Here is a 55,352-nt window from a genome sequence, read left to right as displayed (position 1 = left end):
AGTGGCTTTTCTTGTACGTCCCAGATATAGGTTGACCTCTACTAGGGGGGAAATCAAAAGCTCCTCCCTTTAATTTAAAAGGGAGGTGGTTTGCCTGAAAGTGCAAAGCGGAGGGATTTTTTATAGTATTGAGTACAAAGTAGTGAGAATTTAGATGGACTCAGTAGTCAGTAAACGGTAGTCAGTTTTTTCAGTAAACAATAATCAATTAGCAATAAACAATTGTTTTCGTCTCCGATTTAGGTTGACCACTTAAAAGTGAAAAACTTTCAAAACAATATGCTTATTACTTTGGTTCCGGCCTTGGTATAGAAATCATTTAAAGGATACGAAATCTTGCCCCTCGCTACAGCTGGCTCCTCAAAGTCAAAGGTACACCGTACCTTCACTTTTCGGCCCTGGTTCGTTTTTTATTCATGGCTTGTATATTGTTTTTTTTTAAAGGAATTCATGAATGCTGCGCATTTCATCAATGGAAAAAATGAACAGAATTAGTTATTAGAACAGAACTAATCCTTTTTATAAATAAATCCAATGAAAAGTATAACTAATTCTATCAAAAATTCTGGACAGTTTAAGTTTATTCATATGATAGTAGTCGGTAATCAGTTTGGTAGAGTTACCCTTCCAAGGGAGGTGGAGACCCTATCAATCTTGTTGAAAAGGAAATTCGAATACTTTGGGGATAAACGCACTAATGACTAGCGTAGGGGAGTGGTAGTAAGTGCGCGGATTGTGCTGACTAAGGAAAGTATAAAACAAAAAAAGGAGGGGAACCACCCCCTCCTTAATAAATAAACTAACTCAACTAAATAACAACTAATTATGTGTTTAGTTATATCCTGGAGATTGCTCTAATAATGGGTTTCTACCGATCATATCTGTAGTAATCGGTAAAATCAATTTAAACTCATCTCCAGGGCTTAGGAACTCAATATTGTCGAATACAAAGCTGGCTCCTGCTCTTCTTAGATCCCACCATCTTTTACCTTCACCGATAAACTCCTTGTAACGTTCATTTAGGATGGCGTTGGTGTTTTCGGTTTGAGATCCGTTCACATACGCATGAAACAATGGGTTATAATTATCCCCATAAGCTCTTTCGCGAATCTGGTTGATTTCTGCAGAAGGATCCTCACCTAAATAGTTCTTGGCTTCGGCCAATAAAAGAACTACATCGGCGTAACGGTAAATTGGTACGTTGTTTTCAAAAATTCTTTCAGTACCAAATACTCTTCCTAAGAACTTGTTGAAGACAGAACCAAAATAGGCATCTTCGTTATAGGTAGGGTACCCCAATCCGCCATTGTCATCCACATACAGTCTAATGAAGGTTGCATCTTTACGTGCATCGTCATTATCGTCCAGTAATAAAATGGTCTTTTCAGACTGTCCATATCTATTAGCACCTGCAATTACGAAGTCGGACATGGACTCACCATTGTCATTGAAGGTTGGGTTTACTTCCGTGCTTCTTCCAGTTAAACTGTTGTAAAAGTTTTCAGCTTCATCTTGCTTGTAATCCAATGCGAAAATAAACTCGTTGTTATTTTCATTGGCTACTCCCCATAGATCATCAATGCTAGGCTCTAAGCTTACACCTAAAGATGCAATTTGCTCAAGGGCGTTTTTAGCCTCGGTAAAATCGGCAGTACCACCACCCATTAGGTTACCAGACCAGATGTATACGTCCCCTTTAAGGGTAAGGGTAGCTGCTTTGGACCAGTAGATTTTTTTGCCCTCAAAGAAGCTGTCGTCAGATCCAAAAGCGCTTAAGGAGGCAGCTATGTCAGACTTTATTAATTCCATCACCTCGCTTTGCGGAGAACGCTCCTTGGCCAAGACATTGGGATCTACATCGGTTAATGGCTCTAGAATAATAGGCACATCTCCCCATGTTTTCAATAGCGTATAGTAGTACAATGCACGTAATCCATACGCCTGTCCCAGTAGGTGCTGCTTGTCATCCTCATTCACAAATTCAATATTGGGAACATTTACCAAAAAGTCGTTCAACCTATGAATTCTTGTATAAAGTCCAGCCCACCCTCCAAAAGGAGCAGTGGCAACCGTGATGTCGGAACGAATCAAAGATTCATTAGAAGGAGATTCAAAAGTTCTTCCCCCCCAAATATCACTTCTAATCTCTCCCAGCAACCATAAAGTTCCTGCAGAACTTCTTAGGTTGGCATACAATCCTGTATGCGCAGTTCTAGCACCAGTTTCGGAATCCCAGAAACCTTGTGCTGTCAATTCACTGGGACTGTTTAGTTCCAGCTCACTTTCACAGGCCGTGAAAGTAACTACAGCGATTAATAGATATATATATTTCTTCATCTTCCTAATTTTTAAAATGTTAAGTTTAATCCAATAGTAACAGTTTTAGGAACCGGGAAGGCACCGTACTGTACTCCACCAATTTCAGGTGTGTCACCAGAGAAGCTCTTAAAGTAGTGTAAGTTGCTACCAGTAACAAACAGGCTCAATCGCTTAATAGCGTCATTGAAGTATGCTGCAGGTACGTCATAGCTTAGGGTTACTTCACGCAAGGCTAAGTAATCTCCTTTTTCCCAGAACTGGTCGTTAGCGGCGTTCATTAAGCTAGAGCTATCCCCAAAGGATGCTCCTTCGTTTCCTCTCCATACGTTCTTGGTACCGTTTACAAAAACGAAGCGTGGCCACTCTGTATCCATATTATTAGGTGTCCAAGAATCCAATACCTCTATAGGCTGGTTTAAGTTACCTTGGGTTTGTCCATATCCTTTATTTCTAATATGGTTCCATACCAAATGTCCTGTTGCAAAATCGGTCTTCACAAATAGATTAAAGTTCTTATATCTTAAGCTAGTAGTAAGTCCACCAATGAAATCTGGAGTAGTTCTACCAATCACCTTTCTGTCTAGGCTGTTGATAACACCATCACCATTTTGGTCTTTCCACTTAACATCTCCAGCAAAGTGCTTAAACTTATCGCCAGGTAAGAAAGTATCCTCAATAGAAGCGTCTGCATCAGCATCGGCTTGATCCCTATAGATACGCTCTTGCTCATAGGCAATTACTAGATCGTTACCTGCTCGTTTACCTTCCTGGTATCCACCGATCCACTCTTCTTGACCAGTTTTGGCATTCCAAATTAACTGTCCTGCCTGTCTGTTAAGATCGTTGGCATTCTCAGGAAGTTTAACCACGTAGTTTTTGTTGGAAGTAAAAGTAGCTCCCACATTCCAAGTTAGGTCCTCGCTATTAATAACGTTCCCGTTTACTTGAAGTTCAAAACCTTTGTTTCTAATGGTTCCGTTATTGGTTAAAATACTGCTGAACCCAGTGTAGAAGGGTAAGGTTAGGTCTGCTAACTTATCCTTGATATCCCTAGAATACACATCGGCAATGAAAGTAAGGTTGTTGTTGAAAAATGAGATATCCAAACCAGCATTAAAGGTGGTAGATTTCTCCCATTTCAAATCCAAAGTTGGTAGTAAGGAGTTGGCATATCCGGTTTGACCGTCGTAGATACCTTGACTTCCGTAAGCACCAAATACTCCGTAATTACTTAAAACATCTTGGTTACCATTAACACCGTAACTCAATCTTGGTTTTACCCTAGAAATGGTATTGCTAATGTTAGAATCCATAAAGAAGCTCTCGTTGTGTAAGTTCCATCCTACGGATACTCCTGGGAAGAAGCCAAATTTCTCGTTACCCAATCTAGAGGATCCATCACGTCTAAAGGTACCACTGATAAGGTATCTGTTGTCGTAATCGTACAATAAACGTCCAAAGGTCGATGTTAGTACATACTCGGTTTCAAAGCTGGACGGTATTCCGTCTGCTTCTGCACCTGCATTCAAGGTCGGGATTAAATCTGTAGGCGAGTTTCTGGTTCCTGCAGAAGTGCTAAAGAAATTGTCTTTATAATACTCAGCTCCCACCAAAGCGTTAAAATTGTGATCACCAACTCTTTTGGTGTAGTTAAGGGTACCCGTCAACTGGTTTCTTAGAGTTCTTCCTAAGCTAACAGAGGCAGCTCTTTCGGCTCTAATGGGACCAGTAGTGCTTCCTACCCTAAAGGCTTTATTAAAGTTCTCGTTGTGGTTGTTAATGGCAAAGTGACTACCATTCACAGCAAAGATTAAATTATCTAGGATGTTCCAGTCAAATCCTACGGATGCAGACAAACGCTGCTCTAGATTTTTTCTGATAAACTTATCTTGATAATATAATGGGTTACCAAAGCCTTGGTTTTGTCCCACGGCATAAATATCGGACCAAGTTCCATCAGGATTGTTGTCATAGGTTCTAGAAGTAGGTGCCTGACCTTGGAATCTTCTAAACACCGTGTCATCACCACCTAGTGGGCTACGGTTTAGGTTAGAGTGCGAATAAAGCACGTTGGAATTAATCTTAAAATTGTCTGTAATCCTATAAGATCCTGAAAACTTTCCAGAGTATCTTTTAAAACCAGATCCTAAAATCAATCCATCGTTATCCAATAAGCCTAAACCTAAGTAGTAAGTTCCTTTTTCGTTACCACCATCAAAAGATAGGTAGTGATCCTTGGAGGCGCTGTTCTGATAAATGCGATCTCCTACACTCTTGTTGTCAAAGAATAAAATTTGCTGATTAGGGTTTAGAACATCGGGAATCGCATTCCAACCAGGCTGATTTAATAGGTACTGGTTATCCGCAGTTAACAACTGGGTAGTAAATGGAGAGTTGGTAGTGTTTCCACCGGTTCCCATAGAATTGGCTCCATCTAAAAAGGCACCAAAAGATCCAGGGTTGTTAATAGCTTCCCTATACCAAGCAATGGACTGTCTGTTGTAATTAATGAAGTCTTCTGCACCAATATACTTTTGATCGTTGCGCTCCTCGTTCATACTGTATTTGTACTTGTAGTTGATAGAGGATTTTCCAGCTTTTCCGGTTTTAGTGGTTACCAAGATCACCCCGTTGGCGGATCTTGCACCATAAATAGCGGTAGCAGCTGCATCTTTCAGTACTTCTATAGACTCAATGTCGTCCGAGTTAAGTGCGTAAAAAGATCCAGGGATCCCGTCTATTAAGATCAGAGGGGAACCGGTGCCATCAAAATTAGTACCACCACGCAATACGATTTGTGGGGTAGAACCTGGTTGTCCGGTAGTGTTGGTTACACGTAAACCTGCAATCGTACCCTGTAGGGCTGTTGCGGCATTGGATCTTGTAGAAGTTTCCAAAATTTTTGTATCCAATTTAGATACAGAAGTGGTAAGTGTTGCCCTGGTCTGAGAACCGTACCCGGTTACAACCACCTCGTCTAACAAGGCAGCATCCTCTGATAAGGTTACATTAATAGTAGTTTGGTTTCCAACTGGAATGTTTTTGGTGGTAAAACCAATGTAGCTAAATACCAAAATGTCATCGTCACTTGCTTGAATGGTATAGTTTCCATCAAAATCCGATTGTGTCCCCGTGGTAGTACCTTGTACTAATACGTTGGCCCCAGGAAGGGGTTGTCCTGTGTCGTCGGAAATAGTTCCGCTGACTGTTTTCTGTTGTGCGTACAAACCTCCCATAAATAGAAAGGCCGTTAGTGCTAGCACATGCTTTAAGAGTTTGTTTTTGTGTATCATTTTGTTAGTTCTTATGTATTACATAATGCAATGATATTAAATAATGGTTTCTTAACAAAATATTTGCAGTTTTTTTTGGTGAATTATAAATTGTGATTTTATGATGTTTACCCCTGACAATGTGATATTCCTACATATAAATGAATGAAATATTGTTAAAAACTTATTCGGATCAATAAATTGAAAAGTTATATTAGCACTAGTAAAATATGGCTTAGGTGTAGATTGCTTGGGTTTTGTTTGAGGTGTTATTTAATAATTCTTCTAAAATTCCTTTTGTGCACCTCAATTTGTTTACCTAGATTTGTATTATGTATAACATAACAGCATTTGAAAAATGAAAGGACTTATAGCAGCGACCTATGCACCCATGCACCAGGATTCTTCGCTTAATGTAGAGATAGTACCGCAATATGCGGATTTCTTAAAAGGAAATGGGGTGAAAGGGGTTTTTATAAATGGGTCTACTGGAGACTTTACCTCTTTGTCCGTAGCCGAAAGGAAGGAAATTACGAAGGCTTGGGGTCAAAATAAGTCGAGCGACCTATTTGTAATAGATCATGTAGGGCATACTAGCTTGCAGGAAGCTAAGGAGTTGGCTGCCTATGCTGCTGATAAGGTAGACGGGATTGCTGCATTGGCTCCTTATTACTTTAGATTATCCGATATTAATAAGTTAGTAGAATATTGTAAGGAAATTGCCGCCTGTGCACCTAATATTCCTTTTTATTATTACCATATCCCTGTATTGACTGGAGCCAATTTTAATATGGCAGAATTCTTAGCGTTGGCAACACCGCAGATTCCCAATCTAGCCGGAATTAAGTTTACCAACAACAATCTTATAGATTATAAATACTCTAAGGAGTTTAATGGAGGGTCTGCTAATATTTTATTTGGATTTGATGAGATTTTCCTTGCTAGTCTTCCCTTTGGTGCCGATGGCTGGGTAGGGAGTACCTATAACCACTTGGCTCCATTGTACTTAGCTATAGAGGAAGCGTTTAATAATAATAATCATACATTGGCTGCAGATCTTCAGCAGAAATCCATGAAGTTTGTAGATGTCTTAAATGCAAAAGGTGGTTTTAACGGTGCTGCAAAATCCTTTATGAAGGCATTAGGATTGGATTTAGGTCCTAGTAGGTTCCCGCATACCACGCTAACGGAGGCTCAAATTGAAGAGGCGAAGTCAGAATTGGATGCTTTGGGAATTACTCCATATCTAGGTAAGGTATAAATAGTTCTACAATACACTGTTCTTTAATAAGGGCTTAACTATAAGGTTGTTTGGTGTTTAATGGAATTGAGTTGAGAAATTTTTATTTGCTTATTTTTTTAATGACTTTTTCCATGCATGCACAGCAAATAAAGGTGGCCTGCGTAGGGAACAGCGTTACCTATGGAACTGCAATTGAGAATAGGGAGCGTAATGCTTATCCAGTTCAATTGCAGCAAATGCTCGGGGATGTCTACAAGGTAGCGAACTTTGGACATCCCGGAGCTACTATGCTAAAAAAGGGGCATAAACCTTATTGGGATACCCCTCAATTTGATGCTTCTAAGGCTTTCTTGCCAAATTTGGTCGTAATTCATTTAGGGCTTAACGATCAAGGGAATAATAATTGGCCCGATCATAAGGATAGCTTTGTTTCCGATTATCTAGCGATGATTCAGGAATATAGAGAATTGCCTTCTTCCCCAGAAGTTATCATCTGTCAAATGTCTCCCTCCTTTTCTGGCCACCATTGGTTTGAAGAAGGGATGCGGGAGAATTATTTAGAGATTCAGTCTAAGATAGATCTCATAGGCCAACAAGCTGGAGTTCCTGTGATTAATCTTCAAGAGCCCTTGTACCGATTCCCGGAATACTATGCAGATGATCTTCACCCTGCCAAAGAAGGGGCTACCATAATAGCCAAGAAAATAGCTCAATTTATTAGTGGTGACTATGGAGGATTAGCACTTCCCATGCTTTACGGGGAGCAAATGGTTTTTCAAAGAAATATACCCTTGGTCATCAAGGGGGTGGCAAATGCCACGGACGAGATTACCATACAGTTTAATGGTAAAATCAAGCGCACCAAAGTTTCTCGCCATGGTCAATGGCAAGTTACCTATCCTGCACAGAAAGCGGGCGGTCCGTACCAATTGACGATTTCTTCCAAGCAATCGGGGGAAATCCATATTTCCGAAACCTATGTAGGAGAGGTTTGGTTGGCATCCGGGCAATCCAATATGGCTTTTAAACTGGCCGAGGAAAAGCAGGGAGCCTCCATCCTAAAGGATTCCATAAGCTCCAATATCTTTCTTTTTTCTATGGATCCAAAAGCGCACACTTCCAATCGCGCTTATACCAAGGAGGAGTTGGCATACTGCAATGCGGAAGGCTTTTTTAAACCTTCGGGCTGGAACACGGCTTTAGGGTCTAGCATGGAAAATTTTTCTGCAGTTGCCTACGCATTTGCCTATAATCTTCAAAAAGAATTAAAGGTGCCAGTAGGCATCATTTCCAATGCGGTAGGAGGATCTACCACTCAAAGTTGGATTAGTAGGGAGGCCATGGAGACCACCCATGAAACTATTAGTTTGCTAAACGATACCCATCGTCATCCCTTGGTGCAGCCGTGGGTAAATCAACGCAAGGAGAAAAACATGGTTGCTATGAGCCAATATCGCATTAAAGCTAGGCATCCCTTTGATCCTACCATGTTGTTCGACGCGGGGATTTATCCTATAAAAGATTTCCCCATTAAAGGAGTTATCTGGTACCAGGGAGAGTCTAATGCAGAACGGGAAATATTACATACCAAGCTGTTTAAAATGTTGGTGGCAGATTGGCGTAAGCATTGGAATAATCCCGCTATGGCATTTAATTATGTTCAATTAAGTAGCATCAACAGGCCTAATTGGGGGAAGTTTAGGGATTCGCAACGAAAACTTCTGTCCATTCCCAATACCGGAATGGCCGTGAGCATGGATGTGGGGCACCCCACAAATGTGCACCCCAAAAAAAAATGGGTGGTAGGCAAACGTTTGTCTAAGATTGCCCTGGCAAAAAATTACGGATTGGATATTCCTTTTTCCGGACCCTTGTTAGATTTTGTAAATGTACAGGATAAGGAATTGGAAGTACACTTTCTCCACGGGGAAGGATTGCAGACTACCAATGGAAAATCGGTAACGGATATTGAAATCGCCGGTGATGATAAGGTATTTGTAAAGGCAAAGACCCAAATAGATAGCGGGGTGTTACGGGTTTGGAGCAAACAGGTGAAAAAACCTAGATATGTGAGGTACGGTTATAGTTCCTATTCCGATGGGAATTTGACCAATGCCCATGGGATTCCAGCGTCCACGTTTTCCAATTTGATAGATTGAAAATTTAATAAATATTTAGATACCAACGTTTTACCGTTAAATATGAAGAAAATAGTTGATAAAATAAGGTGGTACTCCTGCAACGCTGGGTTAAATATGGGTGTGGTGCTATTATTTGCTTTAAGTGCCTGTGCTCAAGGAAAGCCGACGCAGCTTGCAGATAAATATCCGCTTATTCCCACGCCACAGGAACTAACTTATGGGAAGAAAGAGGTAACTTTTTCTGGATTACGTCTTGTAAACAACGACTTTAAAACAGCGGAGTTAGCTCCTGAAAAGGTATTGCGTACCGAAGGTCTGTGGACCGATAAAAAAGGACTGGAAGTAGAAATTTTACAAAATTCCAATCTCACCAACCAAGAAGCCTATACCTTAAAAATCGATAAAAAAATAACCATTACTGCCCCTACGGAAAAGGGAGCTTATTATGGTCTGCAGTCCTTGGCCCAGGTGATAAGGGAAAAGGGAAGGAGTTGGAGCTTGCCACAATTGGACATTAAGGATTGGCCCGCTTTTAAAATTAGGGGGTTTATGCACGACACGGGTAGAAACTACCAAAGTGTGGCACAGCTAAAAGAACAAATAGATGTTCTGGCTAAATACAAGTACAATATATTTCATTGGCATTTAACAGATGATCCAGGATGGCGTTTAGAAAGTAAATTATACCCAGAATTAAAAGCAGATACATCCTTTAGCAGGCATGTAGGGAAATACTATACCCAAGAAGATTTTAAAGAAATACTTGCCTACAGTAAGGAACGTCAAATAACGGTGATTCCAGAATTTGATATACCTGGGCACACCAGGGCCTTTAGAAAAGCTTTTGGGATAAAGACGATGAAAGAGGAAAGGGTGCTCCCCATTCTAATAGATCTTTTTGACGAGTTGATGTCACTTGCCGATGCCGAAGAAATGCCCTATATCCACATAGGGACCGATGAAGTTAGGAATGAGCCAGAATATGTGGAAGACGAGATGATTCTTACCTTAATGAACCACATAAAAGGTAAGGGCCGTGAGCTAATAGTATGGAAAGAAGGTATTGAAATTGAAGGGGATAGTACCTCTATTAATCAACTTTGGGCACAACACGAGGTACGTAAGGGACACCGATTTATAGACTCTAGGGCCAATTATATAAATCATTTAGATCCCTTTGCGGGAATGGCTCGTTTGTTTTTCCAACAACCCTGTAGACAGCCTACTGGAGATTCCCTGGCCTTGGGAGGAATATTGTGTGCATGGCCAGACAACAATGTGGCTAATGAACGCGATATATTAAAACAGAACCCCATTTATCCTTCTATTGTTTTTTATTCCGATGCCATTTGGAAGGGTAGGGAGAAAAACTATTTAGAGTATTGGGCCAAACTTCCACCGAAAGGATCCGAAGAGCTGAAAAGGTTTAAGGATTTTGAACAAAAAGTATTGGTACATAGAGACCATTTCTTTAAAGATAAAGAGTTTCCATATGTGGCCCAGACGGAAGCTTTATGGAAGATTATAGGTCCCTTTGATCATAAGGGCGACTTTACAGCCTCATTTCCTGTAGAGAAGGAGTTGCAATCTAGTTATACGGTAGATGGGACCACCTATAAATGGGATGATACTCCGGTAGGGGCAACCATACATCTTAAACATTACTTTGGATTCCCAGCAATAACGGAAGCCAAATCTGGAACCTATTATGCGCATACCAAAATTTATTCTCCAGAGGCGAGGGAACAGACTTTTTGGATAGGGTTTTATGGTTGGTCCAGGTCTGGAGGTAGAAGGGGAGGTCCGGCTCCTAGCCAAGGTCAATGGCATTTTACAGAACCAAAGATTTGGGTAAACAATGAGGAAGTTGCACCCCCAGTATGGCAACAGCCAGAGTTGGCAGTAGCAACCGATGAGATTCCTTTTATAGATGAGGATTATTTTTATAGGGAACCCGCCAAGGTAAAATTGAAAAAAGGTTGGAATACGGTACTTTTGAAGATACCCTATGGAGGCCGTTCTTGGAAATGGATGTATACGTTTATACCCGTGTCCTTGGATGGGAACAACGTTAGAGAGGTACAAGACCTTAAATACGACCCTTCATTTTAATTTAGAATAGTTATGAAGCAGTTTTTATTTCTATTGTCGGTAGGAATCTTGGTTACGAGTGTAAATGCCCAAACCTTTTCCGATCATTATTATCAGCGAAAGGCCTTGTTTGAATCGACCCCAGATACGGAGAACGAAATAATTTTTTTGGGAAATAGTATTACCGAAGGTGGGGATTGGAAAGCTTTGTTTCCCAATGTAAACGCGGTGAATAGGGGAATAAGTGGGGATGTAACAGCGGGTATCCTCAATCGGCTTTCCGAAGTGACTTCTTCACAACCCAAAAAGATATTTCTGTTGATTGGAACCAATGATCTGGCTAGGGGAAAATCCAAATCCTATGTGGTAGATCATGTGGCATCCATTTTGCATGAGATACAAAAAGATTCAGAAAATACGGAGATATTCTTACAGAGTATCCTGCCAGTGAATCCGAAGGTAGGCGACAAATTTTCCGGGCATAAAAGTAATCAGCAACTAATTATGTCGGTAAACCGGTCCCTAGAGGAGCTCGCTAAAAGGAATAATGTTTCTTTTATAGACCTTCATAAAAGATTTAGGAACGCTAAAGGAGCGTTAAAACCAAAGTTTACCTATGATGGCTTGCATTTGAGCAAGCAGGGGTATAAAAAATGGAAACGGGTCCTAAGACCTTATGTCAACTAAAAAATTAATCGGTTAATAGGCTAAGAACCTATAAATAACTACCTTAAAGAGATGATGAGAAAGAATAAATATTATGCAATTATTGCCATAATGGCTTTGGTATTAGGGTCTTGTGGAGATAAAACCAATGCTGAGCATATTAGTGGATTTACCTACGAAACTGGTCAACCCGTACTTCCAGTGCTCACTTTCAAGCAAAAGAATAAGGTGGTGGAAGTTAAATTGTCTATTCCCGAGCAAGGTTCGGACCTGGCAATAACCGCTATGGACTTTAACTTGGAAGGTACTACGGACCTGAGCGATATTACTGCGATGGAAGTATATGCTTCCTTTAAGGAACCTCGTTTTGAAACAGGTACCAAGTTTGGAGGAAGTAATCAAATAAAATCTCAAATACGGATTAAAGGTCATCAACCATTACAGGCTGGAGATAATTATTTTTGGTTGTCCATGGCATTACGGGATACGGTAGATTTATCCAATAAAATAAGTGCCAAAAGTGTATCCATTACCTTGTCTAATGGGCAGGTACTTAAGCCAACCTTAGAGAAGTCTACTACTTCGCAAAGAGTAGGGATAGCTTTAAGGCAGCATAATCAAGACAATGTGGATACCTATCGTATTCCCGGTTTGGTAACTACTAATAAGGGGACCTTAATTGCCGTATATGACAATCGCTATAACGGGCCCGTAGACCTTCAGGCCGATGTAGATGTAGGGATGAGTCGCAGTACGGATGGAGGAACTACTTGGGAACCCATGAAGGTTATTATGGATATGGGTGAATACGGTGGTAAACCTGAGGAGGAAAATGGAATTGGCGATCCCGCCATCCTAGTAGATCGCAATACAGGGACCATTTGGGTTGCTGCGGTATGGGCACATGGACATCCTGGAAAACGTAATTGGCATGCTTCCAATCCAGGTATGACCCCCGAAGAAACAAGTCAGTTTATATTAGTTAAGAGCGAAGACGACGGCCTAACATGGTCCGATCCAATAAATATTACTTCTCAGGTTAAAAAGCCAGAGTGGCAATTATTACTACAAGGGCCCGGAAAGGGTATTAGCCTGAAGGATGGTACCTTGGTTTTCCCTGCCCAATTTAAGGATAAGGATAGAATGCCTCATTCTACAATAATCTATAGTAAGGACCAAGGTACTACCTGGAAAATAGGTACAGGTGCAAGACCCAATACTACCGAGGCACAGGTGGTACAGTTAGATGATGGAAGTCTAATGCTCAATATGCGCGACAATCGAGGTGGAGCAAGGGCGGTGGCCATCACCAAGGACTTAGGAAAAACCTGGGAAGAACATGTTTCTTCAAGAAAAGCGCTAATAGAACCTGTTTGCATGGCTAGTTTAATCAGTTTTGATCATGCAGAGAAGGGAAGAATCCTTTTCTTTTTCAACCCAAATAATGAAAAGCGAAGAACCAATATGACCATCAAGACCAGTTTTGACCAAGGAGTTACCTGGCCAACTGAAAATCAATTGGAGCTTCACGAGGACGACTGCTACGGGTATTCGTGTATGACGGTGATCGATGAAAATCATATTGGTATTTTATACGAAGGGAACAAGGAGTTGTTTTTTGAAAAAGTAAATCTGAACGAATTGTTCTAGCATGATAGGTTGTCTAGGAAATTAAATAGTTAAAAATCCATACCAATGAAAAGCAAGCCAAGACCCTATGTATTAGCAGAAAACAATTGGAAATCCGTAAAGGAAATGGATTACGAGGTGGCCGTTCTTCCGTGGGGAGCTACGGAAGCACATAATTATCACCTTCCTTATGCGACGGATAATATTTTGGCCGAAAATGTAGCAGTTGCGGCAGCAAGGCAAGCCTGGGAAAACGATGCCAAAGTGGTAGTGTTGCCCACCATACCCTTTGGGGTGAATACAGGGCAGATGGATGTAAAGCTATGTATGAATATGAGTCCTAGCACCCAATATGCCGTTTTAAAGGACGTGGTTCAGGTATTGGATGCTCATGACATACGGAAGTTGGTGATAGTGAATGGGCATGGTGGAAATAACTTTAAACAATTTATACGTGAGTTGAGTTTGGAATTTCCCAAGGTATTTGTTTGCGCGTTAAATTGGTGGAACAACACAGATCCCCAACCATATTTTGAGGAACCCGGAGATCATGCCGGAGAATTGGAAACCTCCGTGGTTATGCACCTAACCCCAGAATGGGTTTTGTCTTTGGACCAAGCGGGATCTGGGAAAGGAAAAACTTTTAAAATAAAAGGATTAAAGGAAGGATGGGTAAGCTCCCAAAGGCAATGGACGCAAGTGACTGAAGATACAGGTGTTGGAAACCCTCAATTCTCCACTGCTGAAAAAGGAAAGAAATTCTTTGATGTTTCTGCAAAGAATATTGGAGCGTTTATGGAAGCCCTCTCCAAAGCAGATCTTGAGGATATGTACGAGTAAGTAAATGGAGGAGGATCCCTAAGGAATTCCCTAGGAGCTAATGGTTCAGGTAATTAAAGCTTGGGCTTTCTTCCAAAATGAAGCATGAGTAAAATTGAACAACTATAAATTAATAAACAGAAAATGAGAAAGTTATTTATCGGGCTGTTGTTATGTAGCAGCATGGTCCTTACAGGACAAACGGAAAACCATCAAATTGCCGATGGGGTAAAGGTGTACAAAGACCTATTTAATGCAGAGGAAGTAGATGGAGTAGCCTGTTTTAGGATTCCTGCTATCATTACAGCGCCCAATGGTGATTTAATAGCTGCTATTGACGAGAGAGTTCCTGGATGTGGCGACCTTAAATGGAGTAAGGATATCAATATTGTGATAAGAAGAAGTAGCGACAATGGAAAAACTTGGGGTGATATAGAAACGGTGGTAGACTTCCCTTATGGACAGTCTGCTTCGGATCCTTCTATGATTGTGGATGCAAAAACCAATGAAATATTTATGTTTTACAACTATATGGATTTGGACAAGGAAAGAGATGTATACTACTTCCATGTTGTGAAAAGTGCTGATAATGGAAAAACTTGGACGAAGCCCGAGGATATTACCAGTCAGATTGCCAAGGAAGAATGGCATAATGATTTTAAATTTATCACTTCCGGACGTGGAATCCAGACCAGAGATGGGAAATTATTGCATACTATGGTGAACCTTAACAGCGGACTACACTTATTTGCAAGTGACGACCATGGTAAATCTTGGTATTTGATAGATACTCCAATTCAGCCTGCAGATGAATCTAAGGTAATAGAATTGGCAGATGGTACTTGGATGATTAATGCGCGAGTGAATAATGCGGGGATGCGTTATGTGCACCGTTCTACGGATCAAGGGAAAACATGGACAACTACAGAAGAGCCACAGTTAATAGATCCAGGTTGTAATGCCAGTATCATTAGGTATACCGCTATAGAGGATGGTTACAAGAAAAACAGACTTCTTTTTTCCAATGCTAAAATGGAAAAAGGGAGAATGAATATGACCGTACGTGTAAGTTATGACGAAGGAGAGACTTGGACGGAAGGAAAAACTATTTACACCGGTAGTTCTGCGTATTCTTCTATGACCGTATTGGAAAATGGGGATATAGGATTGTTCTTTGAGCAAGACGGCTACTCTAAAAATCCATTTGTAAGCTTTTCTTTAAAATGGGCTACCGATGGAAAAGATAAGTACAAGAAGCCTTCTAGAAGAAAGAGAAAGTAATTTTTTAGACCGATAGCTCATAGAGATGAAATTGAGCTAAACCAATTGGAAAAAAAATAGCGGGCATTGCCCGCTATTTTTTTTCTTTGTTAAATACTCTATCAAAATGGGGTTCTAAATGTCTGCGCATGGCTACCCTAAAAGTTTCCGGGGTGCCCACTTTAAGATTGTCTAATAACATTCTATGATTTACAAATTCTCCGCTAGAATATTTATAGTCCTTTAAATTGGTATCGTTTAGGTGTACAAATTCAAATACAGGTAAGAGGAGATCCTGAAATTTTTGAAGCGTAGTGTTTTTAGACATTTCATAAAGTTTTCCATGAAATGCAATTTCCTTGTCCAGAGAAAATACACTCTGGTTGTAAGCGGCCTCTTCTTCTAACTGAACAATTTCTTCCAATTCTTCAAGATCGCTTTGGGTTTTATACTCAAAAAGGAAGTCGGCCATCCCCATTTCCATTATCATCCGTAATTCAAACAGGTTTTTTAAGGTGCCTGTTGCTAATAGGGTGGGATCTAACATACGCTCCAGATTATGCATAATATCCGGATTGGTCAAGATCATCCCGCGATGCTTTTTAGATTCAATAATGCCCAAGGTGCGTAATCGGGAAATAGCTTCCCTTACTACAGTGCGACTCACCCCTAGGGATTCTGCAAAATCCATTTCCTTTGGAATGGAATCGCCCGCCTTTAACTTATTCTCTTTTATAAACTGCAATAAGCGCGCCTCCACCTTATCTGCAAGTGATAAGGTCTCTAACGGCTCTAATTTCAACGATTTATCCATAATTTTTGGTAGGTTTATTCTGCAATTAACAAAGAGGTAAATTGCACAACTTGTAAAAATAGTATTGTATCATAAATAAAAAAATAATTCTGCTCTTAACTATTAAAGGAAACTACTGTCTAATATAAGAAATATTTTTAAATTTGTATTATGTCTAACATAAGATTATTATGAAAAATTCTGAGCTTTATAGAAATACCCTGCTGAACGATGTCATTCCTTTTTGGGAAAATCATTCCTTAGATACGGAAAATGGAGGGTACTTTACCTGTCTAGATCAAACTGGAGAGGTGTTTGATACCGATAAATTTGTGTGGCTACAGGGGCGACAGGCTTGGACGTTTTCCATGCTGTACAATCAGGTGGAGAAAAATCCAAAATGGCTTGAAATAGCAAAATCGGGTATCGATTTCCTTCGTGAACACGCCATGGATAAGGATGGGAATTTCTACTTTTCCCTTACTAAAGAGGGGAAACCCTTGGTACAACCTTATAATATTTTCTCGGACTGTTTTGCAGCAATGGCTTTTAGTCAGTACGCAAAGGCTACCGGCGACGAATCCATAAGGGAGTTGGCTAAACAGACCTATTACAATATTTTAAAGAAAAAGGACAATTCTAAAGGTGTTTATGAGAAAAACACGGATGCAAGACCATTAAAGGGGTTTTCGCTTCCCATGATCCTCTCAAATTTAGTATTGGAGTTAGAAGATGTACTAGACGCTGAAGAAATAGAAAAAACCATCGACTTTAGTGTTAGCGAAGTAATGGAGGTGTTTTTACAGAAAGATTCTGGGATTATTTACGAATTTGTTACTCCAGAAGGAAAACTATGCGACAGCTTTAATGGCCGTTTGTTAAATCCAGGACACGGGATTGAGGCCATGTGGTTTATGATTGATATAGGGGTAAGAAAAAATGATAAAGACCTAATAGAAAAGGCTACCCAGGTTATCCTAAATATTCTGGAGTATAGCTGGGATGAAGAGCATGGGGGAATATTCTATTTCTTGGATGCCAAGGGGAAACCCCCACAGCAGTTAGAATGGGACCAGAAATTATGGTGGGTGCATTTAGAAACCCTAGTAGCTTTGTCCAAATCTTTTGAGCATACAGGGAATAAGAAAATAGGGGAGTGGTACCAAAAAGTACACGACTATGCGTGGAGCCATTTTTCAGATCCAGAGAATGGCGAATGGTTTGGGTATCTTAACAGGGAAGGAAAGCCGTTATTAACTTTAAAAGGTGGTAAGTGGAAAGGCTGTTTCCACGTTCCAAGAGCTATGTTCCAATGTTGGAAGAGTTTCGAAAATATTGAGGCCAAAGGGCAAAGTTTATAAGGTAGTCAGTACTTTGAAGCTTATAAAAATGAAAAGGCCGATAATTTTAATTACCGGCCTTTTTTTTATACTGTACTCCTTTATAAATTTGAAGTGAGCTGTACTGATGTATTAATAGGTGACGTATTCTACAATATCTAGCCCGTATCCTACAATTCCTACTCGTTTAATATGAGACGAATTGGTTAGCAATCTAATTTTGGCGATATCTAGATCGTGCAGAATCTGTGCCCCAACTCCAAAATCTTTGGCGTCCATATCTACTTTAGGGGCCTTGTAAATTCCTTCTTTTTGTAACTTTTTTAATTCGCCCAATCTACCCAAGAGGTTCAGTGATTTGCTTTCTTGATTGATAAAAACGATAGCTCCTTTGCCCTCGGTGTTAATGGCATTGAACATGTCTTCCAACTTCTTATCGGGATTATTGGTCAGCGTTCCTAGGATATCGTTGTTAATTAAGGTAGAGTTTATACGTGTAAGTACCTTTTCATCTTTTTTCCAGCCTCCTTTTGTCAACGCTATATGCACCTGATTGTTGGTGGTCTGTTGGTAGGCCCTGAGTCTAAACTTGCCAAACCTGGTCATTATATCAAAATCCTCCTTTTTTTGGATTAAGCTATCGTGCTCCATTCGGTAGGCCACCAAATCTTCTATAGAGACAATCTTTAAATCAAACTTCTTGGCCACCTGGTATAACTGAGGTAGTCTGGCCATGGTGCCATCATCGTTCATAATCTCAACAATAACCCCAGCTGGCTGTAGTCCGGCTAAACGGGCAAAGTCTATGGCCGCCTCCGTGTGTCCGGTTCTCCGTAAAACCCCTCCATCTTTGGCTACCAGCGGAAAAATATGTCCTGGCCTTGCCAAATCGTGCGGTTTTAGGTCTTGTTTGGTCATAGCGAGCACGGTCTTGGCTCTATCTGAGGCAGAGATACCTGTGGTAACTCCTTCTCCCCGTAAGTCTACCGAAACCGTAAAGGCGGTTTCCATAGGATCCGTATTGTTATGAACCATCATATGTAAACCCAATTCCTTACACCTTTGTTCCGTCAGGGGGGCACAGATAAGTCCCTTTCCGTGAGTGGCCATAAAGTTGATCATCTCAGGGGTAGCTAGTTCAGCAGCTGCAATAAAATCGCCCTCATTTTCCCTGTTCTCATCGTCCACTACAATAATAACCTTCCCTTGCCTAATATCTTCAATGGCTTCTTCTATGGTATTTAGTGTAATGGTGTCATCCACTTTAGTTGTCATGCGTAGCAGTTTTATTAAACTTTTTAAATAATCCTTTAAAAAAATCTATAGTACTTCCAAAGGTCACCAAGCCTTTATCGGTGGTGGCCCGTCTTGTTAGAAAAACACCTAAAGGTAACATAATAAAGGTAGGTAGCCATGCCCCAATAATAGGATGGATGTTACCTTCCTTGGCATAGTTGCCAGAAAATACCCCAATAAAGTAATAGGTAAGAAATAATATAATAGCAATTACCATGGGTAGTCCTAGTCCGCCTTTTCGTATAATGGCTCCTAGGGGAGCTCCCACAAAAAAGAGGATTATACAGGATAGGGCCAAGGCATATTTTTTATGCAGCGATAGAATATGCAGACGGTAAATCTTGTATTTAATCTGTAATTCTTGTCGCTTTCCTTTAATAGTGGTTAAAATATTGGCTGTAGCCGTTTTTGCACTGGACAACAATTGCATTTTTTGATACTCCGGGTATAGGGAAACTATACTGTCCGTGGAAACCGTGGTCCCTAGGGAATCCCTTTCCCGCTTCTTCTCTGCAATTACTTTGGCCGATAGAGAATCTGGTTTATTAAGCTTTATAAAAGCACCCATTCTATTGACAATATTCTTGGAAAAGGCCGTTACCGCTTTAACATTGTCTTCTTGCAAAGAGTCAATGTCTTTGGACAAGCGCGTAATATTTTTCATTTTTTCCGTACTAATGTCCCGCTCCTCATTGAGGTCTACATCATTTAAATCGGAAACATCCTTATTAATGGTATAGGTTTTAAAATTGGCCTTTGCAAACGGATTTTTCAGTCGGCCCTGAGCGCTTTTGGCGGTCATTTCTTCATAATAGTTCCCGTCCTTGAGCACCAATTGAAGGATATCCGACTTCTCACTACTAATAAGTTCTCCGGATTCTGCTTTAATCACCGTGGTATTTACGCCCCTTCCAGATTTTTTGTGAATAATAACATTGTCTAGGAACCGATCTTTCTCCCCATATTTCCTATCTACCTTCATATTCATATCCGTTCCTTCCAAATCACTGAAAACCCCTTCCGTAATAATTGCGGCAGGCTTTACCTTGGCAATATTTCTCCGTAAGTTATAGATTTTCTGTTCTGAGATGGGGATGATGTTGTTGGCGAAATAGAAAGTAAGTCCGCCCAAAAAGGTTACAAATATGATAAGACCCAGCATGGACCGCTGCAGGGAAATACCCGATGCTTTCATAGCTGCAAATTCGTAGTTCTCGGCAAAGGATCCAAAGGTAAGGATAGACGATAGTAATACCGTTAAGGGGATTACCCGTTCCATGAGGTTGGGCAATAGGTAGAACATAAACTTGCCAATAATTAGCAGGTCTAGCCCCTTCCCAGCCAAGTCGTCAATAAATAACCATATCGTTTGAAAAATAAAGATGAACATCAATATTACAAACGAACTGAAAAAATTAAAGAGGAACCTCGATAATATATATCGGTCTAGAATTTTCAATGCTTTAATTTCTTATAATGTAGTACCCGTTTTCTATGTACTTGTCCTCATCAAAAGTAAATAAGGTTTTGGACAAAGGTTGGTCAATTTTAAAAGAATTAACAGTAATTGTGGTTTTGGTCCCGTTCTTACCGGTTTCTATTAACTTGTAAATATGCTTGGTTTCTACATCCACTCCTAAAAGGATCGATTTTGTTTCAGAATTACTATCGATGGGAGTTAGCTTTACAAACTGTATTTTTCTTCCCTGAACATTTTGTAGGATATCCCAATCGTAGCGATGTCCTTCCTTGTAAAAAGTCAACATTTTGGAAGGGGTGATGGTATTTTCATCGTCTATTTTTTCCTCTACGGTAACCTCTTCATTTTCTGGAACTACGGTATATACTTTCTTCCCGTCGTACAATTGTTTGGCACCCATATAATTAAACACATATTTATCGCCCTGCATAGTAACGTCTCCGCGGGTATCTGTGTTAATATTGGCCTCCTCGTTCCGAAGGGAGTACTTGAAATCCACAAAAATATTATCGTAGCTCATTACCTTATTGTAAACTTCATCCAATAGGGATTTGGCCTTATTAGAGTCTTGGGCCATGGCCATGGTACTGCTAATGGTAAATAGTACTAGGAGAAATAATCTTTTCATCTTCTTTTCTTTATCTATTTGTTAATGTCCTTTAGGGCGTTTCATTGCTCAGGAGCTGATCTAACGCAATCATATCTTGCACCAGTACTTGTCTCGCCTTACTGCCTTCAAACGGACCTACGATCCCTGCAGCTTCCAATTGGTCTATTATTCTTCCTGCGCGGTTATAGCCCAATTTTAGCTTTCTTTGGATTAACGAGGCAGACCCTTGTTGTGCAATAACAATTACTTCGGCCGCTTCCCTAAACTTAGCGTCCCTTTCGGAAATATTATAATCAATACCTGTGCCAGACTCGTCGTTTCCAACATATTCTGGAAGCATATGGGCATCTGGATAGGCTCTTTGAGACCCAATAAAGTCCGTAATCTTTGCTACCTCAGGGGTGTCAACAAATGCACACTGAATTCTAGTAACTTCGTTGCCCTGGGTAAAGAGCATATCTCCACGACCAATTAACTGATCGGCGCCTTGGGCATCTAGAATGGTCCTAGAGTCTATTTTGGAAGTCACCCTAAATGCTATTCTAGCCGGGAAGTTGGCCTTAATAATACCCGTAATCACATTTACCGACGGTCTTTGGGTAGCAATTATTAAATGTATACCTACCGCCCTGGCCAATTGGGCTAATCTGGCAATAGGGGTCTCTACTTCCTTACCGGCAGTCATAATAAGATCGGCAAATTCATCAATGACCAAAACGATGTAAGGAAGGAACATATGCCCGTCATTGGGATTTAATTTTCGAGCCTTAAACTTAACGTTGTATTCTTTGATGTTTCGCACCATGGCCACCTTTAATAGCTCGTACCTATTATCCATCTCTATGCAGAGTGAATTTAAGGTGTTAATTACCTTGGCGTTATCCGTGATGATGGCTTCCTCAGAATCGGGCAGTTTGGCCAAGTAATGACGTTCTATTTTGTTAAATAGGGTTAGTTCTACCTTTTTTGGATCTATTAGCACAAACTTTACCTCGGCAGGATGTTTTTTAAAGAGCAAGGATGTTAATACCGCATTTAATCCCACGGATTTACCCTGTCCTGTAGCACCAGCCATTAGTAGGTGGGGCATTTTAGCCAAATCTACTACAAAGGTCTCATTGCTAATAGTCTTCCCAAAGGCAATAGGTAATTGCATTTCGGCCTTTTGGAATTTGCTGGAGGCAATTACGGACCGCATGGAAACAATAGTGGCATTTTTATTGGGCACCTCAATTCCTATGGTTCCCTTCCCTGGAATTGGGGCAATAATACGGATTCCCAAGGCTGCGAGGGAAAGGGCAATATCGTCTTCCAAGTTTTTTATTTTGGAAATACGCACCCCAGCATCCGGGACAATCTCATATAAGGTTACCGTTGGTCCAATAGTAGCTTTAATCTGGGCAATGCCAATTTTGTAGTTCTTTAGGGTGTCTACAATCTTGTTTTTATTTTCCTCTAGCTCCTCCTGGTTAATGGTAATTCCGCCCGAAGCACCGTGATGGTCTAGGAGATCCAAAGTCGGAAATTTGTAATTCCCTAACTCTAGAGTGGGATCAAATTCCCCAAAATCTTCCACCAATTTACTGGAGATATTATCCACCTCTTCGGTCTCTTCGTTTATTTTCTCCACTTCCATAGCGATGGTCTCCTCCTCATGGCCTACATTAATTTGGAGTTCATCTTCTGTTTCCTCCTTCTGTATTGGGGGAATGTCTTTCTTATGGGTATAGGTATCCATGGAAACCACGGCTTCTTCCTCTTCTTCTTCCGTTAGCGCGAAATTCTCCTTATCTGCAGCAACGGATGAAATAGGGGAGGGATCTGTAGCTGTTTTAAATTCTGAAGCCACCGATTTTTTCTTCTTTTTTATGTAGGCTACAGCTGCCTCTGGTGAAAATTGAAAGAATCGCACCAATATTACAATCAGTCCAAATAACAGTAAAAGAAATACCCCTATTTTACCGCCATAATCTTGTAGGAAGTCGTTTATTTCAAAGCCTACCATACCGCCCAAGAGGGGTTTGGATGGGGCGAAAAATCCGAAGGCAATGGATATCCAAATGATAAAGACCAATCCCCAGTACCATTTTCTGAGCAGCCCTTGTTTGGAGAGGCTGAAAAATAAATGAGTCCCAGAAATAAATATAAGGAAGGTGAATATGAGGGACGAGATACCAAATCCTTGGTAGAGGACTAAATGCCCTATACTGGCCCCAAACTTATTTAAAAGGTTTTTAGCTTGTTCTTTCCTGTTAGAAAACTCACTTAGGATGCTTTGGTCATCTTGCCAAGTGAAGTAAAAGGAAAGGAAAGAAAAAAACAGGGCTACGCCCAGCAACATCAACAAACCACCCAAAATAACCTTGTTCTTTTTAGATAGTTTAAAGGGGAAGCCTTTTTTGGTAGGGGTCGACTTAGATTTTCTTGCCTTCTTTGTCATTACATCTTTTATTCTGGGGGCTAAATTACAAATTTACTGGTATACGGAACTCTACTTTTTGCCAATCTATAGGGGTTGGCCATGGCTTATCCCTATGTGGGGCTGTTAGCGACTGTATACCAATCAACTCCATTTATCCACATATATTTTATAGTTGCAAGAAATAATAAGGATCTCAAAAAATCTTTGGAATATAGATAATGAGTCCAACAACGCAGGCGGCGATCGATACTAGAAGAACTGCACCGGCCGCTATATCCTTTATAAACCCAATTCTTGGATCGAAATTGGGCTGCACAAAATCGGATAGTTTTTCTATAGCCGTATTCATTCCCTCTATTCCGAGCACCAAGGCGATGGCAAGAACTTGTAGGCTCCATTCTGTACCAGAAATGTCAAAATAAAAGCCTGCAGCGGTCATTATCAAACTAATAAAGACCTGAACCTTTAAACTGGCCTCGGTCTTTATTAGTAATATAGCGCCTTTCACCGCAAAACCTATGCTGCGGATCCTATTGACAAGGAAACTTTCCTTAGGCATTCAATAAGGCTTCTAATGCTGCTTTGTAATTGGGCTCATCTACGGTCTCTGCTACTTGCTCCGTGTAGAGAACTTTCCCTTCTTCATCCAAAACTACCACAGATCTGGAAAGAAGTGGGGCAAGCGGACCGTCTGTAAACGCTACCTTATAAGCTTCGCCAAAATTTCCATCTTTAAAATCGGAAAGCATTTCTACATTTTCTATTCCTTCTGCACCACAAAAACGTCCTTGTGCAAATGGAAGGTCTTTGGAAATACACAATACTACGGTATTCTCTAATTCGGCCGCTTCTTTGTTGAAATGACGTACAGATTGAGCGCAGGTTCCGGTATCTATGCTGGGAAAAATGTTTAATACTACCTTTTTTCCTTTGTAGTCGGATAAGGTGGCGGAGGAAAGATCTCCTTTAGTTAAAGTAAATGCCGGAGCATTGCTGCCTGTGGCAGGCAAAGTTCCTATTGTATTGATGGGATTTCCCTTAAGTGTTACAGTAGCCATGATTCTTAGTTTTAATTTGCCGTGAAAATAAAAAATATATAGCGTAAATGTAAGCAATCATGGATAAAAAAGTAGGTTGCTACAGTTTATGCGAAGAATTGGGGTATTTTAATCAAAAAAAGCCGTTTATAAAAGGATTTCCTATTTATAAACGGCTTTGTATTTTATTTGTTAGACCGGTACGCCTAGAGTACTTACTGGTCAATAGATCCCAAAACCCTTTGCATAAACTCATTGAGGGCATCTTTTTGGGATTTGCCTTCTTGAATGGACTTGTTGACTTCCAACGCTCCATATAGATTTGAGATCAATTCTCCTATAACATCCAGTTCTTCGTCCTTTAAGGAAGATACCTCCGAGATAGACTCTAAAGTTTCTATGGTTTCCAAAACATAGTCCTCGTCATTTTCGGCGATGAACTCGGTAAGTTGCTTAATTACTGGTAATTTCACTAATCAAATCTTTTAGCACATCGTGCTTGTTAGTCTGTACCTGATTCTTGATCTCCCCATTCTCAAAAACTGCAAACGTAGGTAGGTTATCTACCTTGGCCAATTTTCTGGACTCAGGAAACTTTTCAGCATCCGCAAGTACAAAGGTGATCCCTTCATTTTCGGAAGCTTCTTTTTTAAACTTAGGCTTCATAATTCTACAGTTACCACACCATGTGGCAGAATACTGTACAACTACCTTTTTATTCTGATCGATAATCTCCTTAAGATTATCATTTTCTAATTCTAATATCATATCTCTAAATTTTTAAATTCGTACTTAAAGAAGAGGAGTCCATTACTTTAATGGACTCCTGATACTTATTGATAGCTCTTAGTTAGAATGAGTGGCCAAGTAACTAGCTACTCCGTCTCTATCAGCAGTCATTGCTTCTTTGCCTTCTTCCCAGTTTGCAGGACAAACTTCTCCTTTTTGCTGAACGTGGGTATAAGCGTCAATTAAACGAAGGTATTCGTTTACGTTTCTTCCTAAAGGCATATGGTTAATTCCTTCGTGGAATACAGTACCTTCCTCATCAATTAAGTAAGTGGCACGGTAAGTTACGTTGTCACCTTCAACGGTTACTACACCAGTCTCTTCGTTGTACTGCTCATTGGTGATGTCTAAGATACCTAGGGTAGAAGCAAGGTTTCTGTTGCTATCTGCCAATATTGGGTAAGTAACACCTTCAATTCCTCCATTTTCTTTGGAAGTGCTTAACCAAGCGAAGTGAACTTCTGCAGTGTCACAAGAAGCACCGATTACTATGGTATTTCTACTTTCAAACTCGCTCAAAGCATTTTGGAAAGCGTGTAATTCTGTTGGACATACAAAGGTGAAATCCTTTGGGTACCAAAACAGGAGTACTTTCTTATTGTTTTTTTTGGCTTCTTCTAAAACGTTCAGTTTAAAAGTATCGCCCATTTCATTCATTGCGTTTACACTAAGATCTGGAAATTTTCTTCCTACAAAAGTCATATGTTTAATTTTTATTGTTGATTTCTGATACAAAATTACAGCTTATATCAAGCTTTGGAAGAAATTTGGATCTAAAAAATTTATAAGGTTATAGCTTTAATAGATGGCTCACTATTACTACGGGGGTCAATCATGGTTTTGTGAGGTTTATATGGGGTTTTAGGACCTGTCTTCCTCCTAAACCCGCTATATCGGTACGGTTGTAATGAACAGGAATTTAATGAATGTTCCTTAGTGTTTTAATGCTAGTGTGGCTCAATGGTAAACACCTATTTATTTAATATTAAGCCGTAGCGATTATTTAACTAGAAGGGAGCTCATTTATAGGCTAAATGTATAACATAGCTGATGCTGTAAAAAGTATTCCCAATGTGAATTACGCTCCAATGAGGTAATTGCCCTTGGAAAGATAGACCATTAACTTTTAGCGAACTCCATCGTATTGTTGGCCAGCTGTTTTATCTTAATATTAAAGGCAGCAAAAATTAACGTCATAAACGGACTCAACCAATTAAATATGGCATAGACGAAATATTCTGCCACGCCTATTCCCAATACTCCGGAATGGTAGGCACCACAGGTATTCCACGGTATAAGCACAGAGGTAACTGTTCCAGAATCTTCCAAGGTACGACTAAGGTTTTCTGGGGCTAAGCCTTTTTCTCGATACGCTTTTGTAAACATCTTACCGGCAACCACAATGGATAGATACTGATCCGAGGCGGTAAGGTTCAATGCCAAACAACTGGCAACCGTACTGGCAAATAAACTAAAGGTGGATTTTGCTAAACTTAAAAGGGCACTACTAATTCTTGCCAGGGCACCAATGCCATCCATAACCCCTCCAAAAACCATGGCGCATATAATTAACCAGATTGTCCCCAGCATTCCTGTCATTCCCTTGGAAGAAAATAGATCGCTCAGGACCGCATTTTCGGTGGCAATATTAGTCTGTATAGTGATAGCGTTCATTATTCCCCGATATCCGGATTCTATAGTAAGCGATGAGGCTCCAGTGAGCTCCATAACAATATTGGGTTGGAAAATTAAGGCGAATACTGCTCCTAATAAGGTACCTACTAACAAAGCCATAAGGGGAGGAGCCTTTTTAAGAATAAGAACTACTACCGCTAGCGGCACCAAAAATAGCCATCCATTAATGTTAAAGGTTTGCTCTATAGAATTCATTATCTCTTGGGTGTCTGCCGTACCACTGGTATCCAAGGTGAAGCCTAGGATGACAAATACCAATATAGTAACAATTATAGTAGGAACTGTGGTAAGAGCCATATACTTAATGTGGCTAAATAGTTCGCTACCAGCCATGGCAGGTGCTAAGTTGGTGGTGTCACTTAAAGGCGACATTTTATCCCCAAAATACGCTCCAGACAAGATGGCGCCTCCAGTCATCCCTAAGGGAATTCCCAGGGTGGTGCCAATACCTACCAGAGCAATACCCACCGTAGCCGAAGTGGTCCATGAGCTTCCAGTGGCCACGGAAATCACCGCACAGATTATAACACAGGCAGCTAGAAAAATAGTGGGATTTAAAATTTGAAGTCCATAATAGATCATGGTGGGGATAATTCCACTGATAAGCCAAGTACCAGAAAGCGCCCCTACCATAAGTAGGATGAGTAAGGCACCCGTGGTAGATTTCACATTATCTGCCACCTCGGCAATCATTTTACCGTAGGGGACCTTATTTAACACCCCTACAATCGCCGCAACAGCACCTCCCATAAGAAGGATAAATTGGTTAGAGCCACCCAGCGCATCGTCTCCAAAAACAAAGACATTATAGGATAGCATTCCTACCAGTGCAAATACAGGTATGAGAGCTTCCCAAATATTTAATTCCTTGTTTTCTGTAATATGTTCATTTTCAGTTTGGCTGGGGGTAGGGCTTTGGTTTTGCATCTATCTGTTCTTAGTTCCTGGGTAATATTACGATTTTGCCCAATGTTCTGCAAGCCTAAATGAAATAGGTTCCAATTTGGGCACCCCCATTTCTAGACAATGCCCCTTTATATCCTTGTTAAGGTAAACACCTCTTATGCATATAATTGAAATGGTATAATTTTTTACCAGTGGCTAGTAATTATTGGTGAGACAAACAAATTGTTTAAAGGATACCCAACTCCTTAATACAACTTTTCATGGTGGTATAAGTACGCTCAATATTATCATCCAGCCCTATAGAGAAGCGAATCAGTCCATTGGAAAGTCCCATTTCCAATTGTTCTTCCATCGGAATCTCGGAAGAGGTAGAAGAGCCTGGTGCACTAAAGAGGGTTTTGTAAAATCCGAGGCTTACTGCTAAATAGCCAAGGTTTTTCTCTTGCATTAGCTCCATAAGTGCGTTTGCCTTTTCCAAAGAACCAACATCAAGGGTTAATAAGCCTCCATAGCCGTATGCTGCATTGTATTGTTGAATCATGGTCTTATGGTCTTTGTGCGATGCCAATCCGGGATAACCTACCTTGAGTCCGTCCTCTTCAAATTTCTGGGCCAAATACAGTGCATTTTCACTGTGTTTTTTCATTCTAATATGTAGGGTTCGCATATTTTTTAAGATAGATGCCGCCCGTAAACTATCTAACGTACTCCCTAAAAGCATTCCCGCACCAGAATTTACATCTTTTAGACTAAGACAGAAATCTTTAGTACCACAAACGGCTCCAGCAACACAGTCGCTTGTTCCATTAATAAATTTAGTGAGGCTATGAATTACAATATCGGCCCCTAATTTTGCAGGGGTAATAGATAGGGGAGAAAAGGTGTTATCTACCACCAACGGAATACCGTGCTTTTTTGCAATGCGAGACATCGCTTCAATGTCCGTTACCTCTAGCAGGGGATTACTGACCGACTCACAGTAAATCATTTTTGTTTTTTGCGTAATAGCCTTGGTTACCGCCTTTGTATCCGTGGTGTCCACAAATGAAATGCGGATATCAAATTTCTTCAAAAAGTTCTTCATGAAAGCATAGGTGCCTCCATAGATTGTTCTACTGCTAACAATATGGTCTCCCGCGTTGCACAATTGTAAGATAACAGCTGTGATGGCCCCCATACCACTGCCTGTTACATTAGCAGTTTCCGTACCTTCCAGGGCCGCTAAAGCCTCTCCTAAATATAAATTGGATGGGGAAGAGTGTCTGCTATACAGATAGCAACCCTCCGTGTTCCCTTCAAAAGTATCGAACATGGTTTTGGCTGACAAAAATGTATAGGTGGAAGAATCGGAAATGGAGGGATTAACTCCACCAAATTCTCCAAAATATTGTAAGTCTTGTAAATGATCGGCACCTTTATACTTCATGATATATCTTTTTATTTATCTATAAATTTATGTATTTATAGTGATGTAATCAATGAAATAGCTAATTTGCAGTATATAAAACTAAATGAACGTTGTATTTAGATTTTATTTCTACTAATCCAATATTGGGGTTTTTAATACCGAAAATATATCAGCATGAAATTGGACGCAACAGATTTAAAGTTATTGAGACTGCTGCAACAGAATAGCAAGCGAACCACTAAAGAGTACGGCTTGTTGTTGGGGCTTTCAGTTACCGCAACCTATGAACGTATAAGGCGTTTAGAGAAAACGGGGGTGATTACCAAGTACGTAGCCCTGGTAGATAAGAAGAAGGTGAATAGATCGTTTGTAGTGCTGTGCCACGTAAAGCTAACACAACATACAAAAGATCATATAGCCCAGTTTGAGCGGGAAGTGCTTCAATTGGACGAGGTGGTGGAGTGCCATCATATTAGTGGCGATTACGATTATATCCTTAAAATATATGTGGGGGATATGGAAGCGTATCGCGACTTTATGGTGACTAAGCTTACGGCCCTAAACCATATAGGTAGTACTCAAAGCGCCTTTGTTATTAAGGAGGTGAAAAACAACACGGAAATTCCGCTCTAAGCCCTAAAAAAATAAAACCATCTTAATTTCGCAAACTTGCTTGGTTGTGCAACCACAAAACATTTGTATTTTTGTTTCAATTAAGTTAAAACTAATCTTTATCAATACATTAATAATATGACCCAATACGATGTAGCCATTATTGGCTCCGGTCCTGGAGGATATGTCGCTGCTATTAGATGTGCCCAATTAGGAATGAAAACCGCAATTATAGAGAAGTATTCCACCTTAGGGGGCACCTGCCTGAACGTTGGTTGTATACCATCCAAAGCTTTGTTGGATTCTTCGCATCATTATGAGGATGCAGTGAAGCATTTTGAAACACACGGTATTGACATTCCGGGTGAAATAAAGGTAGATTTGGAAAAGATGATTTCCAGAAAACAATCTGTAGTGGACCAAACCTGTGATGGGGTAAAATTCTTGATGGACAAGAATAAGATCACTGTATACGAAGGCTTGGGAAGTTTTAAGGATGCTACGCATATTAATATTGCCAAGGCCGATGGGGAAACAGAAACCATTGAGGTAAAGAATGTAATTATAGCTACTGGTTCCAAACCATCGAGTCTTCCTTTTATAAAGCTAGATAAAGAGCGTGTAATTACCTCTACGGAAGCATTGAAACTGAAAGAAATTCCAAAACATTTAGTAATCATCGGAGGAGGAGCTATCGGATTGGAACTGGGTCAGGTATACAAGCGATTGGGTGCAGATGTGACCGTAGTAGAATTTATGGATCGTATCATTCCAGGAATGGATGCAGCCTTATCCAAGGAGTTAACAAAAGTGATGCGGAAGCAGAAGGTGAAATTCTTGGTATCGCACAAGGTAAAATCCGTGGAGAACAATGGCAACGAGGTAGTTATTAAGGCTGATGATAAAAAAGGAGCCGAAGTAGAACTGAAAGGAGACTATTGTTTAGTTGCGGTAGGTAGAAGACCTTTTACCGAAGGTCTAAATCTAGAAGCTGCAGGAGTACAATTAGAGAAAAACGGCACCATAGCTGTTAATGATCATTTACAAACCAATGTTCCTAACATATACGCAATTGGCGATGTAGTTCGTGGTGCTATGTTGGCGCATAAAGCGGAGGAGGAAGGAACTATGGTAGCCGAATTATTGGCGGGACAAAAGCCTCATATAGATTATAACCTTATTCCCGGGGTGGTTTATACATGGCCAGAAGTAGCGGCTGTTGGTAAAACCGAAGAGCAATTGAAGGAGGAAGGAACTCAGTACAAAGTGGGGCAGTTTCCAATGAGAGCATTGGGACGTTCCCGTGCTAGTATGGATTTGGACGGATTTGTAAAAATTCTTGCCGATAAGGAAACCGATGAAGTACTTGGGGTACATATGATAGGGGCTCGTGCGGCCGATTTGATTGCTGAAGGTGTTACAGCCATGGAATTTAGGGCATCAGCCGAAGATATCTCAAGAATGAGTCACGCGCACCCTACCTATGCCGAGGCAATTAAGGAAGCAGCGCTAGCAGCAACCGAAGATCGCGCTTTGCATATCTAAACAGCATTTTAATTATAGCTAACACATAAAAAAAGACTTGTTGGGTTTCCATCAAGTCTTTTTTTTGTTCAAGGTTTAATGTTTTAGGTTCAAGGTAGCGCTTTCCAGATATTTCATGGAAACATGTAACTACATACGGGAAAAGGTATGGCATTCGGTTCTGCAAACGTTTAGCGGGTGGTTTCTGGCTCCAAGACGGTACTTGCAAATGAACAAGTTTAAGGTCTCTTGTGTATCTTTCTGCATTAGATTATGTAATTAGCTGTTAACTTGATAATTGGCGCGGTTGGAAATTATCAAATAATGCTTCATAAAGCTAGAAATATAGATTTGCGTTATTTCGCTACACGTATGAGTCACCAAATCTATCATCTAACTAACTGCGCAAATCTCTGTTAGCAGCTGATTATGTTTTATTGTTCCTTAAGTCATTCTCACTTATTTTAATGAAAACATCTAAGTTAACTGGAATTATCTTTTGTTGTTTTTTGTAACTGATGGGTTAAGCGCTTATAGTCAATTATTTTCCCATATCTGCTTTTCATTTCTTTTGCTCGCCCAAAAGAAACGAAACAAAGAAAAAGGCGCCTTATCCAATGAATTTTTTCGACAAAGAGGTCGAAAAACCATGACCGAAACTCCGCGTCGCTACGTGCCTACGCTCCTGATCTCGGAGCTTTCGCTCATTATTCTGCGGATAAGGAGTTTCGCTTCGCCATTTAGGTAGTATATTCCTAAGAAAACACCTGAAACTATGTTAGCTAAAGTTCGCGTTCTCGGGCCCGCCCGGGTGAGGGACTCACTACTCAAATCTAAATACTAGAAAATTGTTCACTGCAAAACTGATTACCGATTGCTATTCACTGAACTAATTGATTGCCGTTCACTGGCGATTGAACCCTTTAAACGTGGCTTGGACTCCGCTATTAGTTTAGTATTATTAAATCAGGTCCAAATCACTCTCATTCACCTTATTTCATCAATCACTTCATTTTCAAACTAACACATTTCCAAATTGTCACATTAATTCGCGTTAGCTATTGCAGCGGCAACCTTTTTTGACCAATTAGCGTTTGATCCTGCAAGGTTTGCCTAACCTTGTAGGTATTTTGAACACCGCTTGTATAGGGAAAGCGGATGATATGAAATAAAAATACCAAACAAAAAAGTTATAGCGGAAAGAGCGACCCGATAGGGGAACGCCCAGCAAAAAAATAACGAACAAGCTCGTCAATAATAAATAGATGAGGAAGGTATAAAATTAAAAAAAGTCCCGAGGCTTAATACCAACAGGACTTTCCTTTATTTCTAGCGTAGTGTGTAATTGAAGTAACTCACTACTCTGTGCTCAATACTAAATCTGCTTATGTGATCCATCACAAAAAGGAGGGTTCTTAGTGAGTTTACAAGTACAGAAATAGGCGGTTTTCTCTTCCGTAGCAACATATGCTAGGGGAGGGGTGGCTTTTTTTGCCCTGTGGGACCCATCGCATAATGGCTGATTAATACTGTGACCACAAGTACACCAAGAATATCTTTTATCTACCTCCATGGCTATTGCCACAGGAGAGTATTTTTTAATAGGTTCGCTCATAATTAATATTTTCCGCGAACATAAGTCAAACCATCATAATAAGGGGTATTGGTATACTAATTCTTTACCATTCTAAATAAGCGTAGCAGACTTGTTTTAGATTTAGACCAAATGATTCCTAAGCCAGGGAAACTTTCCATTCCCAGCCATACGGCTAGTTTGTTAGACACTGCCTTAACGCCCGTGGCCAAATGAATTTTAATCTGTGCCTTGTTGGCTTCATATTTTAAGGATAGTATGGTGGTCACGATCATAAAGGCAACTGCTGACGGAATCACAATAGAAGGGGCTAAGGAGTGATGGAAATAGCGGTATAGGCCCAAACCGGTAAAACTTCCATATAGGATTATAAAGTGAATAACGTATATGGAGAGGGTGCTTTTACCAATATTCAATAAGGTATTGTGCGTCAGAAACCTTCTGAAAAACATAAAAACGGCAAACACTATAAAAACATCACCCAATCTAATGAATAGATAATTGTTAAGGTAAATCTTAGAAAACAAAGCCATTCCTGTTAGGTTGGATAGGGATAAAAAGAAGGGTGAGGAAAAATAAATAAGTAATGTCCCTATCCCTAAAAAGCTGAGGATGGCTACAGGGTATAAGTAAGTGCTATTTCTAAATCGATAAAACCAAACTGAAAGGAATGCTCCAATACTTGCATATCCAAACCAAGGAATAATGGTAAATACAGAACCATGGGCTTTGGTAAGGTAATTGGCCAAGAAGCTAGGCATATAATGATGTGGGTATTGTTTGTAATAGGGTTCCATTACAAACAGTACTAGGGTAAAGATTAAAAGTAGGGCTGGAAAAAAATACCTGCTCCTTTTGGTTGTTAACAGATAGATCCCAATAATCCCCAAAATAGAAACCCCTATACAATGAAGTACGTCCACTAAGTAAAAAGAGTCGTAAATCTGTCCGTTTAAGAGGCCAAATATGTTTAATCTTAGTAGGTAGCCAATTATAATCAGCTGTAGGCCTCGTTTCACCCCCTTCTTAACGCGCGGGTTGCTTAAGCCAACGTTATCTGCCTTTATAAGTAAGTAGGTAAATATAAACCCAGATACCGTAAAGAAAACTGGCGCGGTAATTCCTCTGAAATACCTCCAAATGGAATAATAAGTATTGGTATTGTCCCTATAGGCAGTATCTAACAAGCCATCTACAAAATGCCCTTGCAGCATCATTAAGATTGCCCAGGCTCTTATAGCGTCTATAAAATATAGTCTTAAATTGGAATTCCCCATTAATTGTGAATGATAGTTGTATGTGACTGTATACCAGTAGGGTTGGTGATTGAAGGTGTAAAATTAGATAATTTGCTCGCAATTCAATCCATTTTGCGGTATTTTCGTTGTAATAATTAAAAAAAAGGATGTCGAAACTACTAGCATTTGCCGGAAGTAATTCCACCAAGTCCATCAATTTCAAATTGGTGGAGCATACTGCTTCCCTGATAACCGATAAGGAAGTGCGCACCTTAAACATGTCGCAAATAAGTCTTCCCGTCTTTAGTGAGGATTTAGAGAAAGAAGAAGGATATGCTCCAATTATAAAGGAGTTGTTAACGGAAATAAGTCAAGTTGAAGGCCTTATTGTCTCCGTGAATGAACACAATGGGTATCCCTCCGCTTTTTTTAAGAATGTATTAGACTGGCTCTCCAGGGTAGATAGAAGTTTTTTAAAGGATAAAAAAGTGCTATTAATGGCAACTTCCAAAGGGAGGGGAGGAGCTCTAAATTCACTGGAAGCAACGCAAAAGCTATTCACAAGATTTGGGGGAGAAGTAGTAGCTACCTTTTCTTTGCCCTCATTTAATTATACCTTTACCCCAACTGAGGGAATTACAGACGTGGAGCTCAAACAAGCGCATCAGACTGCTTTGGGAAAATTCCTTTCTAAAATTTAAAATCTTTTGCGAAAAAAGGCATCGTTTACGGTTGAGGATATAAATCGGTTTAAAACCAATTTGCTACAATGGGCCCAGCAGTTTGATGAGGTGGTCTGGCAAGATAGCAATGGACATCATGGGGAATACCATTCCTTTGATGCCATCCTTGCAGTGGATGGACTCACCTCCATGGTGACCGATTATGAAAATGCCTTTGAGGATTTAAAAACCTTTCAGTCTAGCACTAAAGATTGGATCTTTGGTTATTTGTCCTACGACCTTAAAAATGATGTAGAACGATTATCGTCCTCCAATTACGACGGCTTAGAATTTCCAGACCTATTTTTCTTTCAACCTAAAAAAATCATTTTTCTTAAAGGTAACCTAGTAAGCTTTCACTATTTAAATATGGTGGATGAAGAGATTGAGGAGGATTTTAAAGACCTTAATAGTTCCAGTACCACTTATTCTCAAAATAGGCTTCCCCAAACAGCGGTTTCCATTAAACACAGAATCGCCAAGGAGGATTATTATGCCAACGTAAAAACCATGCTGAACCATATTCATAGAGGGGATATCTACGAGGCTAATTTTTGCCAAGAATTTTATGCAGAGGGATTGGAAATAGACCCTGTAGCAACCTATTTTGGGTTAAATGCTATTTCGAGGGCTCCATTTGCCACTTTTTTAAAATTAAATCACCACTATCTATTGTCTGCATCACCGGAACGATATCTTAAAAAACAGGGAACGAAGGTGATTTCCCAGCCTATTAAAGGTACCGCTAAAAGAGCAGATGATGTTGCCGAGGATTCGAAATTGGCAGCTACCCTGGCCGCTGACCCAAAGGAAAGGGCAGAAAATATTATGATTGTAGATCTAGTACGGAACGATCTTTCCAAGAGCGCGCTGAAAGGCACCGTGCAGGTAGAGGAATTGTGTAAAGTATATTCTTTTGATCAGGTGCATCAGATGATCTCTACTATAACGTCTAAGGTGGCTCCCAATAAAAACCCGATAGATATTATTAAAGAAACTTTTCCCATGGGTAGTATGACCGGGGCGCCAAAAGTTTCGGCCATGAAAATAATAGAGGCTTTAGAAGCTACTAAAAGGGGACTGTACTCTGGAAGTGTGGGGTATATTAGTCCGGAGGGCGACTTCGACTTTAATGTTGTTATCAGGAGTATTCTTTATAATAAAAATAAATCCTATGCCTCTTTCTCGGTAGGGAGTGCCATCACTGCAAAAGCCTCCCCGGAAAGGGAGTATGAGGAATGCCTGCTAAAGGCAAAGGCCATGCAGCAAGTTTTGGAAGATGTGCATAACCATAGGGAAGATCAACGCTAGGTTTCTAGGTGAATCACAAACCAGTATAGTAGATAAATGGATATATGGAAACTATAACCCTTCCGTTAAAGTATAAGGATACCACAATATACTGCTGGTACGTGCCACCGCCAATAGTTAAGGGTTTGGTGGTATTAGTACACGGTTTTGGAGAGCATTCCGGACGCTATTTCCCCGAGGTGGTGCCCACCCTTCTAGATATAAACATGGCGGTAATTAGTTACGATAATTTTGGTCACGGCCAGTCGGGAGGAAAAAGAGGGGATTGCCCTAGCTATGGAGCCCTTATGGGGTTATTAGACGCAGTAGTAGCTAAAGGTAAAGCCCTAGTCCCCGATACGCCCATTTTCTTATACGGCCATAGTATGGGAGGAAATCTGGTGCTTAATTATGCCCTGCGATCTAAAGTAAAGCTTAAAGGGGTGGTGGCTAGCAGCCCTTATTTAAAATTAGCCTTTCAACCCCCTAAATGGAAAATGACTTTAGGCAAAGCCATGCTGAGGTTGTTGCCGCATGTTACCCTTTCTGCAGGTCTGGATCCCTCCGGTATCTCCAGGATTCCCGAAGAAGTGGAACAGTATAAGCAAGACCCATATATTCATGATAGGGTAAGCCCTATGTTTTCCTTTCCGGTGATGGCAGCCGGCCAATGGGCAATTGACCATGCCGCTCACTTAAAAACGCCCACTCTCTTGCTACATGGGACTGGAGACCGTATAATTGATTATAAGGGAACTCAGGGTTTTCATGAAAACGCTGTTGTAACCACCTTACAATTAATGGAAGGTGGGTATCACGAATTGCACAAGGATCTTTGTAGCAAGGAGGTACTTCAAATAATATCCAATTGGATGAAGAAAAGCGATTATAAATCCATCCTCCCTAAGGATTCTAACGGGAAGGGTAAGAATTAAGGGGACAAACCATCATTTTTGCATGACTTTAATCCATTATTCTTCCTTATTTTAGTGCCGTGTTAAATCGATTTATAAATCATATAGAGGAAAACTTCCCCCACCTAGGTAAGGAGGTATTTTTACTGGCGATTAGTGGAGGGGTAGACAGCGTGGTTTTGGCACATTTATGTGCTGCCTCCAAATTGGATTTTGCTCTGGCACATTGTAATTTTCATTTGCGAGAGGAGGAGAGTAACAAGGATGAAGCCTTTGTAAGGCAATTGGCAAAGGATTTGGACAAAACCTTGTATGTTACCCATTTTCAGACAAGGGAATACGCAACACAACACAAACTTACCATTCAGATTGCAGCCAGAGAACTGCGATATAATTGGTTTAAGGAATTAAAGCAGGACCATGCCATAAAAACCTTGGTCACCGCCCATCATGCCGATGATAATTTGGAGACCTTTCTCATTAACCTGTCACGAGGTACGGGAATTGAAGGATTAACCGGTATACCTGCCAAGACAGCATCTATTTCTAGACCCTTACTCAAATTTTCCAGGGAGGAGGTGGTCACCTATGCCAAAGAAAATAAGTTGGCATGGCGGGAAGATGCCAGTAATGAGGATGTTAAGTATTTAAGAAATAATATTAGGCACACTATTGTACCTAGATTAAAGGAATTGCATCCAACATTTTTAGAAAATTTTTTAAGGACCCAAGAGCATTTATTGGATACCTTAAAAATAAATCAGGATTATATACAAAACTTGAGAAAACAACTCTTTATTAAGGAGGAAAACCAAGAGAAAGTGTCAACGACTGCATTGTTAAACTTACAGCCTACCAAGAGCTATCTCTTCCATTTCTTTAAGGAGTATGGGTTTACCCAATGGGACGATATTTATGGGCTGTTAACGGCCAATAGTGGGAAAGAGGTACATTCTCCCACCCATAGACTACTAAAGGATAGGGAATATTTAATGTTACGTAGAATCACCCCTGAGGTGGAAACTGTTTATCGAATATCCGAAGGGCAGGCGATAATTAATGAACCAATTCCCATGAAAATCGAGGAAATTGATCAAATGGAAAAGTTTTCCCAAAATATCCTTTATGTAGACAAAGAAAAGTTAAAGTATCCCTTAATTATTCGGAAAAGGGAAAAAGGGGACTATTTTTACCCCTTAGGAATGAGGGGCAAAAAAAAAGTGTCCAAATTTTTCAAAGATGAAAAACTGGATAGCTTCTCCAAGGAAAACCAATGGTTACTGTGTTCCGGGAATCATGTGGTATGGATCATAGGAAAACGTGCCGATGATCGATTTAAAATTACGGAAACAACAAAAAATATTGTAAAGATTAGTTTGGAACAATGAGGAAATTAACTGGAGTACTTATATTAATATTCGGGATGTTTTGGGGCCAAGCCCAAACAAACGAAAATCCTACTGCATGGAGCTACAAAGCAGAAAAGATATCGGATACGGAATACAATTTAATTATTAAGGCCGATATCTATGAGGGATGGTATATATTTTCCCAATATACCAATGAAAATGGCTCCCTTCCTAGTGAGTTTACCTTTGTAAAAGCAGGGGAAGACTATGAATTGATAGGGGAGGCTACAGAAAGTGCTACCATTACGGAATATTCCGAAATTTTTGAGGTGGAAGAGACCTTTTTTAGGAATGAGGCCATTTTTACTCAAAAAATTAAGCTCCTAGACCCAACGGTTACGCAGGTAGAAGTAGGTCTATTCTATCAAATATGTAACGAGGTTTGTATCCCTAAAGATGAGGTTTTCTACATTTCACTAACGGGGGAAAAAGCTGTTGTAGTAGAAAAAGAGATAGACGAACGAAGCAAGGAACTAAGTGCAGCATTAGTTGTAGACCTAAAGAATAAACCTCTTTTAGTAGAAGGGGATAGGGATCACGTGGACGAAAAGACCGGAATATGGGTCATTTTTGGACTAGGATTCTTGGGAGGGTTCGTTGCGTTACTCACTCCCTGTGTATTCCCTATGATACCTCTTACGGTTTCTTTCTTTACCAAACAATCGGGTCATAAATCCCGAGGCATTGCCAATGCCTTGTTGTATAGCTTTTTTATTGTACTGATCTACTTTTTATTAAGCCTTCCGTTTCACCTTTTCGATTCGGTAGATTCCCAGATCTTGAACACCATTGCTACTAATATCTGGTTAAACATTGCCTTCTTTATCATATTTATATTCTTTGCCTTTTCCTTTTTTGGATACTATGAACTAACCTTACCTAGCTCCTGGGCCAATAAGATGGATGCGGCCTCTTCTAAAGTGGGCGGGGGAATCGGGATATTCTTTATGGCAATAACGCTGGCTATTGTTTCTTTCTCCTGTACGGGGCCTATTTTAGGCGGATTATTAGGAAGTACTGCTTTGGCAGACGGGGATGTGGCTACCAACCTTACCATTGGTATGGTCGGATTTGGTTTTGCCCTGGCCTTGCCGTTTGGTTTATTTGCCCTGTTCCCAGCATGGTTAAATTCTATGCCTAAATCTGGTGGATGGATGACTACCGTAAAAGTAACCTTGGGCTTTTTAGAATTGGCCCTTGCCTTTAAATTCTTGTCTAATGCAGACTTGGTGGGGAACTGGGGAATCTTTAAAAGAGAAATCTTTTTAGGGATCTGGATCCTATTGTTTGTACTGTTAACCTTATATCTATTTGGGATATTGCGTTTCCCACATGAAGGGCCTAAGCAAAAGTTGTCTACAGGAAGAAAAATTACCGGACTACTAGCTGCTGCTTTCTCTGTTTACCTGATATTGGGAGCTACCAAGGTTACCAATTTAAAATTGTTGAGTGGCTTTCCACCGCCAGATTTTTATAGTGTGGTAGCCCAGGAAAGCGATTGCCCATTGGGTATAGATTGTTTTAAAGATTTTGACGAGGGAGTGGCCTATGCCAAAGAGGTAAACAAACCTATTTTGTTAGACTTTACGGGCTGGGCTTGTGTTAACTGTCGAAAGATGGAGGAGCACGTTTGGAGTGAGCCAGATATCTATCCTATTTTGAAAGATGAGTATGTATTGATATCCTTATATATCGATGATCGAAAGAAGTTGCCGACGGAAGAACAGTTCCATTACAAATATGAATCGGGGCGGGTAAAGGAAATCACTACCGTAGGTGAAAAATGGGGTACCTTCCAAACGATTAATTTTAATGCGGCATCACAGCCCTATTACGTACTGCTCTCACCAGATTTGGAAATATTAAATTCTGCCAAGCAATATACCGATAGGGATACCTATAAGGAATGGCTTAAGAAGGGAGTTTCAAATTTCCGAAATCTAAGCATGGTCAAATAAAAATAGTAGGGGAGTCGAGGGTTGTTTTAAGTAGTACAACCCTAACTTTTGCCTATTATCGAATAAAGCTACATCGCTTAAAGGCACTCTTAGGAGTGTCTTTTTTTTTCACCATATTTAATTTACCTTTAGCTATTAAACTATACTGGTGAGGATACTTAAAAAACTGCTTTGGGCTATTGTAAGCTTAATCATTGTACTGGCCATCTTAGCCTTTGTGGCAAAATATTTACTTTCTCCCACTTACTCCGGGGAGCAAGCGTTGCCAAATTTAAAAGAACAGGTAGAAGTTTATTATGACGACTATGGGATCCCCCATATCTATGCAGAGCACCTAGAGGACGCCTATAGGAGTTTAGGGTATGTGCATGCCCAAGACCGACTCTGGCAAATGGAATTATTGCGAAGGATAGGGGCAGGAAAACTTTCTGCAATCTTCGGCGAGGAATTAGTGGATACCGATAAGTTTTTTCTAGCATTGGGGATCAATGAGGCCTCAGAGAAAACTGTGGCACAATTGGATGTTAATTCGCCCATGGTAAAGCTCTCTCAAGCTTATTTGGAAGGAGTCAACCATTTTATGGAGGTGGGGCCAACCCCCATAGAGTTCTATCTTACCGGAATAGAAAAAAGACCCTTTACCCTAAAGGATGTGTATAATACTATGGGGTATATGGCCTTTAGTTTTGCCATGGCGCATAAGACAGATCCCCTATTGACCAATATTAAAAATAAGCTGGGGCCCGAGTATTTAATAGACCTGGAGATGGATGTAGATTCCACTTACACCTTGATAAAAAACTACAACCCCATTCCCAAGGATACTTTAGGGAATCAAATAGCGAGCATGGTTCATAAAGTGCTACAACCATTGCCGTTACCTCAATTTGAAGGCAGTAATAGTTGGGTGATTGCCCCGGAAAAAACAAAGAACGGTCAGGTAATTTTTGCCAATGATCCACATATCGGTTTTGCTCAGCCTTCCGTATGGTTCGAGGCACATGTGACTACCCCTAATTATGAAAAATATGGCTATCATTTGGCCGGTGTGCCCTTCCCATTGCTGGGTCATGATAGAAAGTTGGCCTATGGTATGACGATGTTCGAGAATGATGATATCGATTTTTATTACGAGGAGGTAAAGGAAGACGATTCAACGCTCTATAAGACGCCAAACGGATGGAAAGAATTTGAAGTAGTGAGTAAGACTATCGAAGTGAAAAACGGAGAAGACGTACCGTTCACCTATAAAAAAACAGATCACGGTCCAATTCTAAACGGAATTATAGATGTGGTAGGTGGGGAACGCCCCATAGCGATGTCCTGGATTTATACCAAATGGGAAAATAAGGTGATGGATGCCCTTTATGGAATTACCAAAGCTCAAAATTTATCCGAGTTCCAAGCGGCACTCCCCAATATTCATGCTCCCGGCCTTAACCTTATGTACGGGGACGCAGCGGGTAATATTGCTTGGTTTGCCTCGGCGCAACTCTATAAAATGCCAGAGAATACCCATACAAAATTGATTCTGGATGGGAGTAGTGGAAAGCACGAACCACTGGAATACTTGGATTTTTCAGAAAATCCAAAGGCCATAAATCCGCCTTGGAATTATGTGTATTCGGCCAATAACCAGCCCGATTCCATCGCGGGTATACTATATCCCGGGTACTACTTGCCCGAAAATAGGGCAAAGCGGATTGTAGAATTGCTAGAGTCTAAAGACGAATGGACTAGGGAGGAGGTAGAGGAGATGCTTATGGATGAGGTGTCTGACGTAAATACAGAAATAGTTGCCGCTTTATCTAAATATATGGATGTTTCCCAGCTGGACGCTACCGAAATAAAAAAACTGGATAAAATTAACGCCTGGCAAGGGGGCAGCGGGATAGATAGTATTGCCCCTACCATTTATCATCGGTGGATTTACGCCTTCCTTAAAAATACTTTTGAGGATGAATTGGGGCCAGAAATGTTTCAGCAATTGCTAAGTACCCACTTAAGTAAACGGATGATTGCACCCATGGCGAAAAAGGAAAAATCCATATGGTTCGATGATGTTCATACATCTGATACAGTGGAGACTAAAACCAACAGGGTAAACCATGCCTTTAAGATGGCCATTAATTCATTGAAAGCCGATTTAGGGAACGATCCACGAAAATGGACCTGGGGAAAGGTGCATACCTTGGAGCACGAGCACCCCATAGGGAAGGTGAAAGCGCTGAGACGTTTTCTAAACGTAGGTCCCTTCCCGATGAGCGCCACAAGGGAGGTGATTAATAATATGGCTTTCCAGTACAACGAAACGGGGAGATATCCTGTGACCTCCGGACCTTCCACAAGGAGGGTGATAGATTTTTCCGATGTGGAAAACAGTACCAGTATTTTGCCCACCGGACAATCCGGGAATCCGTTTAGTAAACACTATAAAGATCAGGCAGAAATGTTCAATAAAGGGGAATATAGGAAGATGATGATGAACAGGGAAGAGATTATTACCTTCAGGAAATCCCTCCTTACCCTAAGGCCTGTTAATTAGCTTATTTGAAAATGGACTGATTTGAAAATGATAAAAGTTGATCTGGTTCACCTAATTATAGTGAAACGAATAATAAATCCATTAATGAAGCTTCCTAAAAATCAAGTCTGCTGCTCCTTGATTTATAAATATGAACTGCCAGGTGGTAATTAGGCAACGGATAATCTGGACTTTAGTCCAACATCTTAGAGTCTCTTACACCTTGTAATCGCCTAATATTACAGTAGTTGGTCTATTTTACCTAAGAGTAATAGCCCTATAAAGGCATAAATTACTTACATTTAAGTAAAATAGATTGGGATGCTTACAAAGGTTTACGGAAGTGCAGTTTTTGGCGTAGAGGCCACAACCATTACGGTTGAAGTAAATATAGCCAAGGGAATTGGCTATCACTTGGTGGGTTTGCCAGACAACGCTATCAAGGAAAGTAATTATCGAATTGCTGCGGCCTTGCTCAATAATGACTACCGCATTCCAGGGAAAAAGATTACAATCAATATGGCTCCAGCAGACCTTAGAAAAGAGGGTTCTGCCTACGACCTAACCTTGGCACTGGGAATTCTGGCTGCTTCCGGACAGATTAAATCATCCTCCATAGAGAACTATATAATCATGGGAGAACTGTCCTTAGACGGCAGCTTACAGCCTATAAAAGGAGCTTTGCCTATTGCCATAAAGGCCAGGGAGGAAGGATTTAAGGGGTTTATTCTCCCCAAAGAAAATGCCCGTGAAGCTGCGATTGTAGATGGCCTGGAAGTATATGGCATAGAGAATATAGAAGAAGTAATTTCATTTTTCGATAAAGGAACACCCTTAGAACAAACGCTTATAGATACTAAGGCGGAATTCTATAAAACCTTGGATTTCCCTGAATACGATTTTTCGGATGTGAAGGGACAAGAGAGCATAAAGCGGTGTATGGAGATTGCCGCTGCAGGCGGACATAATATTATCCTTATAGGTCCGCCAGGAGCTGGAAAGACGATGTTGGCAAAGCGACTCCCATCCATACTGCCTCCAATGACCCTTCATGAAGCCTTGGAAACCACCAAAATCCACAGTGTGGTTGGGAAAATCAAAAATATGGGGCTTATGAACCAAAGGCCCTTCCGGAGTCCACACCATACCATTAGTGATGTGGCCCTCGTTGGAGGCGGTGCCTATCCCCAGCCAGGGGAGATTTCCCTTTCCCATAACGGGGTATTGTTCTTGGATGAGTTGCCAGAGTTTAAACGGGGAGTTCTGGAAGTAATGCGACAGCCTTTGGAAGATAGGGAAGTTACTATTTCAAGGGCACGGTTCACCGTAACCTACCCCAGTAGTTTTATGCTGGTAGCCAGTATGAATCCCAGTCCAGGAGGGTATTTTAATGATCCTGATGCCCCCGTTACTTCTTCGCCCGCAGAAATGCAGCGGTATCTAAGTAAAATATCGGGCCCGCTATTAGACAGAATTGATATCCATATAGAAGTGACTCCGGTACCTTTCGAGAAATTATCGGAAGACCGAAAAGGAGAAAGTAGTGTCGATATTAGAAAGAGAGTCACAGCAGCTAGGGAAATCCAGACCCTGCGTTTTGCCGATACGGATACCGTACATTATAATGCCCAGATGAATACCAAACAGATACGAAAATATTGTAAAATGGACGACGCTTCCAAGGAATTGCTAAAAAATGCCATGGGGCGATTAAACCTCTCTGCCCGTGCTTACGACCGAATCCTAAAAGTAGCCCGCACTATAGCCGATTTGGATAAGGTATCAGAAATTAACGGGACGCATATTGGGGAGGCCATTCAATATAGAAGCTTGGATCGAGAAGGCTGGTTGGGTTGATAATTTGGTGATTTGGCAATGTGTTTATTTGGAAATTACTTGTACAAAAAAAACTACTTATACTAAAAAATCCCAATCTGTATTCAATAGAAGCACCAGCTAAAGGCTTGCCCGACTAATCCTGGGCGGGCTTTCCATGCCGCAAAGGGTATAACAAAGGATGAAACTTATAAAGTAGTTTAGGTTTGGTAATTGCTCATGCTCTTGGTCCTAGCTACAAGTATAGGGCAGATAATGATATGGGTATGTTCAGAGCTGCATGTATATCATTTCATAACTAAAAAACATTCGCTGGCACGAGCCTGCCTATGTCGGCAGACAGACGTCACGCTCGTGCCAAAGGATCATTGCACCACCTTTAAGGTAGAATACCCTAAACTACCTTTTTCCAGCTGAATTTGTGTGGTAATCCGTTCTTTTAAAGCGCTTACGTGCGATATAACCCCTACCGATTTGTCTCCTTCATTTTGCATTTTCTCTAGAATTGTAATTGCCTGGTCTAGTGTTTCCGGATCTAAAGTTCCAAATCCTTCATCGATAAAAAGCGATTCTATCTTTACATTTTTAGCAGCAATATCAGATAGGGCAAAGGCCATGGCCAAACTTACCAGAAAGGTTTCACCGCCCGATAAGGTTCGTACAGAACGACGGGCATTCCCCATATATTTATCATATACTTTTAGCGTATCGCTCTTCTCGGCTTCTTCAGCCGTGGGAATATCCAAAAGATATCGATCGCTGAATTCCGAAAGTCGTTTGTTGGCGTAGCCAATAAGCTGCTCCAAAGTCAGGTCCTGCACAAAATTGGAGAATTTGTTTCCGGTAGCATCACCAATTAAATCATTCATAGTTTTCCAGAGGGACAAATCCTTTTTGAGGAGGTCTATTTCTTCCTGAACCTTTTGTTGGCGTTGCCTAGCTTTTTTATCCTCCTCAAGACTTTGGGAAATTTTACCAATAGTTACGGATAGATTATCCCAATTGGTCTTCGCATCCTTAAATAAGGTGGTTAAATCCTCCATGGAAAGTGTGGGGTCATCTTTCTTCAATAATTCCACCAATGCTTTTTTCAAAGAGCTCTCTATCTCGGTCAGCTTAGTTCGTATCTCTTTAAGCTGACTCTCACGTCTTCTTATTTTGCTGGCACGTTCTTCTGGAAGTATTCCCGATCGTAAACTTTGCAAGGAGTCTAATTCCTCCTTAAATATAATGCCCTTTAACTCGGTCTCTTTCTTTACTTTTTCACTCGAAATTGACTTTAGTTTATCTGCATTCTCCTTTATTTGCTCCTTTAGGGAGGAAATAGCAGAACTAGAACGCGTAATGGAAGTGCTAAGTTCGTGTACCTTTTTATTGATATCTGGACCGAAAAAGAGGGCAGTCCGCTGCTGTTTTAATTTTGTATATGAGGTCAATGCCAATTCCCATTGCTTTAATCGCTCCTCTATATCCTTAAAAATGGAAGCCGCTTGGAAGGCTTGTTTAGACCTTTCCATATTTTTTATACGACGGTTTAAATCGTGTCGGTTAGATTGTAAGGTCGCCAAGTCGTTTTTATAATCCCATTTTAGCTGTTGTCCCAATTTGTATAAAGTTTCCTCATACTTGGCACCTTCTTCTTTAAGGGTAGCCATCCCAGAATTGATATCGGGAATTCCCTTTTGCAGAAATTCAGTGTTGGCTTTAAGGTTTATTAAGTTGGTTGAATCCTTTTGAAGCGACTTCTTTTTTTCGTTTAGCAATTCCTCGTTTGCATCAAAATGGGGGGTGTCCGAAGCATAGGGGTGGTGCAGGGATCCACAGAGGGGACAGGGTTGCTCTGGTTCTAATTGCGAGCGATATGCCTCTAGGCTTTGATGTTTACGTTGTTGTTCCAACGATTTTTCAAGGCTTTCTATTTCCTTGGAGGCCACACCTACCTCTTTTTCCAAGGATCCTATGATTTTTCTATTTTTTGCTAACTGCTCATTTACCTCTTTTAGTTTTGCTAGCTGGGTCTCCTGGTTTTTTTGAAGTTTGAGATGCTGTTCTTTGGCATTTAGAAAATCCCCTGCCTTTTCGTTTAAATTTCGAAGGGTTTCCAATTCCAAATCCAATTGCTCTAGGGAGTTTGCCCCGGAACTTTGTAGGACGCTCTGTATGGATTGGTGTACGGCATCTATTTGGGGTTTCAATAGTTCGGGTTTATCGGCCATAGGTAATGGATACCCTAGCTGATTAACTTTGTTTATGTAGATGCTGACCTGCTCTTGGAATAAGGAGGCTTCCTTTTGTTTGTTTTTCTCTTCTGCTTGTAGTTGTACAATTTTATTGCGAAAAACCTCTAATTTTTCGCTAACGGTGGTCACATCCACCTTTTCTCCTAGAAGTTTATTAGAATCTTCCAAAAGAGAATTGAGTTGGATTGTTGCTAGGGATTTAGATTTCCCGAGTTTGTCACTTGCCTCTTTAAACTGGAGCTCTTGTTTTGTTATAGCATCAAAATCAGCTAAGATGGCCCCATATTTAGCTAGTTTATCGTGTTGTTCCAATTCTCCTTTATAGGGATGAAAGGTCTCCCAATCTTTTTTTAACTGAAGCTGTTCTGTTTGCAGGGCTTTCTGCTCAGTTTGCTTTTTCTGAAGTTCCTTTCTATTATTTATTCTTTCTGAGGCGCTTTCATAGGCCTTTTCTATGGTAGGTTTCGATTGGGTTAATGCCTTCAGTTTACTTTGCCTTTCTTCAATTTCTTCTTTTGTAAGCAATGCAATGGTTTCTAGCCCAGCCTCTTTTAAAGCAATATTCTTTTCTACCTGCTTGTAGCGGAAATAGACTGCCTTTCCAATTTCACGATAAGATCTCGCCCCGGTAATGTCTTCCAATAACTTATTGCGTTCGTTTCTAGGAGCTTGGAGCAGTTTACTGAACTCCCCTTGCGAAAGCACCATGGCTTTAACAAATTGCTCATAGCTTAGGCCAATGATCTCTTGGTTTTTCTGGGGTGTTTTGGTGCCTTCCTCCAAAATATGCTGGGTAGCAACTTCTACCAATTCCTGTTTTCGGGCATTTAGATTATTATTTCTATTCCGTTCTATAGACCAGTGGCTGCGATAATTTTTTCCATTTACACGGTATTCTACCTCTGCAAAACAACTTTTCATGTTACGGGTCATGATGCCCCCATCGTCTTCCAGGATAGAGTTACTTACCGTTTTGTCTACCCTAGCAATACGGTTGTACAAGGCAAGGGTTATGACATCTAATAGGGTAGACTTCCCAGAGCCGGTAGGGCCCGTAATGGCAAACAATCCTGCATCTGCTAAAATGCCCTCGCCAAAATCAATTTCATGTTCTCCTTTTAGGGAGTGTATATTTTCAAATCTTATTTTTAAAATCTTCATGGACTATAGGTTCAATTCCTCAATAATTTCGCGGAAAGCGTTTTTTAAATCCTCTGTGTTTTCCAGTTCGCTCTGTAATGCCAGTTTTTTCTCGAACATTTGCATGGGGGTAACATCGGACACATCGGTTCCTACCGCAAAAGCATCACTAGCTCCTCGGATTTTACTTTTGAAATTGAGGCGCGATTTAACAATTTTGAGGTTATTGCCGAATTCTGAATCGGTGAGTGCTTCAAAAGCTTGACGTTTTTCCAAATCTTCCCTTTCCTCATTTACGATAAGTTCCACTAGGGAGGGTAGGGTGGTAGTTTCGGAATAGGTCTGTAGTTTGGCTTCCACTTCCTGGAGGTTTCCCTCAAAGGTAATTAGGTTTCTATGCTTAGGAACAGGAACAATTTCTACCTTGGAAATTTCGTTGTTTTCTAGGGTTATTACATTTATTTGTTTGCGATCTTCTTTTTCAGAAAAGCTCAATGGAATGGGAGAACCGCAATAATGAATGTTTTGGGCCTCAGAAACCACTTGTGGTTTATGAATATGCCCTAGGGCGACATAATCTGGTAGGTCTCTAAACATATTGGCCTCCACCCCAGCTTGGTTCCCAATCTGTATATCGCGCTCACTTTCGGATAACTGGCTTCCCTTTACATACAAATGCCCCATTACTATAAATACCTCATCAGTATAATGCTGGCTGTAATGCTCGTTTACGTTCCAAAAATAACTGCGAAGACCATCTTTAATCTGTTCTATTTTAGTAGCGTAGCTTTCCCCTGCGGCCGACTTCCGGATATCGCGATCTTTTAGGAAGGGAATAGCGGCTACCACCAGCTTTTCACTGTTCTTTTCTACCTGAATAAACATATCTTCCATGGCATCTTTAGCGCCGCCTATCACTGATATATCGAATGCTTTTAGTAATTCGGCAGGTGCATTTAAAACAGCGGGAGAATCGTGGTTTCCACCAGTGAGTATAATTTTGCAATCTAGGTGTATCAGGTTTTTTAATAGATCGTAATACTGCTTATAAGCTGCTTGAGACGGATTGGCCTGATCAAAAATATCGCCAGAAACTAATAGAACGTCAATGTTTTCCGTTTTGATATAGTCTATTAACCATCTAAAAAATAAATCTAGGTCCTCTGCAAGGTCATATTTATGTAGCTGTTTCCCGATATGCCAGTCGGAAGTATGTAGGATTTTCATACGAAGGGTTTATTTAAGGAAGGTAAAATTACAAGAAAATTGTCCATGTGCGAATACATCAAGATTTTTGTAATTAGATCATTTCTTTAATTCATAATATTGGAATGTAATTAAATCATATAATTCATTAAATCCTATTTTTGATGCTTATATCCCAATGCAAAATGAGAAACCCATAAGTATACGCTGATGTATAATAGGTTTGCCATTTTGCCCTTAGCTGTAGGCTAAAAGTCGTTATTGACACCACAATTGTTCTTATGTGCTAAAAACATGGTACTAATCGGTTATTTTTATGGTTTGTTAGCGTAATTATGAAACGGAAAGTAAAAAGAATAAAGAACCCTTGGCCTACAAAGCAGGCTATGACACAAGTCTATGAAATGAAGCTCTGGGGAGCAGGCGAAGAAGTGTATTATTCAGGTGTAGGGTCGCATCATCCAGATATAGTTGCGCCTTATATTTCTGTGGTAACCTCATTCTTAAAAACCTTTACTCCACCCTTGGTAGTGTGCGATTTAGGTTGTGGGGATTTTAATGTAGGCAAGCAATTGGTGAAGCATTCCAAGAGATACATCGCCATAGATATTGTAGCAGATCTTATTGCCCATAATAAGGAAAAGTATAAAGATGGGAACCTGGAGTTCCATTGTCTGGATATTGCCGTGGATAAGCTGCCCTCTGGGGATTGTGTGTTAATACGTCAGGTATTGCAACATGTTTCCAACAACGAGGTGCAACGCATTTTGGATAAGGTATCCCATTATAAATATGTTATTCTCACAGAACATATTCCCGATGGAGATTTTATTCCTAATAAAGATGTAATTTCTGGACAAGGAACCCGATTAAAAAAAGGTAGTGGGGTAGATGTCTTGGCACCCCCTTTCCATTTTAAGCCGAGGCATGCAAAACAGTTGTTGTGCGTTGCCTCAAATGATGGTAAAGGAAAAATAGTAACTACGCTTTATACCAATACTTAGACAAGGGTTAGTAGTCATTAACTCAAGCTAATCGTTGGTTTCTGGAATTACCGCTTGTGATTTAGCCACTATTTCCCGGATGATCCCGTCTAACTCTACAGCCGATGAAAGGATATTAGATAAAAATTCCATCTTCTCTTCTTCGGGTACTATATCATCTTTCAATAAATAGACCAAGCCCATCAAACGAGCTAACGGAGCCCTTACCACGTGCGATTGCGTCCAGGCAATATCCCTTAATTTTTCATTTTGAGCCTCTATATTCAGTGCCCGTTCCTGGAGCTCGCGATTCAGCTGCTTTAATGCCTCTTCATGGGTCTTAAGCAAACTAATATCGGTTAATGCCCCTATCATACGAATGGCTTTGGCTTGCCCATCTCTAATAACCGCTGCTTTATCCCATATATAGGCATACTCCCCATTTGCCTTTAGTAATCGGTACTCTTCCTCCCAAAACAATTCTTCAGGATTATCAATTGCTTTGTAATAGGAGTTAAGTACCCGAGTTTTATCTGAAGGATGTAGTAGGTTTTCCCATAACTGAAGGTTTTGGGACGCATTGCTTACGTTATGTCCAAAATGGGTTTTAAAAGCTTCGCTTAGAAATAAGGAGTTATTGGTGATATCCCAATCCCAAATTGCATCGTTGGTTGATTGTGCCACCCGTTTAAATCGCTCATTGGTAAGTTCTATTTCTTTTTCTGCTTCTATACGCGCATTTACATCCTTAAAATATATAGAGACTCCATAATCGGATGGGTAGGCATTAATTTCATACCAAGTTTTTGAATTGGGAAAATATCTCTCAAATGATAGTAGATCCTTGAGTTTAATGGAAGTGAATATTTTGGTGAAAATCTCCTGATCTCTTTCATTAGTAAATACATTCTGGTAGTGCTTGCCTAAGATTTGCTTTCTATCGATTCCGAAGGATTCTTCTGCTTTTTGATTCCAATAAGTAACTATACCATTAGTAGTTAGGGATATAAAGGCATCTCCAATACTTTCCAGTATCATCTTTTTCTCTTTACTTGCCTTTATAAATTCTTGCTCAGCTGACTTGAGCTGATGGATATCCTGATAACTACCATATATTCGTATACATTTATCATTAAAAAATTCAGGTTTCCCAATTGCCCTAATCCACTTCTCCTTCCCCTTTGCCGTTCTTATAGGAAATTCTAAATCGACCGTTTTATTTTCAAGGAATTTACTTTTTATGATTTCAATAAATTTCTTGGCATTTTCCTGAACCTCATAAAATCCAACTATATTCTGTAGGCTTGGAACAAAGTCTTTATCCACCTCATGGATTTCCTTGGTCATCTCGGACCAATAGAGTGTGTCATTTTCCAAATTTAATTCCCATGCTCCAATACGTGCCAGTTTGGAAACATCCTTTAATAGCCCTTCAATTTCCTTTTTTTGCGTAATATCCTTGGCCACAGCATAGGTAATTCCTTTTTCATGGGTTAGATCGGCAGTCCAACTGAGCCATTTAATTTTCCCTTCCTTGGTGAGGTAGCGGTTTTCAAAATATCGGAGGGGCTTTCCTTGGTATAGGCCAATAAGCTGTTCCACAGTTTCTTCCCTATCTTCGGGGTGGACAAACTCAATAATTTTCTTGGAGAGGATTTCTTGCTCCGAAAAACCCAACAGTTTGGTAGCTGTCGGATTTATTTTTTTAAACATTCCATCATCGCCAATTTTACATAGAATATCTGGGGTGAAATTAAAAATTTGATCCAGTTCTAGATCCAAAATCTTCCGTTTAACAGCTGCTCCTAAATTGGCTTGTAACTGTTTAAATAATTTACCATAAAACAAGGGGCTCTTAGTAGTATTTTCTACCCCAAGAACAAGGATTCCCTTTACCTTATCGTTGTGGATTAGGGGAATACCGGTAAATGCTTTTTTGCTGGACGGATGTAGATCGGTTGCTCTTTCCATATCTATTTCCTTTTCCACACTGTCCCATACCAGAGTTCTATTGGTTTGCCACACCGTGCCGGGCAAACCTTCTCCCAAGCCTAAAGGGGTATAGGTTTCCTTACTCATTAATAGGGGAGTGTCTTTAGGATCTTTTAAAACTTGTGCGGCTAGGGTCATGGTAGAGCGGTCCGAATTCGGAATCCAAAATTGGCCCACGCTAAAGTTGATCCTTTTAATTAGATGTTGTAGAATTTTTTCCAAACAGGTCTCCAGAACTTCGTGACTATTGAGTAAAACGGATATTTCGTTCAGTATTTTTTCCTGCAGCTCCAAATTCTTTTTCTCAGTCACATCCCGCTCTATGGAAACCCAATGGGTATAGTTGCCATTTGCGTCTGCTACGGGATTCACAACACAGTGGACCCAATAATCCTCTCCGTTCTTATTCCTACTGGTCAGGGTAGTCTCAAATGCCTGCCACTGTTGCATGGCTTCCCTTCTTTTCCTTAGCTTGTTGGGATCTGCATTGGGACTTAGGAGGATGGAGGTAGACTTCCCGAGAACTTCCTGAACAGCGTATCCGCTCATTGCAACGAAAGCCTGATTGACAAAAACAATCTTTTGTCCTCCTTCTTCTAATGGATGGGCCTCTGTAACCAAAACCGCTTCCTTGGTATTGACTACTACGGATTGTAAAAGCTTTAGTTGCCGTTCTTCCTTTTTCTGCTCCGTTATATCTTCTATGGTGCCTTCAAAAATATTGGTAGCACCGTTTTGGTTTACCACAAGATGTCCTAATTCATGCACCCATTTTACAGTGCCATCTGGTAGTATAATTCGGTAGCTAATATCATGTATCCCTTGTCCATAAAAGGACTCACCACTTTTTTTGATAAACTTATCGCGGTCCTCTGGGTGAACGGTTGCTAGGATATCTTCATAATTAAGTTTGAAAGACTTTTTATTCCTTCCCCAAATGGCATACATAGTATCTGACCAGGAAATGAAAAAAGTACTTAGATTAATACTCCAATAACCCTTCTTTGCATGGTCGTTGCTCTTTTTTAATGTGCGTTTAGACGATAAACCCAATTTCTGCTTGTGGGTACTAACCCCACTGTTGGAATTGCTCTTGTTTTCCGTACTGGGTTTTACTTTTGTAAGTGTATTTTGGAGGCCACTAATTAAGGTAAGGGTATGGTTGGCTAGGGTCTGTAAGCTTTTTAATTGTTTTGAAGTTAAATTTCTTTCTTGTCGGTCCCAAATAAAAATCAGCCCCATTAGGGCCCCCAAACTGTCTACTAAAGGGGTTATTGCTATAAAAACGGGAAAGTCTGGAGTGAGCTCATCAAACAATTCTTTGGTTCGTTCGTCCGTTAGAATATTGGAAATAACTAGCGGCTCCTTGGGTTTTGCGCTTAGATGATATTTTATATAAGGTTCTAGCCTTACCATGGACTCTGTTAGTCTGCCTGCGGATAGATCACTACTTGTGGATGCTTCCAAAATGGCGACTCTTTCCTTGGGGAGTTCAAGAAGTTGTGAAGTTAGTTCACAAATGGAAGAATATAGGGTATTAGGAAGGTTTATAGGGTGGTATGAGGGGAGAAGGGGATTATTACTCATAGGGGATTAAAAAATATCCTAATTAAAATTTAGGTGCTCAATTAAATTTTATCTGCTTTTATTAATGGCATACTGAATAATGGTAAGTGGCGTTCATTACAAAAATCGAATTTTTATTTGGAATTGGAACCATGGGGTATGTAATTATTACGAATAAAGAGAATAATTTGTGCTCTATGCTTCCTGGATGAATTCAAATCTTAATGAACCTGCTAAAACAGCAGGAGCGCCTGCTTTTAATGAAGGGGTTACGCCACTTATTATCAGGAAAAAAACTACGTTGTGAAGAATTTAACAGTTTTGGAGTAGGGTTACCCAAGCTTAAATTGTTTTATAGGCAAATGTTCAACTTAAAATTATTATGAAGAGTATGAAGAATTTTTTAAAGAATTCAGGATTGGCAGTTATCGCTGTAATGGCTATGGTGTCATGTAGTAAAGATGACGATTCTCCGATGGAAGGTGAAACGTACAACACTAGTTTTGAGATTACCGATGCCCCAATAGATAATGCCGATGTAAAAGCTGCTTTTGTAACCATTACCAATGTTACAGTAGATGGGAAAGCCTTGGAGGGTTTTAGTGCCACTACCGTTAATTTGGCTGCTTTGGTAGAGGGAAAAACCAAAGTCTTGGGTAATCTAGACCTACAGGCAAAGTCGTATTCAAATATCGTATTTGAATTAGATTTTGATAAGGATGTGTATGGAAACGCTCCAGGTTGCTACATTGAAAAGGCAAATGGGGAAAAGGATGCATTGGTCGCTTCCTCCAACAAAATTAAGGTTACGGATACTTTTGAGGTGCTTGCCCAAGCTAAAAATGTAATTGTGGTTGATTTTGACCTTAGGAAGATCATTAAAGAAGATACGAGCAATGGGTCTAGCGATTTTGAATTTGTGACGATGAGTGAACTTTCTGCAGGAATAAGAACTGTAAATGCAGAACTAACCGGAAAAATTTCTGGAACGGTAAGCGATTCTAAAAACACCTCGGATAAAATTATTGTGTACGCCTATAAAAAGGGAACGTTCAATGCCGATGTAGAAACAAAAGGTGCGGGGAAAAGTGGCATTACCTTTGCCAATGCCGTAACTAGTGCGGAAGCAAAAGGGTTTACAGGGTCTTATAACTTGGTATTCTTGCAAGAAGGAGATTATGAACTGGTTTTTGCCTCGTATAAAAAGGAAGGTGACAAGCTATATTTTAATTCCCTCTTGGAGGTAGAATCGGCTTTAGGACTCAATCTAAGTTCCATCAGTGTAACCTCTACTTTAAATTTAAGTGCCAATGTAGTTGTTAAAGGCACAAAGCAATAATTAAAGTAGTATTCCGATAGAATTATAAAAAGCTGCCATTGTTGGCAGC

General features: G+C 40.3%; 38 protein-coding genes. 19 read left to right on the top strand and 19 right to left on the bottom strand.

Annotation, left to right across the window (positions count from 1 at the left end; genetic code table 11):
* Positions 1–831 precede the first annotated feature (831 nt).
* Both F1E73_RS08150 and F1E73_RS08145 read right to left on the bottom strand, forming a co-directional pair.
* Positions 832–2,337 carry a RagB/SusD family nutrient uptake outer membrane protein gene (locus F1E73_RS08150; protein ID WP_150451631.1) on the bottom strand — a complete coding sequence of 502 codons (1,506 nt, stop codon included), beginning with the start codon at positions 2,335–2,337 and terminating at the stop codon, positions 832–834.
* 11 nt (positions 2,338–2,348) lie between these two features.
* The gene (locus F1E73_RS08145; RefSeq protein WP_086478204.1) at positions 2,349–5,612 is read right to left on the bottom strand and encodes a SusC/RagA family TonB-linked outer membrane protein; all 3,264 of its coding nucleotides are present in this window, start codon (positions 5,610–5,612) and stop codon (positions 2,349–2,351) included.
* A gap of 337 nt (positions 5,613–5,949) precedes the next feature.
* On the opposite strand from F1E73_RS08145, the gene F1E73_RS08140 reads away from it, so the two are divergent.
* From F1E73_RS08140 to F1E73_RS08110, 7 genes are all read left to right on the top strand, one after another.
* Complete coding sequence (locus F1E73_RS08140) at positions 5,950–6,852, top strand: dihydrodipicolinate synthase family protein (protein ID WP_086478203.1); 903 nt, start codon at positions 5,950–5,952, stop codon at positions 6,850–6,852.
* Between the two features lie 113 nt (positions 6,853–6,965).
* Positions 6,966–8,993: a GDSL-type esterase/lipase family protein gene (locus tag F1E73_RS08135; protein ID WP_176328525.1), complete on the top strand. Its 2,028-nt coding sequence runs from the start codon at positions 6,966–6,968 to the stop codon at positions 8,991–8,993.
* 42 nt (positions 8,994–9,035) lie between these two features.
* Complete coding sequence (locus F1E73_RS08130; protein ID WP_150451630.1) at positions 9,036–11,087, top strand: family 20 glycosylhydrolase; 2,052 nt, start codon at positions 9,036–9,038, stop codon at positions 11,085–11,087.
* 12 nt (positions 11,088–11,099) lie between these two features.
* On the top strand, positions 11,100–11,753 hold the full coding sequence (locus F1E73_RS08125) for an SGNH/GDSL hydrolase family protein (protein ID WP_086478200.1): 654 nt from the start codon (positions 11,100–11,102) through the stop codon (positions 11,751–11,753).
* A gap of 51 nt (positions 11,754–11,804) precedes the next feature.
* Positions 11,805–13,382: a sialidase family protein gene (locus tag F1E73_RS08120; protein ID WP_223883392.1), complete on the top strand. Its 1,578-nt coding sequence runs from the start codon at positions 11,805–11,807 to the stop codon at positions 13,380–13,382.
* 45 nt (positions 13,383–13,427) lie between these two features.
* On the top strand, positions 13,428–14,201 hold the full coding sequence (locus tag F1E73_RS08115) for a creatininase family protein (RefSeq protein WP_150451629.1): 774 nt from the start codon (positions 13,428–13,430) through the stop codon (positions 14,199–14,201).
* Positions 14,202–14,324: 123 nt separating this feature from the next.
* On the top strand, positions 14,325–15,461 hold the full coding sequence (locus tag F1E73_RS08110) for a sialidase family protein (RefSeq protein ID WP_086478198.1): 1,137 nt from the start codon (positions 14,325–14,327) through the stop codon (positions 15,459–15,461).
* 73 nt (positions 15,462–15,534) lie between these two features.
* Here the strand turns inward: F1E73_RS08110 and F1E73_RS08105 are convergent, their stop codons facing one another.
* On the bottom strand, positions 15,535–16,254 hold the full coding sequence (locus tag F1E73_RS08105) for a FadR/GntR family transcriptional regulator (protein WP_086478197.1): 720 nt from the start codon (positions 16,252–16,254) through the stop codon (positions 15,535–15,537).
* Between the two features lie 170 nt (positions 16,255–16,424).
* Between F1E73_RS08105 and F1E73_RS08100 the strand changes: the two genes are divergently transcribed.
* The gene (locus tag F1E73_RS08100) at positions 16,425–17,594 is read left to right on the top strand and encodes an AGE family epimerase/isomerase (protein ID WP_150451628.1); all 1,170 of its coding nucleotides are present in this window, start codon (positions 16,425–16,427) and stop codon (positions 17,592–17,594) included.
* 111 nt (positions 17,595–17,705) lie between these two features.
* Here F1E73_RS08100 and ribB read toward each other — a convergent pair whose 3' ends face one another.
* The 11 genes from ribB to F1E73_RS08045 form a co-directional block, all read right to left on the bottom strand.
* Positions 17,706–18,848, bottom strand: coding sequence for a 3,4-dihydroxy-2-butanone-4-phosphate synthase (ribB, locus tag F1E73_RS08095; protein ID WP_086478195.1), 1,143 nt, complete (start codon positions 18,846–18,848; stop codon positions 17,706–17,708).
* On the bottom strand, positions 18,838–20,259 hold the full coding sequence (locus tag F1E73_RS08090) for an LptF/LptG family permease (protein ID WP_245806804.1): 1,422 nt from the start codon (positions 20,257–20,259) through the stop codon (positions 18,838–18,840). Before F1E73_RS08090 ends, ribB begins: the two co-directional genes overlap by 11 nt.
* A 73-nt stretch (positions 20,260–20,332) precedes the next feature.
* Entirely contained in the window at positions 20,333–20,977 is a 645-nt protein-coding gene (locus F1E73_RS08085) for a LolA family protein (RefSeq protein WP_086478193.1), read from the bottom strand.
* 31 nt (positions 20,978–21,008) lie between these two features.
* Positions 21,009–23,399, bottom strand: coding sequence for an FtsK/SpoIIIE family DNA translocase (locus F1E73_RS08080; protein WP_150451627.1), 2,391 nt, complete (start codon positions 23,397–23,399; stop codon positions 21,009–21,011).
* 175 nt (positions 23,400–23,574) lie between these two features.
* Positions 23,575–23,940, bottom strand: a complete 366-nt coding sequence (locus F1E73_RS08075) for a diacylglycerol kinase (RefSeq protein WP_086478191.1) — start codon at positions 23,938–23,940, stop codon at positions 23,575–23,577.
* Positions 23,933–24,439 carry a thiol peroxidase gene (gene tpx, locus F1E73_RS08070; protein ID WP_150451626.1) on the bottom strand — a complete coding sequence of 169 codons (507 nt, stop codon included), beginning with the start codon at positions 24,437–24,439 and terminating at the stop codon, positions 23,933–23,935. Before tpx ends, F1E73_RS08075 begins: the two co-directional genes overlap by 8 nt.
* 194 nt (positions 24,440–24,633) lie before the next feature.
* A complete protein-coding gene (locus F1E73_RS08065; RefSeq protein WP_086478189.1) occupies positions 24,634–24,891 on the bottom strand; it encodes a DUF6952 family protein in 258 nt (85 codons plus the stop codon).
* The gene (locus tag F1E73_RS08060) at positions 24,872–25,186 is read right to left on the bottom strand and encodes a thioredoxin family protein (protein WP_086478188.1); all 315 of its coding nucleotides are present in this window, start codon (positions 25,184–25,186) and stop codon (positions 24,872–24,874) included. Before F1E73_RS08060 ends, F1E73_RS08065 begins: the two co-directional genes overlap by 20 nt.
* 78 nt (positions 25,187–25,264) lie before the next feature.
* Positions 25,265–25,909: a peroxiredoxin gene (locus F1E73_RS08055; RefSeq protein ID WP_086478187.1), complete on the bottom strand. Its 645-nt coding sequence runs from the start codon at positions 25,907–25,909 to the stop codon at positions 25,265–25,267.
* Between the two features lie 417 nt (positions 25,910–26,326).
* Positions 26,327–27,829 (bottom strand): Na+/H+ antiporter NhaC, encoded by a 1,503-nt coding sequence (gene nhaC / locus F1E73_RS08050; protein ID WP_150451625.1) that lies wholly within the window; start codon positions 27,827–27,829, stop codon positions 26,327–26,329.
* Positions 27,830–28,034: 205 nt separating this feature from the next.
* Positions 28,035–29,234, bottom strand: a complete 1,200-nt coding sequence (locus tag F1E73_RS08045; RefSeq protein WP_086478185.1) for an aminotransferase class I/II-fold pyridoxal phosphate-dependent enzyme — start codon at positions 29,232–29,234, stop codon at positions 28,035–28,037.
* A gap of 156 nt (positions 29,235–29,390) precedes the next feature.
* On the opposite strand from F1E73_RS08045, the gene F1E73_RS08040 reads away from it, so the two are divergent.
* The gene (locus F1E73_RS08040; protein WP_086478184.1) at positions 29,391–29,849 is read left to right on the top strand and encodes an Lrp/AsnC family transcriptional regulator; all 459 of its coding nucleotides are present in this window, start codon (positions 29,391–29,393) and stop codon (positions 29,847–29,849) included.
* A 117-nt stretch (positions 29,850–29,966) separates the two neighbouring features.
* Positions 29,967–31,373, top strand: coding sequence for a dihydrolipoyl dehydrogenase (gene lpdA, locus F1E73_RS08035; RefSeq protein ID WP_150451624.1), 1,407 nt, complete (start codon positions 29,967–29,969; stop codon positions 31,371–31,373).
* Between the two features lie 1,354 nt (positions 31,374–32,727).
* Here the strand turns inward: lpdA and F1E73_RS08030 are convergent.
* Together F1E73_RS08030 and F1E73_RS08025 are read right to left on the bottom strand one after the other, a co-directional pair.
* Positions 32,728–32,967, bottom strand: coding sequence for a CDGSH iron-sulfur domain-containing protein (locus tag F1E73_RS08030; RefSeq protein ID WP_150451623.1), 240 nt, complete (start codon positions 32,965–32,967; stop codon positions 32,728–32,730).
* A 56-nt stretch (positions 32,968–33,023) separates the two neighbouring features.
* Positions 33,024–34,223 carry a heparan-alpha-glucosaminide N-acetyltransferase domain-containing protein gene (locus F1E73_RS08025; RefSeq protein ID WP_150451622.1) on the bottom strand — a complete coding sequence of 400 codons (1,200 nt, stop codon included), beginning with the start codon at positions 34,221–34,223 and terminating at the stop codon, positions 33,024–33,026.
* Positions 34,224–34,351: 128 nt separating this feature from the next.
* Between F1E73_RS08025 and F1E73_RS08020 the strand changes: the two genes are divergently transcribed.
* The 7 genes from F1E73_RS08020 to F1E73_RS07990 all read left to right on the top strand — a co-directional run bounded on the left by F1E73_RS08020 (position 34,352) and on the right by F1E73_RS07990 (position 44,858).
* Positions 34,352–34,885 (top strand): NADPH-dependent FMN reductase, encoded by a 534-nt coding sequence (locus tag F1E73_RS08020; RefSeq protein WP_086478180.1) that lies wholly within the window; start codon positions 34,352–34,354, stop codon positions 34,883–34,885.
* Positions 34,886–34,891: 6 nt separating this feature from the next.
* Positions 34,892–36,217: an anthranilate synthase component I family protein gene (locus tag F1E73_RS08015; protein WP_150451621.1), complete on the top strand. Its 1,326-nt coding sequence runs from the start codon at positions 34,892–34,894 to the stop codon at positions 36,215–36,217.
* Positions 36,218–36,261: 44 nt separating this feature from the next.
* Positions 36,262–37,131: an alpha/beta hydrolase gene (locus F1E73_RS08010; protein WP_150451620.1), complete on the top strand. Its 870-nt coding sequence runs from the start codon at positions 36,262–36,264 to the stop codon at positions 37,129–37,131.
* A gap of 59 nt (positions 37,132–37,190) precedes the next feature.
* Complete coding sequence (gene tilS, locus F1E73_RS08005; protein WP_150451619.1) at positions 37,191–38,498, top strand: tRNA lysidine(34) synthetase TilS; 1,308 nt, start codon at positions 37,191–37,193, stop codon at positions 38,496–38,498.
* Positions 38,495–40,477: a protein-disulfide reductase DsbD family protein gene (locus tag F1E73_RS08000; protein WP_150451618.1), complete on the top strand. Its 1,983-nt coding sequence runs from the start codon at positions 38,495–38,497 to the stop codon at positions 40,475–40,477. The genes tilS and F1E73_RS08000 overlap by 4 nt, the downstream gene beginning before the upstream one ends.
* A gap of 148 nt (positions 40,478–40,625) precedes the next feature.
* The gene (locus F1E73_RS07995) at positions 40,626–43,022 is read left to right on the top strand and encodes a penicillin acylase family protein (protein ID WP_150451617.1); all 2,397 of its coding nucleotides are present in this window, start codon (positions 40,626–40,628) and stop codon (positions 43,020–43,022) included.
* Positions 43,023–43,322: 300 nt separating this feature from the next.
* Positions 43,323–44,858: a YifB family Mg chelatase-like AAA ATPase gene (locus tag F1E73_RS07990; RefSeq protein WP_150451616.1), complete on the top strand. Its 1,536-nt coding sequence runs from the start codon at positions 43,323–43,325 to the stop codon at positions 44,856–44,858.
* A 344-nt stretch (positions 44,859–45,202) separates the two neighbouring features.
* On the opposite strand, the gene F1E73_RS07985 is transcribed toward F1E73_RS07990, so the two are convergent.
* Both F1E73_RS07985 and sbcD read right to left on the bottom strand, forming a co-directional pair.
* Positions 45,203–48,238, bottom strand: coding sequence for an SbcC/MukB-like Walker B domain-containing protein (locus tag F1E73_RS07985; protein WP_150451615.1), 3,036 nt, complete (start codon positions 48,236–48,238; stop codon positions 45,203–45,205).
* Between the two features lie 3 nt (positions 48,239–48,241).
* On the bottom strand, positions 48,242–49,444 hold the full coding sequence (gene sbcD / locus F1E73_RS07980) for an exonuclease subunit SbcD (RefSeq protein WP_150451614.1): 1,203 nt from the start codon (positions 49,442–49,444) through the stop codon (positions 48,242–48,244).
* A 365-nt stretch (positions 49,445–49,809) separates the two neighbouring features.
* On the opposite strand from sbcD, the gene F1E73_RS07975 reads away from it, so the two are divergent.
* A complete protein-coding gene (locus F1E73_RS07975; protein ID WP_394334944.1) occupies positions 49,810–50,427 on the top strand; it encodes a class I SAM-dependent methyltransferase in 618 nt (205 codons plus the stop codon).
* Positions 50,428–50,454: 27 nt separating this feature from the next.
* On the opposite strand, the gene F1E73_RS07970 is transcribed toward F1E73_RS07975, so the two are convergent.
* Positions 50,455–53,985: a PAS domain S-box protein gene (locus F1E73_RS07970; RefSeq protein WP_150451613.1), complete on the bottom strand. Its 3,531-nt coding sequence runs from the start codon at positions 53,983–53,985 to the stop codon at positions 50,455–50,457.
* Positions 53,986–54,355: 370 nt separating this feature from the next.
* Between F1E73_RS07970 and F1E73_RS07965 the strand changes: the two genes are divergently transcribed.
* Entirely contained in the window at positions 54,356–55,303 is a 948-nt protein-coding gene (locus F1E73_RS07965) for a DUF4382 domain-containing protein (protein WP_086478580.1), read from the top strand.
* Positions 55,304–55,352 lie beyond the last annotated feature (49 nt).

Source organism: Arenibacter lacus (assembly GCF_008711145.1).
GTDB lineage: Bacteria > Bacteroidota > Bacteroidia > Flavobacteriales > Flavobacteriaceae > Arenibacter > Arenibacter amylolyticus.
This window is presented reverse-complemented; position numbering and strand designations above follow the sequence as displayed.

Excerpts from the sequence above, each read along its gene's own strand:
- F1E73_RS07975 (WP_394334944.1), top strand. The coding sequence starts at position 49,810 with ATGACACAAGTCTATGAAATGAAGCTCTGGGGAGCAGGCGAAGAAGTG.
- ribB (WP_086478195.1), bottom strand. The coding sequence starts at position 18,848 with ATGACAACTAAAGTGGATGACACCATTACACTAAATACCATAGAAGAA.
- F1E73_RS07990 (WP_150451616.1), top strand. The coding sequence starts at position 43,323 with ATGCTTACAAAGGTTTACGGAAGTGCAGTTTTTGGCGTAGAGGCCACA.
- F1E73_RS08075 (WP_086478191.1), bottom strand. The coding sequence starts at position 23,940 with ATGCCTAAGGAAAGTTTCCTTGTCAATAGGATCCGCAGCATAGGTTTT.
- F1E73_RS08020 (WP_086478180.1), top strand. The coding sequence starts at position 34,352 with ATGTCGAAACTACTAGCATTTGCCGGAAGTAATTCCACCAAGTCCATC.
- F1E73_RS08100 (WP_150451628.1), top strand. The coding sequence starts at position 16,425 with ATGAAAAATTCTGAGCTTTATAGAAATACCCTGCTGAACGATGTCATT.
- F1E73_RS08060 (WP_086478188.1), bottom strand. The coding sequence starts at position 25,186 with ATGATATTAGAATTAGAAAATGATAATCTTAAGGAGATTATCGATCAG.
- F1E73_RS08150 (WP_150451631.1), bottom strand. The coding sequence starts at position 2,337 with ATGAAGAAATATATATATCTATTAATCGCTGTAGTTACTTTCACGGCC.
- F1E73_RS08025 (WP_150451622.1), bottom strand. The coding sequence starts at position 34,223 with ATGGGGAATTCCAATTTAAGACTATATTTTATAGACGCTATAAGAGCC.
- F1E73_RS08130 (WP_150451630.1), top strand. The coding sequence starts at position 9,036 with ATGAAGAAAATAGTTGATAAAATAAGGTGGTACTCCTGCAACGCTGGG.
- F1E73_RS08125 (WP_086478200.1), top strand. The coding sequence starts at position 11,100 with ATGAAGCAGTTTTTATTTCTATTGTCGGTAGGAATCTTGGTTACGAGT.
- F1E73_RS08000 (WP_150451618.1), top strand. The coding sequence starts at position 38,495 with ATGAGGAAATTAACTGGAGTACTTATATTAATATTCGGGATGTTTTGG.
- F1E73_RS08135 (WP_176328525.1), top strand. The coding sequence starts at position 6,966 with ATGCATGCACAGCAAATAAAGGTGGCCTGCGTAGGGAACAGCGTTACC.
- F1E73_RS08110 (WP_086478198.1), top strand. The coding sequence starts at position 14,325 with ATGAGAAAGTTATTTATCGGGCTGTTGTTATGTAGCAGCATGGTCCTT.
- F1E73_RS07970 (WP_150451613.1), bottom strand. The coding sequence starts at position 53,985 with ATGAGTAATAATCCCCTTCTCCCCTCATACCACCCTATAAACCTTCCT.
- F1E73_RS08120 (WP_223883392.1), top strand. The coding sequence starts at position 11,805 with ATGATGAGAAAGAATAAATATTATGCAATTATTGCCATAATGGCTTTG.
- F1E73_RS08145 (WP_086478204.1), bottom strand. The coding sequence starts at position 5,612 with ATGATACACAAAAACAAACTCTTAAAGCATGTGCTAGCACTAACGGCC.
- F1E73_RS08140 (WP_086478203.1), top strand. The coding sequence starts at position 5,950 with ATGAAAGGACTTATAGCAGCGACCTATGCACCCATGCACCAGGATTCT.
- sbcD (WP_150451614.1), bottom strand. The coding sequence starts at position 49,444 with ATGAAAATCCTACATACTTCCGACTGGCATATCGGGAAACAGCTACAT.
- F1E73_RS08055 (WP_086478187.1), bottom strand. The coding sequence starts at position 25,909 with ATGACTTTTGTAGGAAGAAAATTTCCAGATCTTAGTGTAAACGCAATG.
- F1E73_RS08040 (WP_086478184.1), top strand. The coding sequence starts at position 29,391 with ATGAAATTGGACGCAACAGATTTAAAGTTATTGAGACTGCTGCAACAG.
- F1E73_RS08045 (WP_086478185.1), bottom strand. The coding sequence starts at position 29,234 with ATGAAGTATAAAGGTGCCGATCATTTACAAGACTTACAATATTTTGGA.
- F1E73_RS08105 (WP_086478197.1), bottom strand. The coding sequence starts at position 16,254 with ATGGATAAATCGTTGAAATTAGAGCCGTTAGAGACCTTATCACTTGCA.
- F1E73_RS08030 (WP_150451623.1), bottom strand. The coding sequence starts at position 32,967 with ATGAGCGAACCTATTAAAAAATACTCTCCTGTGGCAATAGCCATGGAG.
- F1E73_RS07965 (WP_086478580.1), top strand. The coding sequence starts at position 54,356 with ATGAAGAATTTTTTAAAGAATTCAGGATTGGCAGTTATCGCTGTAATG.
- nhaC (WP_150451625.1), bottom strand. The coding sequence starts at position 27,829 with ATGCAAAACCAAAGCCCTACCCCCAGCCAAACTGAAAATGAACATATT.
- F1E73_RS07985 (WP_150451615.1), bottom strand. The coding sequence starts at position 48,238 with ATGAAGATTTTAAAAATAAGATTTGAAAATATACACTCCCTAAAAGGA.
- F1E73_RS08010 (WP_150451620.1), top strand. The coding sequence starts at position 36,262 with ATGGAAACTATAACCCTTCCGTTAAAGTATAAGGATACCACAATATAC.
- F1E73_RS08090 (WP_245806804.1), bottom strand. The coding sequence starts at position 20,259 with ATGTTCATCTTTATTTTTCAAACGATATGGTTATTTATTGACGACTTG.
- F1E73_RS08080 (WP_150451627.1), bottom strand. The coding sequence starts at position 23,399 with ATGACAAAGAAGGCAAGAAAATCTAAGTCGACCCCTACCAAAAAAGGC.
- lpdA (WP_150451624.1), top strand. The coding sequence starts at position 29,967 with ATGACCCAATACGATGTAGCCATTATTGGCTCCGGTCCTGGAGGATAT.
- F1E73_RS08085 (WP_086478193.1), bottom strand. The coding sequence starts at position 20,977 with ATGAAAAGATTATTTCTCCTAGTACTATTTACCATTAGCAGTACCATG.
- tpx (WP_150451626.1), bottom strand. The coding sequence starts at position 24,439 with ATGGCTACTGTAACACTTAAGGGAAATCCCATCAATACAATAGGAACT.
- F1E73_RS08115 (WP_150451629.1), top strand. The coding sequence starts at position 13,428 with ATGAAAAGCAAGCCAAGACCCTATGTATTAGCAGAAAACAATTGGAAA.